Here is a 57,671-nt window from a genome sequence, read left to right as displayed (position 1 = left end):
CGCCCTTGCGCCATTCGATCTTAGCTATGTTGCCCGTATTGGTAAAACGCCGCAAAGCGCTGAGCATATCGCGATGCATTCGCAGCTAGTGGGGGTCGGGTATTTCGATTTACTGTCGTTGCAAATTGTTGCCGGACGCGATTTTAATGTGCGGGACATCGATGCGCGCGAAGGGGTCATTATCAATCGTGAAGCAGCACGTTTGTTAGCTTTAGACGCAAGTGATATTGGAAAATGGATTTATCATGGTCACCAAGCACCAACACGGTTACTGGGGATTGTTGATAATATCTTTACCCATGACACAGGCTTCTACGCCATTGTGTATTTCCCACATAATTTCTACGAAACGAATATGCTGGTGAAACTCAAAACGGGTCAAAGTATGAGTAAAGAAGAGGCGATTCAGGTGCTTAAGCGTCAAGAAGTGACGCAAAATATTAGGCAGCTCGAAACGCTTGCTTTACAAGTAGAAGAATTAAACCAATCTGCCAAACTTAGTTTGTACGGCGGGATTGGCTTGTGCTTTTTGATAATTGCACAAGTCCTCGTGGGCCTGTATGGGTTACTTGGAAACCTTGCCTTTAGTGAGCGCCCCGTACTACGTATTAAACAGCAGGTGGGTGCTAAACGCATCCAGTTAATACGCGAGCAAATGTTACTTCGACTGGGGCACTTTTTTTTGGCAACACTGTTAGCAACAAGCGTCATCCTAATTACATCCAGTGTGATACCTGCAATGGGGTTAACGCTATTAATTTGCTACTTATTAGCTTTGCTAATGACCTTTAGCTTACTGTTTTTTATAGATATACACCATGTCTACCAGCAGTTGAAAAAAGATTGAAGAGTTGTAACAGATTCTTACAAATGTCACACCCAGTGTGATGCAAACCTTGATAAGATAGCATTAGGAAATTATCAATAGGTGCGGTTATGCAATCAAACATACTAAAATGGATATTACCCTTCGTGGCGTTGGGTATCGGTATCGCTGGGTTTATGGGTATAAATGCTGCTGCAAAAGGCGATGAGGGGTCAGATGTCGTTGACACCAGACCTGTCGTTGAAGTTGAAGCATTACAAGCTCAAGATCATCAAGTGGTGATCAACAGTTATGGTGAGGTTCAGCCGTTAGAGCAAACCATGTTGTCGGTTCAAGTGTCAGGTGAAATTGACTATTGGCATCCAAACTTTGTGGCTGGTGGTGTTATCAACAAAGGTGATGTGCTCTTAAAAATTGAAAAAGACAATTATCAGGCGGCAGTATTGCAAGCAGAGGCCGCACTTTCTAGTGCAAAAGCACAACTTATTGAAGAGCAAGCGTTAGCAGATGTCGCTGCGGATGAAGCTAAACGCTTTCCTAACAAAAAGCACACCGACTTATTTCTGCGTAAACCTCAGCTACTTAGCGCCAATGCGGCCGTTAAATCTGCACAGGCTGCACTGAGTAGAGCACAGCGTGATTTAGATAACTGTGAGGTCGTGTCGCCATTTAATGCACTCGTTGTGTCTCGAGACGTTGGTCTGGGTCAATTTGTGAATACGGGCGCGGCGGTTGCAAGGCTTAACAACATTGAACAAGCTGAAATAATCATCCCGATTGCGGGTTTTGACTCTATATTCTTGCCTGAAAATGTCTCTGGTATTGAGGCCACACTATCGCAAAAAGGTATCAATGGATTTACGCGCCAAGCCTATATCCATCGTGACTTAGGCGTTGTCGACCAGCAAACGCGTATGAATAACTTGGTGGTGCGTATTGATGACCCATACGGACTCACTAACAATGCACCTGCCATTAAATTTGGCACCTATGTACAAGTTCAATTTGCAGGTAAGACATTAAGACAGATTTATCGCCTGCCGCAGGAGTTAGTGAATAATCAAACTGTTTGGTTATTAAACTCAAATGCAGAATTAGAGCCTCGTGAAGTGCAGGTGATCCGTGAAGAAGGTGCTTATTACTTGGTGGGTGAAGGCCTATCAAATAGTGATACTGTGGTGGTCACTTTACCTGAATACCCGCAACGAGGCATGGCCGTTAAAGTTGCTGGCAGTGAGGAAGGTATAGGAGAATCTGACAATGTGGGAAAGCTGTAGCGGCAGGGAATGACTATGACTGATCAAATCAAAACTTCCCAAAAAGGGTTGATTGCGTATTTTGCGCATAATCCTGTTGCCGCCAACCTGATGATGGTATTCATTATCATCATGGGTATTGTGAGCTACATGACGATTCAACGACAGATGTTCCCAAGTATTGAGCTGAACTTCGTCAGTATCAATGCTAACTACCCGGGCGCATCACCGCAGGAAATCGAAGAGAGTATTCTGATTAAAATTGAAGAAGCACTCAAAGATGTGACTGAAATCGACAAAGGTGTTTATCGTGCACGTCGTGGTAGTGGCAGTGTGCAACTTGAGATAGATACCGATGCTGATTTAAGCGATGTGGTTGATAAAGTTCGCACCCGAGTTGATGGGATCGCAACTTTCCCCGCCGCAATGGAGCCGGTGCGTGTGCAGCAAGTAGAGTTTCGTCAAGACGTTATTCAGATGGCGCTTGCGGCGGATATCCCACTTGCAGAGTTAAAGCCTTTAGCCAAAGAAGTTGAAGACGAGTTATTACAGTTGGGTAATGTCTCTTTGGTTGAGCGTAGCACACCAGCTTACGAGATCGCCATTGAAATTGACCCCGATACTTTGCGTCGATATGGTCTCACCATTAATGATGTCAGTAACTCTATTCGCCGCTATTCAGCAAATATGTCTGCAGGTCAAATTCGCACGGATGCAGGGATCATTTCTGTACGTGTCGAAAACCAGAAATACCGTGGCAATGAATTTAAACGTATTCCTGTGAAGGTCGGTGATAATGGTGCAAAGGTGTACTTGCAAGATGTCGCCGTGATCAAAGACGAATTTGTCGAAGGTGAGTTCTACTTCAAGCAAAATGGCGTTAATGCTGCGTTTCTTTCGGTAAAAGCCACCAAAGAACAGAACATGGTGCCTATCGCTCGAACAATACATGCTTACATTGAAGAGAAAAACAAAACATTGCCTGCGGGTGTGTCGTTGTCGCCAATTGTGGATATGACTTATTACCTTGATGCGCGTCTCGAAATGATGAAGAAGAATATGCTTCAAGGTGCGCTATTAGTTGCCATTATGTTGACGATATTCTTGCGTTTTAAGCTGGCTCTGTGGGTAATGATTGGCCTGCCAGTGTGTTTCTTAGGCGCGATTATGCTGATGCCTGCATTTGGGATCAGCATCAATATAGTCTCTTTGTTTGCATTTATTATGGTATTGGGGATTGTGGTCGATGATGCCATCGTCATCGGAGAAGCCTCCTATACCGAAATAGAACGCAGCGGTCCAAGTGTTGATAGCGTCGTCAGAGGTGCGAAGCGTGTGGCTACCCCCGCTACCTTTGGTGTCTTGACTACTATGGCGGTATTTGCACCCATGGTGATGTCTAGCGGCCCACAAGGTGCCTTCTTTAAATCCATCTCCATTGTTGTCATTCTGTGCTTGGTATTCAGTTTAATTGAATCAAAATGGATATTACCAGCGCACTTGGCACACACTAAGTTTAAACCAATGCGTGAGGGTAGCTGGCGCGCTAAATTTAATAAGCGTTTCTTTGCTTTCGTGAATGGACCTTATCGAAATGCTGTGCAAAAGTGTGTTGAGTGGCGTTGGGCCGTTTTCACTGGCTTTATCGCGCTGTTTTTGATCAGTATTTCCTTGATCACATCTAGCCAAGTTCGCTTTATTCCACTACCGAAAGTACCCCATGACTATCCGCTAGTTAAAATCCTGCTCAACGATAATGTGTCAGATGAGCAGACACTTGCTGCAGTCACACAAGTTGAAAAAATGATGCTAGATGTGGATAAGCAGATCGAGCAGGAATACGGGCAAAAGATGCTGAAAGACATTCTCGTTTGGAACGAAGGTCGCAGCGAAGGCTCAGTCCTTGCGGTATTAGTGGACGAAGAGTTACGCCCATTTGATGCATTCGAATTATCTCGACGGTGGCGTGAAAATATGCCGACCATTGCGGGTGTGAAATCTCTCCTCGTGATTGATGACGTGAATGATCAGGGCAATGGCGATGGTGAATTTGGATATTTACTATACGGTCCAGATATCGATACGTTGAATGCTGCGGGTAGGCACTTTATCTCAATGTTGCAGCAAGAAAAGGGGCTGTTTGATATCAGTTCTACCATTGACCCGCCAAGTAAAGAGGTGCAGCTGTCGTTAAAGCCGGTCGCCTATGAATTAGGTCTTACTCTGTCAGATATTGCTAACCAAATTGGTGATAGCTTTTACGGTGGAGAAGCACAACGTGTGATCCGAGATGGTGAAGAAATCCGTGTGATGGTGCGTTATCCTGAGCTCGATCGAGAAGCGGTGGCATCTTTGAAATATGCGCTGGTAAAAACACCTGCAGGACGTGAAGTGGTGCTGGGTGATGTGGTTGAATTTACTGAAAAGCCAGGCGTAAGCTACATTCGTCGCGAGGGTGGTTACCGCACTGTGTACGTTTATGGCAGCATTGATGAGCAAGCAATTGAGCCATCTGCGGTAGTAGAAAACATCAAAGACAATCTCTTGCCTAAGCTATATGAGCAATATCCAGGTGTTAAATCTGAATTAGGTGGCTCTGTAGAAGAGACTCAAGCACAGGCGGATGAGCAAGTGATGTTCTTCGTGGCGGGGATGTTGATTGTGTATATTTTATTAGCGGTGCCGCTGAAGAGTTACTCTCAGCCGTTGATAATCATGTCGGTTATTCCATTTAGCTTGATAGGTGCCGTTTGGGGCCACTGGTTAAATGGTTTGGATATGAGCATGATGTCGACCTTTGGTCTCATTGCGGCCGCAGGTGTCGTTATCAATGATTCTCTTGTTATGACGGATTACGTGAACCAAGTCCGTAAAGAGGGTGTGAGATTGAAAGATGCGGTAATTGAGGCCGGGTGTGCACGCTTTAGAGCGATCACATTAACGTCAATTACGACATTTGCGGGTGTAACACCGATCATTTTTGAAACGAGCTTACAGGCTAAATTTGTAATTCCAATGGCTATTTCTCTCGGCTTTGCCGTGTTGTTTGCCACGTTAATCACATTAGTTCTGGTACCGTGTTTGTACATTATTTTAGTTGATGTACAAAGTGCATTTAGCAAGTTGAAGAAAAAAGTGAAAGGCCGTAATAAGGAAGTAGGTAAGTTCCGTAACGCTTAAGTCAGCATTTTACACACATTTAAAAACCCAGCTTTTATGCTGGGTTTTTTTGTATTTTTGTAAAACTCGAGATGGTGTCAGCCTCGTTACATTCCCTTTCTACAGGTTTGTGTTTGTTATGTTATAAAGTATTATCATTTCAAAGCGTCTGATAAGACAAGTGATAACTTATATACAGTGCTAGCGCACGGACTTATTGTAAGCTAGCAGACTGTTTTTATGAATATATACAGTGCCAAACTCGCAGCTGTACCAAGTTCTTGGCTGTGATAGACTGGATAAATAAGAATAAATCAGGAACAGATACATGACCAAAGCGCTTACCCCACCAGTGGCAAAAAAAGTACCCCATAAAATGGAAATTCATGGCCATCAAAGGACAGATAATTATTACTGGATGCGCGATGATAACCGTCAAAACGAAGACGTTCTGGAACATTTAAAAGCCGAAAACAGCTATTGTGAAGCGGTGATGGAACCGCATACTGCGTTACAGGATACGCTTTTTGAAGAGATGAAAGGGCGTATTGTTAAAGATGACTCATCTGTGCCGGTAAAAGATGGGCGCTACTGGTATACCAATGAGGTAAGCGGTGAAGAAGAGTATGGCCGTCATTATCGTGGCTCAAACGAGCAAATGGACAACAAAGAATTACTGCTCGATGTTAATGAGTTAGCAAAAGAGCATGAGTTTTATGAACTTGCTGAGCTGATGGTGAGTCCTGATGATACGTTGCTTGCATACAGTGAAGACATTGATGGTCGCCGCATTTATACCACTCGGTTTAAAGACATTGCTACCAAGACGTTGTTAGACGATGTGCTTGTAGAAACAGAAGGTCAAATTGTGTGGGGCAATGACAATAAATCTGTTTTCTACGTAAAAAAGGATCTCCAAACTTTACTTGGTTTTCAAGTTTATCGCCATGTGCTCGGCACACCTCAAAGCGATGATGTACTCGTTTATGAGGAACAAGATCGACAGTTTTATATGGGCTTAGGCAAAAGTCGAGATGAAAGCCAAATTTTTATCTATCTGTCTGCAACCGAAACCAGTGATACGCTGTTTTTAGATGCCAACAACCCAAGTGGAGAGTTTAAGCGTTTATTGGCACGTCAAGAAGGTCATGAGTATGGTATCGAAAAATTTGGAGACGACTACTACCTGCTAACAAACAATGATGCCAAGAACTTTCGTATGGTGCGTGCTACGGCCGCTGATATTAATGACCCGAGTAAATGGGTAGAGATCATTGCCCATCGTGAACAGGTACTCATTGAGGGACTGGAACTGTTTGACAGTCACTTTGTTATCACTGAGCGCGAGCGTGGACAAATCAGATTTGTTGTACATGATTATCAAGGTTCAAGTTATCAGCTCGGGTTTGAAGATGAGTGCTATTACGCTGGTGTTGGGTACAACCCAGAGCCAAGCGCCAAAACAGTGCGCGTCACTTATTCGAGTTTGACCACACCGAGTAGTGTTTATGATTGTGACTTGGTAACGGGCCAAAAAGTGCTTAAAAAGCAGGTCAAAGTACTTGGTGACTTTTGTCCAGCAGATTATGCGTCAGAGCGGTTGCATATCCCAGCTCGAGACGGCGCAAAGGTGCCTGTGTCGATTGTGTATCGAAAATCACTGTTCAACAAAGATGGCACTAACCCTCTGTTGCAGTATGGTTATGGCGCATATGGGTATACGATTGATCCCGTGTTCTCAAGTTCAACCCTTAGTCTTTTAGACCGAGGGTTTGTGTATGTTATTGCCCATATTAGAGGCTCAGAAATGCTTGGGCGTCAGTGGTATGATTTTGGCAAGAAAGAATACAAAGAAAATAGCTTTAACGATTTTGTTGACGTCACGCGCGCATTGGTAGAGATGAAATATGGTGCGTCAGACAAAATTTTTGCATCGGGTGGCAGCGCAGGTGGTCTATTGATGGGAGCGGTTATAAACCAAGCGCCAGAGCTTTACCGCGGCATAGGTTGCCACGTTCCGTTTCTGGATGTATTAACGACCATGTTGGACGAAACTATACCCCTTACCACGAATGAATATGACGAGTGGGGTAACCCCAATGATAAGCAGTATCACGATGTTATTTTATCTTATTCTCCCTATGACAATCTGGCGGCAAAGAGCTATCCTAATACTCTGGTTACGACGGGATTACATGATTCTCAAGTTCAGTATTGGGAACCAATGAAATGGGTCGCGAAACTGAGAGAGTTAAAGACAGATAATAATCTCTTGGTCTTTAAAACAGATATGGACTCGGGTCACGGTGGCGCGTCGGGTAGGTTCAAAAGCTTACATGAAAAAGCACTTGAAATGGCTTTTTTCATTTCTTTGCTTCCCGAGCTACAAGCTGACTAATCAATTACCGCGGTGCTTTTTGTGCCGCATTTAAGGTATTAGAGAGGGTGGCATGTTTACGGTACACGGGCAATGGCAAATTGATATCACGCCCCCCAATGTTTTTGTTAACTTAGTTGGGGCTTTTAATTGCGAGGGAATGACAGCGCTGGAACAAGAAGCGCGTCGCATGTGGCGCAAGTATGATCCTGGTCAGCTTTATTGTGCTGTCATTAACTTGAGTGAATTTGAAATGACGACAGTGGATAGTATCGATGCGCTCAAGGACTACTTTGTAGATATGGAGCGGCGAGGGTATCGCCGTATAGACTACATTGGCATTAATGCGCTCTCTAGAAAAATAATCAGTGAGCTGTGCTCACAAAGCGATATTCAAGTGCAGTTGTATCTTGATGTTGCTACATATCTGAGTCAGCACCCCACGAATCGGGGTGCCGCTCAGTGGCTGAGTGAGTAGTATTAGCCCAAATATGCTTTAAGCATCCAAACCAGCTTTTCTTGCTCTGTAATATAGTCACTCATCAGCGAAGCTGTACCTTCATCCTCAGCATCTGAAGCTTGCGTCAAAATAGCGCGTTGGGTCTTGATTAGTTGTGTAAAACCATCCAGTAGTATTGCAACTGCTTCAGGTCCATTCTGTACGCCCTTTGCCTCACTGATCTCACTAATTGATAGATAGTCACTAAACGCATGAAGCGGTGTACCTTCAATTGTAAGTATACGTTCTGCTAACTCGTCAACTTTGAGCAGTAATTGGTTGTAAATCTCTTCAAACTTAACATGTAACTCAAAAAACTCTCTGCCTTTGATATTCCAATGAAAGCTGCGGGCATTCATATATTGAATTTGGTAGCTGCTTAATAACGTATTTAGAGACTCTACCAGCTGCTGACTTTTTTGTGCGTCTAATCCAATGCTATTACTCATATTTTTTCTACCCTAAGTTAAGTTGTGCGGTGTGCACCGCAGAAATAATGTATGTTGAGAGGCTGTGCTCGCATCAACGCTATGACATCTAGTTTGGCTTAAGCTCAGTTACTTGGCCAACGAGGAAAAGCGATTGGCGTCATCGAAAAAGGTGTTTGCACTAGCTTAAAGTTTGCCAGTTTGTCAGGTAGCTCTTTACTTGCTTGATCCATCGCAATGAGTCATGAGAGGGAATTATTTGTACATATGACGCTTGATGTAGGTCAATTTTTATACTCTCTGTAAGGCCATAATGAGAGGGCAAAACGTCCTATTCATTATTAACCTTTATCAATTAGGGCGTTAGAATTATCAAGGAGAGCACTATGAAAGGTAAAACAAAGTCACAGCATAGAGGCGAGCTTACCGTCGTTGTCATTGCATTAGTTGCTTTTGTCGTTGGTTTAGTGGGCCACCTTGCAGGCGCAAGTTACGCTAATTCAGACGCATTTGGCTATTTAGCAGCACCTGTGCCACTGATTATGGGTATCATCGCTTTAGTTGCTTACAAAGTTGCACAAAAAGCAGACAAGTGAGTTACTCATCACGGTGTAAAATTTCAATGATGTAATCCATTACACTGCGCGAATAAATTAAAGTGGTGTGGCTGAGGTGAAATATTTTGTGCTCAGCCATGCCTTTTAGTTTGGTCTCATCTAGTAAAACAGTCCCGTCGGAGCGACTGCCCTTCTGCAATAGGGGCATCAAGCCTATTGGAAGGTCGCCGGCAATGCTATAAAGGCGGGCACTAAAGGGCCATGTATTGGCCTCAGTCAACAAGTATTCAACACTGTTTTTTAACAGCCTATCAAACCCTTTATCATGCATATGTTTGGCAATGGCACTGCCTTTGTGAGGAGTGCCTAAAGTGATGACTTTTTTAACACACAGGCTTTGTTCAGAGGCATTCATTAAGTAGTCTCTGGCGACCAACCCGCCCATTGAGTGACACACTAGCGCAGTAGGTTGATCATCAACAAACTCATCAATCTTGCGAAATATGGCTTGCTTGTCTGGGTCGAGTGTATTGTAGGTAAGGTTGAGGATATCGCAGCCCGTTTTTTCCAAGCGCTTACACAGCGGTTGCATCACAAAACCCGACATATATAAACCGTGTAATACGACCACCCGCTTTACTTTCATGGCTTCCCCTACTTTAAACGCTGCGGCGTAATTTGCACGCTATGCTCTGTATTGCTTAGCCATATTTCGCCATCTTGAATGGTCGCTGTCAAATCCATCGAACGAGCGAACAGTTCGGTCATCTGTGATGTTGCACTAAAAGGTAAGCTGAAAACAGCAAGGTTATTGTACTGATTTGCCGCAGATTGGTTTTTCTTCCACCAGATCTCTTGGGTGTTTTCACCATAGGTATACAGCACCACTTGCTTCGCTTTTACCGCTGCTTTTTTTAGTCGTTTTTCATCCGGTAAGCCAATATCGATCCAAAGCTCGATATCGTCAGTGAGATTTTTTTGCCAAGCCGCAGGTTCATCATCTACACATAGGCCTTTAGTAAATGACAACTCTTCATTATATTGCAGGATATACGCAAGTAAGCGCACCATTAAACGCTGTTCATTTTCTGATGGGTGCTGTGCAATAGTTAGAGACTTGTCGGTATAAACATGTCTGTCCATGTCGCTGATATTTAAATGTGCTTTTAAGATTGTCGATTTTAGTGCCATGATAGTGCGCAGAGAGTTTTTAAAGCATCAGTATATCAAGATTTATCTATCTGGTGCGTTTTACGTTAAAATAGCCACAGATTTTAGTTTTGGAGAGATTTTTTATGGCCATCCAATGGTTTCCTGGGCATATGAATAAAGCGCGTAATGAGATCAAAGAGATCATGCCGCAGATGGATGTCATTATTGAAGTGCTCGATGCACGTATCCCATACAGCAGTGAAAATCCAATGGTAACACAGCTACGCGGTGATAAACCGGTCATCAAAATCTTGAATAAAGCAGATCTTGCCGACTCGGATATGACCAAAGCTTGGATGGAATATTTTGAGCAAGAAGACGGCGTAAAAACGCTTGCTTTCGGCCATGACAAAGCGGCAGAAGTACACCGCATTAATACGTTATGTAAAAAACTTGCGCCACACAAAGTGGGTCAGGATAAACAGCTTAAAGCCATGATTATGGGGATCCCCAATGTTGGCAAATCGACGTTAATTAATATTTTAGCGGGCCGCATTGTGGCGAAGACGGGTAATGAGCCTGCGGTCACCAAAGCACAGCAGCGCATTCGCTTAGATGATGGCATTATGTTGTACGATACCCCAGGTATGCTTTGGCCAAAAGTAGAAAATGAAAACTCTGGTTATCGATTGGCTGCAACAGGGGCCATTCGTGACACGGCCATTAATTATGAAGAAGTGGCGAGTTATACCGCAGAGTATTTATTGAAGGCTTATCCGGAGTTATTGCGCAGCCGCTACAAAATTGATGAGTTACCAGAGTGTGACTGGACCTTTATTGAAATGGCGGGTCGTAAGCGCGGGTGTATTCGCGGTGGTAACCAAGTCGACACACATAAAATGTCTGAAATCCTCATCAATGAATTACGTGATGCAATCCTTGGACGTGTGACTATGGAAACGCCACAAATGCGAGAAGATGAAGAGCAGATGGTGGCAGAAATTCGTGCTGCAGCAGAGGCAAAAAAAGCAGCGCGTGAAGAAGAAAAGCGTCAGCGCCGCGCTCGGGCAAGAAAAAACCGCCGATAAACTAAGCGGCTTCAGCGAGCACTGAGCGATTTCGGCCAGTGCTCTTGGCTTTGTATAATGCTGCATCGGCACGTTTTAACAGCCCATCTTCCGATTCGTCAATATGATACTGGGCAATGCCCATGCTTGCCGTTACTTTTACCTCACATTGGCTTTGCGCTAATGTATTGTGAATTTGTTCCGCCAGCGCTTGGCCGTCATTCAAAGTCGTTTTAGGCAACAAGATTACAAACTCTTCACCCCCCCATCGACAGGTAAAGCCACGGGACCCCACGACGGTTTTACAAATCTGTGCCACATGTGCGAGGACTTTGTCACCCACTAGGTGCCCATGGCGGTCATTGACTTGTTTAAAATGATCAACATCTAATATCAGCATGACCAAGGGAGTAAATTGGTTACGTGCTTTGTTTAGTTGTGCTTGTAATAAAGGTTCAAACGCTTGGCGGTTATAGGTATTTGTGAGCTTGTCGTACGTTGCCATTTTTTCTAAGCGCTTTTGGTAGTGGTTAAATGTGAGCTGAGCACTAAATAAAATGACCGTAGTGATAACGACACCCATGAGTAAATTGATATACAAAGTGTCGGAAAATGAGTTGTCTTGATTGAGTGATTGTTCAACGACTAAGTACCAGCCAAATTGTTCTAAATAACGAGAGTTGATGAAAATGGTCTGTTCATCTTGCTCTAAGCGCAGTTTATAGTTTTTCTTATTTAAGAGCTTCGCGCTGTGGCTGCCAAACTTATCCGTAATGGTATCATCGGTGAACGTCGAATCCGTGTAAAAGAGCAGGCGGCCTTTGTGATCAATAAAATAAACTTTGCGATTATATATATGCTGGTATTTGTCGATGAGGCGTTTCAAGTGATCGAGCTTCACACCAACACCAGTGATGCCTAAAACTTGCTCCTGAGGTTGTATTTTATGGTTCACAAAGACGATGGCTTGATGGTCATCCCTCGGGTCTAGATCCACATTGAGCGTATATGCATGTGCGTTATCCAAAGTTTCTTGATACCAGCTATCTTGCTGATCACGAGTGTTGAGCTGAGTTACTTGACCATCGTAACGATAATAGGTTTTATCATCACTGGTGACCAAAAAGCTGGTCACGGCATCGTAGTCGGCACGCGTCTGTCTTAGATATTCAAAGAGCACCCGCTTATCTTCGTTCTTTTTTGCGAGCCAAGCATGTAAAAACGTATTGTTGGCCATTTGCGAAGAAATAATGATAGGGGCTTGCAGTTGTTTTTGTAGATCGGTGTGAATTAGGTGGCTAGTGAGGGGCAGTGCATCATTCTCAATTCCCTGAAACAACGACTGTTTAGCAATGATCAAGCTAAACCAGCTCGTGAATATGAATCCGGTGAGTAGCAGTATCGTCAAAATTAAATTATATCGATAGCGTGTTTTGGTCATAGTGGATGGCGCGTAATCAAGGAGACGCAACTCTAACAAGGGTACAAATGCAACGCCATTACACTTGATTACAGGTACATATTTCCGAAAATAAAAAAGGCCCTGTTAGGGCCTTTTAGGTTCATATCTACCGTCACCGATATGAGCAATGTAGCAAGTAAAATAGTAAGTCGGTTGTTAGTGAATTACTTTAAGGGGCGTTAAGGTTCTTCACTGACAACCTAAAGCTGTTTTCGTGCGCAACACGTGTTTCGGGGTCGAGAAACAAATTTGAGTACGTCAACAAAGTGAGTGCAATTCCGCTTTGTTGAGATTGATTATCAATTAGATTAAGGTGAGTGTCAATACTTATTTGAAAATAATTCTCATTTGTATCATTGGGGTTTATTCAAAGTTTTGTATGGTTGTACAAGTGCGAAAGAGTGGGCGATATAGCAAATTGAATGTCATAGCATGATTAGCGTAGCTGTACTAAAAATAAAAAAGCCCGCTTAAGCGGGCTTTTCATGATCATATCTACCGTCACCGATATGAGCAATGTAGCAAGTAAAATAGTAAGTGGGTTGAGTGTGCTTTACTTTAAGGGGCGTTAGAGCAAAGCACCTGCAACCGTGCATTTTACGTGTGCACCACGTGTTTCAGGGTCTTGAAACAATTTAGCGTACTTAACAAAATAAGCCGTCAACTCACTTTGTTGAGATTGATTATCAATTGTATTTTGATCTGTGTCAATATTTTTTTGAAAATAGTTCTCATTTGTAATTACTGCTGATGAAAAAGTCTGAAGGTGTTTAAAAGTGCTCGTTTAAGAGGATATAGATTCAGTGATACTTAATCATGTACCTAGGCAGTGTACTGGGTGTATGGGTAAATCTGAGGTTCGGAAATAGAAAAGCCCGCGGGTCAAGCGGGCTTTTAGCGTTCATATCTACCGTCACTGATATGAGCAATGTAGCAAGTAAAATAGTCGGTAATTGCATGTTACTTTAGGGGCGTAAAATAACCTGCTTAAACCTAGCGTGTAACGTTCGCTCAACGTGTTTCAGGGTCGAGAAACAAATTAGAGTACTTCAACAAAATAAACCGTCACTTACTTTGTTGAGATTGATTATCAATAACATTTGCTCTGGTGTCAATATGTTTTTGAAAATAATTCTCATTTAATTTTTTGTGAAATTCGTTTTTATTTCAGGCTGCAAGAATATGAAACGGAAATCGCCTTTTAGCCATGTGTTTGGCTGCCATTCCTTGGTTGTAAACTTTATTTCGAGTCTATTTCGGCGTATAACAGTTACATAAAAATAACAAAAAAGGTGGTTTAATGGTCAGTACATTGGGGTTAATCGTCGCACTGGCTGGACTGATTTGGCTCACTTTACGTGGTATGAGCTTGTTTATCTCTGCGCCCTTGTGCGCGCTCTTGGTCGCTATGAGCAGTGGGTTTTCGCTATTTAATGATGTATCGGGGCAAGACTTTGTCACTTTGTATATGGCGGGGTTTAGTGGCTTTATCCAGGCTTGGTTCTTTATGTTTTTGTTGGGTTCTTTGTTTGGTAAGTTTATGGAAGATACAGGTGCTGCAGATGCGATTGCCCGTTACATTACCGACAAAATAGGCATGAAGCATGCGGTTTTTGCGATTGTATTAGCGTGTGCGCTACTGACTTATGGCGGAGTCAGTGTGTTTATTGTGGCATTTTCTGTTTACCCTATGGCATTAAGTTTATTTAAAGATGCCAATCTACCACGTCGATTCATTCCTGCTGTACTCGCTTTTGGATCTGTTACATTCACGATGACATCGGCGGGTTCACCTGAGATCCAAAACTGGATACCCATTAAATACCTCGGTACCTCGCCTTATGCTGCGTGGCAAGAGAGTTTAATTGTGGCGCTCTTTATGGCATTCCTCGGATACTTTTTGCTAGTAAAAATGATTCAAAAAGCGGTGCGTAACGGTGAGCACTTTATGGCAAGAGAGGGAGACCCAATCGAAGATAAGCGCCGTTTGCCTCACCCCGTAACAGGTTTAATTCCACTTTTGGTAGTACTTCTTTTATCGTTTTTTTTGCATGAGCAATTGCAGCAAAGCGCGCTGATTGTCGCGTTACTCGGTGGTGTCTTGGCTATTTTCATTGTGAACTACACACATTTTAAGAACCTGTCCCAAGCGATTAATTTAGGTACTACAGGGGCATTAGTTGCTATTGGTAATACTGCAGCCGTAGTGGGATTTGGAGCGGTAGCCAAAGGGACGCCTGCTTTCCAAGAGGCTGTGGCGCTGATGACTTCTATCCCTGGTAATGAGTTGGTGGGAGCGGCAATAGCTGTGAGTGTGATTGCAGCTTTAACTGGCTCCGCATCAGGCGGTCAGGCCATCGCTTTACCGCTTGTGGCACCGCATTATATGGACTTGGGCGTGGATGCGAATCAATTACACCGGGTGGTTGCCATCAGCTCTGGGGCGCTAGATACATTACCGCACAATGGCTATGTGGTGACGACTGTAAGGGCAATATGTGGTGAAAAGCATCAAGATGCCTACTGGCCATTGGCTGTTTTAACCGTGTGTGTACCATTGCTGGGGGTAGCGGTGATCCTTGGGCTATTTATCTGGTTTTAACCCATTTTCAAACTTAAGTGCTGATTTGATGTCATATAAAGTTCTGAGAACTGAACTATCTTTGAAAGCAGATCGGTTACAAAGCAAATAGATAAAAAGGAGAGTGTTATGCGTTGCCATGAAATTGACTATGAGATCATCGGTGAGTCTATGCAAATGGTTGAAGTTGAACTAGACCCAAATGAAACGGTGATTGCTGAAGCCGGTGCGATGAACTATATGCAAGATGGCATTAGTTTTGAAGCCAAAATGGGCGACGGCGCGGACGTTGACCAAGGATTCATGAGTAAGTTATTCAGCGCCGGTAAGCGTTTGATCAGTGGCGAGTCGTTGTTTATGACGCACTTTACAAATGAAGGCAGTGGTAAGAAGCGAGTGGCTTTTGCGGCCCCGTTTCCAGGCTCAATTTTAGCACTGGATATGTCTACGTTAGGTGAATCTGTATATCTACAAAAAGACTCATTTTTATGTGCTGCGCTTGGCACAAAAGTCGATATCGCATTTCAGCGTAAACTGGGTGCGGGGTTCTTTGGTGGAGAAGGGTTTATTTTAGAGCACCTACAAGGTGATGGTATGGCCTTTGCGCATGCTGGCGGTACGATTGTAGAAAAACAGCTCAATGGCGAGACGCTCAAAGTCGACACCGGCTGTGTTGTTGGCTTCAGTGAAGGCATTGAGTTTGATATTGAGCGTGTTAAAGGTCTCAAGAGTATGTTCTTTGGTGGTGAAGGGTTGTTTTTAGCCACTTTACGTGGCCACGGCACTGTTTGGATCCAGAGCTTACCGTTCTCGAGACTGGCGGATAGAGTGCTTGAATGTGCGCCTAAGCAAGGCGGCAGCCGACAAGGTGAAGGCTCGGTACTTGGTCAAGTCGGTGACATCATTGACGGCGATTAGGCCTTTATTTGGCTTATTTTGCTCAGTTCAACAATGCAATACGGCAATGAATGCGTTTTAATTGCAAATTGACTGCATTTTAATCGACTTCAAGGATGATGTTCGCCCAAAGAGGTGATATACTCCCGCCGAATAATTTTTCTACTTTAAATAGAGTAAAACAATGGCAGATTTATCGAAATACAGAAACATTGGTATTTTCGCGCACGTTGATGCGGGTAAAACTACTACCACTGAGCGTATTCTTAAGCTTACTGGTAAGATTCACAAAACTGGTGAAGTACACGATGGTGAGTCAACTACTGACTTCATGGAACAGGAAGCAGAGCGTGGTATTACTATCCAGTCAGCAGCTGTTACTTGTGAGTGGAAAGGCCACCGTTTAAACGTTATCGATACTCCTGGACACGTTGACTTCACAGTTGAAGTTTACCGTTCACTTAAAGTACTAGACGGCGGTATCGGTGTATTCTGTGGTTCTGGTGGTGTTGAGCCACAGTCAGAAACTAACTGGCGTTATGCGAACGAATCAGAAGTTGCACGTTGTATCTTCGTAAACAAACTAGACCGTATGGGTGCAGACTTCTACCGCGTAGTAGGTCAAGTAGAAAAAGTACTTGGCGCAAACCCTCTAGTTATGACTCTTCCAATCGGTATCGAAGATCAGTTCACAGGTGTTGTTGACGTACTAGAAAAGAAAGCATACATCTGGGACGAGACTGGCCTACCAGAAAACTACGAAATCACTGACGTTCCAGCTGACATGGTTGAGAAAGTTGAAGAGTACCATGAGATGCTAGTTGAGTCTGCTGTTGAGCAAGACGACGACCTAATGGAAGCATACATGGAAGGTGAAACTCCTTCACTAGAGCAAATCAAAGCTTGTATCCGTAAAGGTACACGTGACCTTGCTTTCTTCCCAACTTTCTGTGGTTCTGCATTCAAGAACAAAGGTATGCAACTAGTACTAGACGCAGTTGTTGATTACCTACCTTCTCCAACTGAAGTTGACCCTCAGCCTCTAACTGATCCTGAAACAGGTGAGCCTACTGGTGAAGTAGCGACAGTTGACGCTGAAGAGCCACTAAAAGCGCTTGCGTTCAAAATCATGGACGACCGTTTCGGTGCACTTACGTTCATCCGTATCTACGCTGGTCGCATGAAGAAGGGTGACACAATCCTTAACTCTGCAACTGGTAAAACTGAGCGTATCGGCCGTATGGTTGAGATGCAAGCAGACGAGCGTAACGAACTTACTGAAGCACAAGCTGGTGACATCATCGCAGTTGTAGGTATGAAGAACGTTCAAACTGGTCACACTCTATGTGATCCTAAGCACGAATGTACTCTAGAAGCGATGATCTTCCCTGATCCGGTAATCTCTATCGCTGTTGCACCTAAAGATAAAGGTGGTAACGAGAAGATGGGTATCGCTATCGGTAAGATGGTTGCAGAAGATCCGTCATTCCAGGTTGAGACTGACGAAGATTCAGGTGAAACTATCCTTAAAGGTATGGGTGAGCTTCACCTAGACATCAAGGTAGACATCCTTAAGCGTACTTACGGCGTTGAGCTAGTTGTTGGTCAGCCTCAGGTTGCTTACCGTGAAACTATCACGCAAGAAGTTGAAGACAGCTACACGCACAAGAAGCAGTCTGGTGGTTCTGGTCAGTTCGGTAAGATCGACTACCGCATCAAGCCTGGCGAAATTGGTTCTGGTTTCACGTTCTCATCTTCAGTTGTTGGTGGTAACGTACCTAAAGAATTCTGGCCTGCAGTTGAGAAAGGCTTCAAGTCAATGATGGAAGAAGGTGTTCTAGCTGGCTTCCCTGTACTAGACGTTGAAGTTGAGCTATTCGACGGTGGTTTCCACGCAGTTGACTCATCAGCAATCGCATTCGAAATCGCTGCTAAAGGCGCTTTCCGTCAGTCTATCCCTAAAGCGGGTGCACAACTTCTTGAGCCAATCATGAAAGTTGACGTGTTCACGCCAGATGACAACGTAGGTGACGTAATCGGTGACCTTAACCGTCGTCGTGGTATGATCAAAGACCAAGAAGCTGGCGCAATGGGCGTTCGTATCAAGGGTGAAGTACCTCTATCTGAAATGTTCGGATACATTGGTCACCTACGTACTATCACGTCTGGTCGTGGTCAGTTCTCAATGGAATTCGCTCACTATGCACCATGTCCGCAAAACGTTGCTGACGCGGTAATCGCTGCAGAGAAAGAAAAGAAAGCTGCTAAGTAATTTATTACTTAAGCTGACTTTTTAAAAAACCGCCGAAAGGCGGTTTTTTTATGTCTAAACTTTATATGCCAAATTTTGCAATTCTGACGCTTCAAGTCACCACCTAACAAAACGTTTATGTTTAATTTCTTATTTTAAATAAATCATTATAAAGTTTGGATTTTATATTTATTTTTAGTACCAAAATATGGTTTTACCATGTTTTATACTCTTTTATTTATAAATAATATTACTCAAAAATATCATTATTTTATAAGTTCATGAAATGATTAGCTTTGTTTCAATAAATGAAATTATTTGCAATTGTTAACCTATTGTATTTGGTTAAAGATATTTTTTATGAATTTACATTTCTTTACTTAATTGTTTAATTTTAAAGGGCTTTTATTTTGTTTTAGTGATTTATGCAAGAATTCATAAAAGTATTCGGATTCATTGCAATTGATATATTATTGAAGAAAAAAAGACTTTCATGCTTGATTTAGGGACAGTGCGAATTTATCATATCCCGCTATTAGTATTACGTTGATGAGTTGAGTAAAATTTGGAGGTACTCATGAAGACAATCAATTTGCGAATTAACTGGTTTGTATATTCGATACAAATACTACTAACCGCATTATTCTATATATTATTTTCAAGTTTTGGAGTTTCGCAAGTAGCCAATTTAATCGTTGGTGCAAGTACACTGTTTATAGTTACCTCGCTGCTGCTTATCCAAATGAAGAAAAGATATGTACACATTGATAGAGCGGGCTTTAGTTATAAATACTTATCAAAAACGCATTACTTGCATCATGATGAAATCGCTGCGATTAAAGTGACAAAGATCTTGGGTGCAAACATCGTATCTGTGGAGCTAAAGTCTAAAAAGAAAGTGATGTTCTTGTTTTGGTCTGTTGATATAGAGGATATACAGAAAGCGGCCAAACTATTTGACTGTGAATTAATCGGTGAAGTGCCGTCGCAAGTGAAAGCATAAAAGAGCGCCTATGGCGCTTTTTTACTATTAAAAACATCGGTTTATTATAATGCTAATAAAAGCTGTATAAGGCAGCTTCCTGAGTCATAAAAATCAATCCAGTATAATAAGCTTTGATGCAGTTAAAGTAAGATAACCCCTTTAATAACTCCCGCTTTGTTGTTCAAAATAGAGTATCGTTGTCGCTAAATCGATTTATTGCATACTTACCTATTGAGCTGATGATAATACTCAATTAGTGTGTGCATTGACTATTCTTTGTCAAAACCTCTATCAGGCGAAACTTTTATTTAAGCCCTATAAACTCATCTTTTCATTTTTAAATTAGTCTTTTTTCTTGGTTTGGCTTTAACGCTTAATCTTCGCATTGCTACTTAGCTCTCATACTAGACTTGGTTTAAGTGACATCAATGGAAGGGAGACACCCATCTCTGTGTATGCTTGGTATTGATGAAATTATTGCTAGGCCTCTTTGTGTTCCATGGTGTGCAGCGAGTTTGGCCTGCTAAGCAGTATTGGGTATATCTATAGGAAGAGTATATAGTCTGTTCTAGACGGTCATTGGGGATAAAGGAGCTAAGGCAAGGGGGAAACTTTTTGAGCAAATTTAGATGTCGTAATATAGCGAAAAAAGAGCAATGTTATTGCTCCTTTTTACGCCAAGCTATGCGCTATTTTTCATTCAACCAAATTGCGACTTGTTTAGCAAAGTAAGTCAGGATGCCGTCAGCGCCTGCTCGTTTAAATGCCAGCAAAGACTCCATTACCGTCGGCTTTTCAGCTAACCAGCCGTTATCAATGGCAGCTTTGTGCATCGCATATTCGCCACTAACTTGATAGGCAAAAGTGGGCACACCAAACTCGTCTTTAACTCTACGGACAATATCTAGGTAAGGCATACCAGGTTTTACCATGACCATATCCGCGCCTTCTTGTAGGTCGAGTGCTACTTCACGTAGCGCTTCATCTGAATTAGCTGGGTCCATTTGGTACGTCTTTTTATCAGCGCCTTTTAGGTTACCTGCTGAACCTACTGCGTCTCTGAAAGGACCATAGTAGCTTGAGGCGTATTTTGCTGAGTAGGCCATGATCCGAGTATGGATATGTCCGGCTTCTTCAAGGGCATCGCGGATCGCACCGATGCGGCCGTCCATCATATCTGAAGGTGCAACCACATCTGCGCCTGCCTCTGCGTGAGATAAAGCCTGTTTAATTAAAATCTCTGTGGTGACATCATTAATAACATATCCTTCTTCGTCGATAATACCGTCCTGACCATGCACTGTGAACGGGTCTAAAGCGACATCGGTTATTACACCCAATTCAGGGCATGCCTCTTTTAAAGCTCTCACAGTACGTTGAGCTAGCCCCTCTGGACTGTATGCCTCCTCGGCCATGAGTGACTTTTTATCTGAAGGAGTGACTGGGAAAATTGCAACTGCTGGCACACCCAATTTTTGAAGTTGAATTGCTTCTTCAATCAGCAAATCAATAGAAAGACGGTCTACTCCGGGCATAGATGGCACCGCTTCGCGACGGTTTTTACCTTCTAAAACGAAGACAGGATAGATTAGATCGGCAACGGTTAGGGTGTTTTCACACATTAAGCGTCGCGAAAAGTCATCACGGCGCATGCGGCGCATGCGTGTGTAAGGAAAAAGATCTAGTCCTGATTGAGCCACATTAAGTCTCCTGCTTGTGTTGGTACGTACAAACGCAATTTCGCCCTTTCTGCTTAGCTTCGTAAAGCGCCTTATCGGCGAAATCGGTAAAAATAGTTGGGTTTTGGGTATCTGTCGCTATGGCGCTGTATACCCCTGCGCTGGTTGTAAATCGAATCGTGGAATCAGCAATGTTTACAGCACATTGTGCAGCGGTTTGACGAACCTGTTCAGCTATCTCTTGTGCGCCTTGTTGATCGGTATTGGGTAGCAAAATCACAAATTCCTCGCCACCATAACGAAAGACTTCATCATGTGGCCGTTTTAAATGTTGCTGTATGCTTTGTGCAAATGCACAAATTGTATGGTCCCCGGCCAAATGCCCATAAACATCGTTGACGCGTTTAAAGTGATCAATATCGAGCATGATGACACTCAACATGGTTTGCTCTCGTCTAGAGCGTCGCACTTCCATCATGAGTCGCTTATCAAAATAACGTCGATTTTTAACTTTGGTGAGTGGGTCTTCCATATTGAGCTTTTCGAGTTCGCGATTTTTCTCTTCCAACTCACGCAACGTCACTTGCAATTCAAAAGTTCGCTCGTCAATACTACTTTCTAGGTCCTCTCTGGCCTGCTCTTGAATGATCAGCTTTTCTTTGAGTAGGGCATCTTCAGCGCGAGTCCTAGCCAGTTTATGCTGTTGCTGCTTGATATGTGCTTCGCGCTCAGCAATATACTGTTTGGCTAAAATGTAGCTTACGTACATGCAAAGAAACAGAGAACATAAATAGGTGACAGGACGCTCCAGTAACGCACCTGAAAGCATCCCCAATTCAAATCCAAATTGATAACACAGTGATATAAGTAGTAACGCGTAAACGCTTATAACGACTAGCTTATGGCTTAATTTATCCGCTTTAGCAAAGAGAGTGATGACACAAAAGTAGATGACCATCGAGATGGAAAAGATATAGGCCAGTTTCATTGCGAGCGAGATGGGCAGTAGGGAGCACGTTATGGTGATGATACTGCCGAAGAGGAGTAAGTATTTAAGTTTGTTATCGACATTATTTGAAGGTGTAACGGGTAAGATGTCACTACGCTGAATTGGGATAAGCAGCAGTGTTGACAGCAGGACTAAAATGCTTTGGCCATATTGTTGCATCCACTGCCAGTCGGTGTATAAGTAGCGATAGCCAAACCCATATAAGTGCACCAACAATAGCCACACACTGGTCAGTAAAAGTGTGCCATGTAAAAAGTACTTACGACGAGTAAAACTATACATCATGAAGTTGGTCGCTATCATGGCAAGAATGAATCCTGCAAGTATGCCGTATATAAGATTAAATTTACTTTTGTATTTTAAATACTCAACAGGATGCCACAAGCTTAATGGGATATTTAAAGCACCATGGTGATGAACGTTTAAATAGACAATGGTTTGAGTCTTTCCAGGTATCTCTAAAGGGATCAACTGCGCTTCATGCTTGATGGGCCTTTGCATAAGGGGCCTACTATCCCCTAAGTCTAACGTCAAAATGGCATGATTGGCCTGCATGATATAGGCTGTAATGCGGTCCAATAAGTTATTGTTGATACTGAGTAACAGAGGGATTTCAACTAGGCTGTCATTTCTTAATACCACTTTAAGCCATACTTGATTATCTACTTCCCCTAGGTTGAGGGCGCCAGCAGCGTGTTGATGCCAAGCGGGATCGCTGGCAAGTAAATCATTAATATTGTTATGCGAGCTTACCGTATAGCTAAATGGAATTGCGGCTTCATGGCGAAATTGAGCATTAAGTGGGTAAGCACTTTGCGCTGTGCTGGGTAGGTCCGTAATATTAGACCAAGCTTTGAAGCCTGTAAGTAGCAACATTAACAGCAGCACAATTCTCATGGCTTTGAGCCCTGTTCAGAGACATTAAACAACGCCATAAAATTCTCTGTGGAATGTCTAGCCACAGCGCTTGGCTCAATGCCTTTAAGGAGTGCAATCTGCTCTGCAACAGCCTGTAAATATGCGGGCTCGTTACGTCTCGATTTGGGTTTTGGTTTCAGTGTACGTGGCAGTAAGTAGGGCGCATCCGTTTCAATTAGGAGTCTATCATCAGGAATATATTGAATGAGCTCTCGAAGCTGTTGACCTCGGCGTTCATCACATACCCAGCCAGTCACACCAATCATCAAACCATAATCTAGGTAGTACTTTAGCGCTTGTTTGTCCCCTGTAAAACAATGCAAGACGCCATTGACCTGTACTTCTGACAACAGTGCTTGTAGGCGCGTGTGGGCGTCTCTTTCATGCAAATACACAGGCATTGACAGCTGCTGCGCCAACCCCAATTGCTCTGAGCATATACGTTCTTGAACAGGCCGAGGTGAAAAATCACGATTGAAATCCAAGCCACACTCGCCAATTGCGACAACCTCGCTTGACTTAGCAATTTCATGTAGCTGCTTGATCAAATCACGTGGGGCATCTTTCGCATCATGGGGGTGCACGCCCACCGTACTGCAAAAGCCGTGAGTTTGTGCCAGCGAAAGGCTAGCGATGCTTGATTCCAAGTCACAACCGATAAGCAGCATATTAGAAATGCCTGCTTCTCTTGCTCTATCAAGCATCTGCTCTCTGTCTTTATCAAACTGAGAGCTGGTTAAGTTAACCCCTGCGTCAATCATTCTGTGTGCACTTACTGTAATCTTTTCACCCTGATAGAACGATTTGAGCCAGCTTTACTCATTAAGTATGAATTAAATGATGCACGCTTAATCGTAATTTTGTCACCTACTTTCGCATAGAATGAATCGCTGCCTATTTGTTTCCAAACGTGATCATTTTCGAGCGTAAATGTGCGTACACCACGAGAAGATACTTTTAATTTGACGACTTTTAAAGTGAGGTTTTCAATGTCCGAAAGCTTTTCTTTAACTTTGTTTTCCAGACCAAATTTTTGTTCTGCAGTTTGTGCTGGTACAACAGGGGCCACAGGCGTTGCTGTAACTTTTGAAGTTACAGTAGAGCTGGCTGTGTGTTGAACGTGTGTATTAGCTGAAGCAACTTTATTGCCAGCCATCGCATCATCAAAGCACACTAAACGCTTTAAGGCGTTTTGAATCGTTGTACATGATTCCAAAGTCGCAATATCAACTGATTTAGCATTGGCATTGGCAGATACAGATAAACCAAGGGCAAGTACGGCAAAAACTTTATTCATTATTGATTTCCTGTTGTTGTGACTTCTTACTATATATTCCCGCTAAAATTATTCCTATTTCGAACAACAACAGCATAGGTAGAGCCAACAGAGTTTGAGATAATACGTCAGGTGGGGTTAGGAACATGGCGACCACAAAAGCCCCAACGACAATGTATGGACGCTTTTCTTTGAGGCCTTGCGTCGTTGCCACGCCGCTCCAGCAGAGCAACATAATGGCAACTGGAATTTCAAAAGCCACACCGAAAGCAAAAAATAATTTTAGGATAAAAGCCAAATAACTGCTGATATCTGGAGATAGCGTCATCATCGACGGCCCCGCAGCAGTTAAAAAGCCCAGAATAATCGGCATAACGACATAGTAGCAAAATGCGATGCCTGCATAGAAAAGTACAATGCTCGATAGCAGTATCGGCATGAGCATGCGCTTCTCATGTTTATATAAACCCGGCGCTAAAAATCCCCACACTTGATGTAAAATGAACGGAAAGGCCAAGAATAAAGAAATAAAGAGAGTGAGCTTGAAGGGGGCAAAAAATGGCGCTGTTACGTCAGTTGCGATCATGGTGCTATTTTCCGGTAAGCTCAATACCAGAGGGTTTGCTACAAACGCATAAATATCATTGGCAAAATATATCAAAGCAACAAATATAACTAGGATGCTAGCCAATGCTCTAATTAATCGGTCTCTAAGTTCAATCAGATGGCCTATAAAGCCACTAGTTGCAGTGTCGGACATGAAAATTCCCGTTACTTCTTCGTGTTTAGTCTTTCTTAGATGTTGAAGCAGCGTTATCTTTATAGCTGTTTTGAACAGACTGAGCCGCTTTTTTTAGTTCATCAACCGACTCTTGTAACTCAGGGGACAAATTGCTCATATCTTGTTGTTCTGCTTTTTTTAGATTTGAATGCAATTCATGAACTCTGAGTTCCTCGTTCACTTCGGCTTTGACGGAATTTGCGACTGACTTGAGCGTTCTTATCCAGCGGCTAACAGTACGTATTGCAACTGGTAATCTCTCCGGTCCCAATACAATTAAGCCGACGACTAGGACAACAACTAGCTCCCACATGCCCATCTAATCACACCTTGTCTTTATCTGTTTCAGTGTTTGCAGCTTTGCTATTTTGTTGGGTCTGGTTTTGCAGTGCTTCGTTGGGTTTGTCTGACTCTTTATTGCTACCTTCTTCATCTGACATGGCGTTTTTAAACCCTTTCACCGCATTCCCCAAGTCACCACCTAAGCCGCGTAGCTTCTTTGTACCAAAAAGTAATACGATGATTGCTAATACAATTAACAATTGCCAAATACTAATACCGCCGAATCCCATAGTTACTCCATTTTTGATGTTATGTGTAAGGTTTAATTTGATTATACGCCGAGCGTGTAAAATATCACCCTGTTTTACGCCATGCACAGACAAAGATCAATAGTGCAACGATTGCACTGGAAATACTCGCACCATGTAGCCCGGCAATGAAGCAAAGGCCTGCAATGATTGCCAAAGTTGAAGCGGCCATACCTAATAAAATACTTTGCAGAGATTGTTTACTCGGGCTGCTCGATACTGCTTGCGGGCGGTGATGTTGGCGCTTTAGATTTTGATAAATCAAGTCTGGCAGCTCTGGCATCTTCTCCGCCCAGAATGGCAGGTTTTGATACATTTTCTTGGCAACCGCCAACGGGCCAACTTGTTCTTTTACCCAGTGCTCTAAAAAGGGCTTTGCAGTTTTCCAAAGATCGAGCTGTGGGTAAAGCTGGCGACCTAGGCCTTCAACATACAACAGTGTCTTTTGTAATAAAACCAGCTGTGGCTGTACTTCCATATTAAAGCGCCTAGCGGTGTTAAATAAGTTGACCAAGACATGACCAAAGGAAATTTCGGCTAGCGGTTTATTGAAAATTGGCTCGCAGACCGTGCGGATGGCAAACTCAAACTCTTCTACGCAGGTATCGGCAGGAACCCAGCCAGAATCCACATGTAGTTGGGCCACTTGGCGATAATCACGATTAAAGAAGGCAATGAAATTTTCCGCAAGGTAACGTTTGTCTTCACGATTAAGCGTGCCGACAATACCACAATCTATGCCGATATATTTTGGGTTATGTGGGGACTCGTATGAGACAAAAATATTGCCCGGGTGCATATCCGCATGGAAGAAGCTATCGCGAAACACTTGGGTAAAAAAGACTTCGACACCGCGCTCAGCAAGGAGCTTCATATCTGTGCCTTGTTCAATGAGCGTGTCTGTATCAGATACTGGGATTCCATAGATGCGTTCCATAACCAATACGTTCTGACGAGAGTACTCACTGTACACTTCAGGAATATAGAGCGCTTCTGAATCCTCAAAGTTACGTCTAAGTTGAATCGCATTTGCCCCCTCACGCATCAGGTCCAGCTCGTCGAGCAAAGTTTTTCGATACTCCCTGACGACTTCTACTGGTCGCAACCTTCTACCTTCGCTGACTAGGCCTGCTAGCAGTTTTGCAAATTGCTCCATGAGCGATAAATCAGCTAGAATTTGTTTCTCGATATCTGGACGAATCACTTTAATGACCACGTCTTTTACGCCATGCTCGGTGTTGAGTTTGGCACTATGTACTTGCGCAATGGAAGCCGATGCTAAAGGTTGTTGATCGAACTGCTCAAACAGTTCGCTAATACCCCCTATTTCGAGTGCTTCTTCAATCAGTTTTTGAGCATCAGTACCACAGAAAGGTTGCACATTATCCTGCAATTCAGCCAGCTCGACTGCCATATCAGGTGGCAGTAGATCTCGTCTGGTTGAGAGCATTTGGCCAAACTTTATCCATACAGGCCCCAACGTTTGCAAGGCAAGTCGCAGCCTAGCACCTTCAGATTTTTCGGTGTGTTTATTGGGTAGCCAAAAGAGTAATTTTCGCAATAGCTTGGCATACCAGGGCTGCAGTTGCTGCGGGAGTAATTCATCTAGCCCATAGTTGAGAAAAGTTTTACCAATTTGGTAGAGGCGAGCAATGGACAATTCCAGCTCCTTAATAATTAGTCGAATAGTGCGTTGATACGTTGCTCAAGCGCTGCCAATTGCTGTGACAATGCTCTTGTCTGCGATTTATATTGCTGCAGTTCGAGCGGATGAATAGAGACGTTAAGCTCATCTTGGCAAAGTTGCGTGAAAACGTGTTGAAAAGTATCACAGTGCTGCGTCGCTCGCGCCTTCCCGTTGCTGAGGCTGGTTACAAAGTGTTGTGCACCGGCATCACCTAAATACCCAGAGAGGTGTTCAGCCCAATCAATTTGTAAGTTCGAAAAAGCTTTACTGTAGGCTTGAGCGAGATGTATATCCCCTTCTAAATCGAGTTTATTTGCGCGTATTAGACGGGTCAATTGGCTTGGGTCTTTAAGTTCTGGCACGGTTTCCAGTGAGGTTGTTATGTGGCAGTCTGCACTGTCATGGTAGTTACCATACACAAAGCAATGTTCACCATTGTAATGAAATGCGCATGACACATTTAAATCAGTTAAGGTCAAAGCCAAAACTCGGTGCTCTGCACTGCGAAGATCCTCTTTTAGTGATGGCTCTAACGCAAGTAACCGATTCACCGCTTGTTCGGCAATCGCCGTCAATACAGATATCCACATAACTTAAATCCTTCGGACTAGTACTTAAATCCTCTGTGCAGCGCGACAATGCCGCCAGTAAAGTTTTGGTAGCTTGCCTGTTCAAAACCAGCTTCTTCCATCATCCCTTTCAATGTTTCCTGATCTGGATGCATGCGGATCGACTCTGCTAGATAGCGATACGACTCACTGTCGTTGGCAACCAACTTACCCATGGTGGGTAGAATATTAAACGAATAGAAATCGTATAATTTAGACAACGCTTCGTTATCTGTTTTTGAGAACTCTAGTACAAGCAGTCTACCGCCTGGCTTGAGTACTCGATACATTGAACGTAATGCTTCATTTTTGTCGGTAACATTTCGCAGGCCGAACGCTATCGTAATGACATCAATGCTATTGTCTGGAAATGGTAAAGCCTGTGCATTCATCTGCACATACTCGATATTGTTGACTAGGCCTAAGTCACGCAGTTTGTCTCTGCCGACTTTAAGCATGGAGTCATTGATGTCACCAAGGATAACTTGACCAGTATCCCCAACCAGTTGACTGAATTTGGCTGTTAAATCACCTGTGCCACCTGCAAGGTCCAAAACTCTATGGCCTTTACGTACGCCCGAACATGCAATGGTTTGACGCTTCCACAAACGGTGAATACCGAATGACATAAAGTCATTCATGATGTCATATTTAGCTGCGACAGAGTGAAAAACATCTGCAACCAGTGACTCTTTTTGATTGGACTCGATAGTTTTATAACCAAAGTGTGTGGTATCGTGATTTTCTTCTTTCATGTTGGCCTTGCTGACACAGTTTAGGTGCGCATAGTGTACTTGATAGGGATGCATTGGCGCAATTTATAGTGACAGTATTTAGACAATTATTTATTGATTTGGATGCTATAAAATGGCACCCGAAATATAACAATCTCGGCCAAGCGCTTGCGCTTTTTGCGCCGCAAATGATGCTTTGTTTGCCAGCTCGTTGAAATCTACTTCAGCTTGTCGTTTGGCAATGCCTACTGCCAGTTGCAATTCAGGGAATTGAATGTTGCCGCGATTACTAATGAATTTTAGCTTTTGTATTCCTTTGCGTATTTTTGCAGCGATGATCTGTGCTGTTTCTGGTTCAATATCTGCTAAAAGAATGGTGAACTCTTGCTTGCCGGTGCGCCCTGGTATGCCACTTTCTACAACGTACTTTTTAATTTTTTGGGCGATTCTTTGTAGCACGGCCTCACCAATAACATCGCCATATTTCGCGGTAAATTCTTCTAAGTTATCGACTTGGATTGAAATGGCGCACAGTGCTTTGTCTTGATCAAGCCACAGTTCAGCTTTTTGACTCAAATAGTGACGTTTGTATAACCCAGTATGTGGGTCGATAAGACGTTGTTTGCGGATTTCTCCTAAGGCCCGATGCTGTTCTTTTTGCGTTTTCCTGGCTTTTTGAAGGCTTACTTTAAAGCGTTGTTGTTGTTCTAATAAGCGTTCGGTATGCAGCGAGAACTCGGCCAGAATCTGTTTGCTGCTAGCGGGCTCTTGATTGCTGAGTGCGTGACTACAATTTTGGATATGCCGCCTAAATTGCGTAATACTTTGTTGTGAGCGAGCAGTTGAAACCGCGAGTTCATCAATAACGTTATCCACCTCTTTCAGCACTGCTAGTTCAGCCTGATGTTCGGCGTAAACGAATTCAAAATAAAGCTGTTCGATATAGACGTTGTCAATTGCAATGCCGTTGCGCAGATCTCTATCTAAGCGTTCAGCTAAATCGGGGTTGCTACGGCTAATATAAGTATAGGTGACCTGGTAATTTAACGGGGTAGGAGGAAGCTGATGGAGTTCCAAAAAATGGCAGACTTTCGTCATTTTTTCTTGCGCTAGCGCCATTGGGTCATGGAACATCATGTACTTATTTACCACAAATTACAGTTTATATAGAAGCGCTAATATCCTTTGCCGTGGGTCATGATTTCATCCTAGTTGAAGAGTGGCTACATTAATCGCAATTGCGACAATTTAAAAGTAAAATTTGCGTTTTTAGAGCGGAAAATATATACATTTAATCTTGTTAGCTGAATTTATCGACAACTTTGCCTAAAGCACATTACTTTGTTCACTATCTAGTCGCATAACTGTGATGCTTGGTCGATTATATTTGCATCTTGATAATAGGCTTAGTTAAGGTGCAAGCCCCAGCGAATGTTAAGGAACCCGGCAGTGTTTAATTCACTTCGAAAACCTCTCAGTGCAATTGTGTTAGCACTTACTTTGTCAGCGTGCCAGAGCACGACAAATGATCCAAATAAAACTTACTCACAACTTGCTGATAAAGTTATGGACTTTCGAGCTCAGCAGGATGAAGAAAGTTTGACAAATATCAATGCTGAGTACCTGTTGTCTAACTTAACACCCGAGCATTTAGCAGCGGTTAATCAACAAAGAGTGCGCTTTTTGGCGCAGCTTGACAATATTGATCAATCCCAATTAAGTGAAGAGAATAAGATAAACTTTGCGATATTACGTGCTCAAATTCAAAACGAAGTTGACTTATTTCACTTTAAAGATCACTACGTACCTTTGTCCTCGGAATATGGGTTTCACAGTGAACTACAATTTATGATCCAAAGTCAGGATTACAGCACTAAACTGGGGTATCAGCTGTTTATCGAGCGAATGAAGCAACTGCCAAGGTTTTTCGACCAGAATATATACTGGATGAAGCAAGGACTCAGCATAGGCTTGACGCAGCCTAAAGTCGTGCTCAAGGGTTTTGAAGACAGCATCATGGCGTTTGTTGCACATGGCGATGATATTGAAAAGTCACCTTACTTTGCCCCGTTTTTAAACAACCAAGCGAACTTACCAGCCCAAGAGTTTTTAGCGCTGCAGCGTGAAGCAAAGCAAGTGATAGAGGCGTATGTTAACCCTGCCTACCTGAAGTACAACGACTTCTTTGTGAATGTGTACCGACCTAACGCAAGAGAGAACATTGCTTGGTCAAGCGTGCCTGATGGCAAGGCATTCTATGTAAATCGTGCCAAGCACTTTACAACAACGCAGATGACCCCTAAAGAAATTCACGAATTGGGGCTGAATGAAGTGGCGCGCATTCGCAGTGAAATGAATCGCATCATAGAGCAAGTTGGATTTGAAGGCAGTTTCGCAGAGTTTGTCCACTTTTTGCGAACTGACCCCCAATTTTATGCAAAAACGCCAATAGAATTATTGAAGGAAGCTTCGTTTATCGCCAAGAAAATGGATGCAAAGCTGCCTCAATTATTCCATACACTGCCTCGTCTACCCTATGGCGTTGCACCCGTGCCCGACAGTATTGCGCCAAAATTTACAACCGGGCGCTATTTTGGACCAAGTAATGAAACGGATGCCGGCTATTATTGGGTGAATACGTATGCCTTGGACAAAAGGCCGCTCTATGTTTTAGAAGCACTGACATTACATGAAGGTGTACCTGGACATCATTTGCAGATCTCTTTAAATGCTGAGTTGACACATTTGCCTGCTTATAGACAAAGCGAGTATATCTCTGCTTTTGGTGAGGGCTGGGGCTTATATGCGGAATACCTAGGCATTGAAGCCGGTTTTTACCAAGACCCTTACAGTGATTTTGGGCGATTGACCTATGAAATGTGGCGTGCCGCGCGTTTAGTGGTGGATACTGGGGTGCATATGTTTGGCTGGACACGCGAGCAGGTCATGCAATTTATGCAAGACAACACGGCCTTGTCATTACACAATGTTAAAACTGAAACGGATCGCTATATCTCATGGCCTGGACAAGCTCTGTCTTATAAAGTGGGTGAATTAACCATCAAGCGCTTAAGAGCAAAGGCTGAGACGGAACTAGGAGAGGCATTTGATGTGAGGGAGTTCCACCATCAAGTCCTTAAAAATGGTTCGGTGCCGCTTTTTGTACTTGAAGCGCAAATAGACAAATACATCGCGTACACCTTGCAGTCAAAATAGTGTTAACTATAAAAAAGCCGCTTCAAGCGGCTTTTTTATTAAAGGCTAATGTACAAAACTGATGATGAGTTGATAGAAGTCATCGATTGAGCGACAGGCTTTAGCATTTAAGAGTAATTGTTCACCGAGTTGCAAAGCTTGTTTCTGAGCGACTAAGCGTTGTGCGTCATCCTCGATTTCTGCAATATCAGCAACATGGGCCAGTCCAATCGTACGACGGATGAGTTCTGTGCCACAGTAGCCCATGGCATCTTGTAATACTTCCTGTAAAAATAGATCCAAATAACCCGGTGCCTGTAAGGCCAAATCACGCGTATGTTGCTGTGCTAGTGCATGCCATTGCTGTTCAAATTGTTGTAGACAGACGGAAATTGTGTTGAGCAGATAAGAGTGAACATCTCGTCGTTTTGGAATCTCTTTGATCCGTCCGTTTTGAGCGCAATAGTTGAGCAGTAAGTTGCCTATGAACGAGCCCAAGTCAAAGCCAATCGGTCCAAAAAAGCCAAATTCTGGATCGATTAATTTGGTGTTGCCATCACTCACGAATATGCTTCCAGTATGCACATCCCCATGAAGCAGTGTTTGAGGCGATGAAAAAAACTTTGCTTTTAGTCGAGCGACAATGCAAAGCAAAGTTGTATTTTGTCTGAGTTGATTAACTTGCTCTGTTAATTCGGCTGGGTAATCATTACGCTCACATTCTCGATAGGGGTCATCAAAAAACAACTCTTCAGTGATTGCACATAGCTCTGGATTAGTAAAGTTATGAATTTGAGACTTTTTTTCTTGTGGGCTGAGGTAAAAGTCGGAGTGATAAAAGCCAGTCGTAGCGAGATATTGGGCAACATCTCGGCCTAGATTCTCGAATGTTCGACCCGCAATGAGCTCGGCACGTAAAATCGCCATAGCACCTAAATCTTCTAAAATGGTTGCAGCTTTATTGCTGTCATGATGAAGGACTTTGGCTGTATGGGCAGGACAAACATTACCATGGCGTTGCAATACATGAGCTTCAATTCGCGCTCTGTCTAATGTCAGTGGCCAGCTCTCACCCACGCATCGGGCGTAAGGCAATGCCTGCTTCAATATCACGCTATTGTTATTTGTGTCTGCAACTCTAAATACGAGGTTAAGGTTACCATCTCCAAATTCATAGCAAGTTAGCTCTGCATTTTCAGAAAAGAACAACCCAAGTGACTTGACGTAATCGAGTGCAGTCTCGTTATTGAAGGCGGCGTATTTACTCACGGTCATTTACCTAAAAGTTATCGTTTATTTTAGCATTCTATATTTTTAAGCGTTTAGATGTCTATACATCTTTAGATCTTTATGTAGAATGCAATTGAGTCATGATTGGTGGTCAAACGTAAGCGAGAAATATGAAAGAGCTCATCGGTGCAAGCCTGAAGTACCAAGCTGGAAAATTACAGGTGTTAGATCAATATCTATTGCCACATGAGGAGGTTTGGCATGTATGTCGAGATGTGGAAAACATGCAAAGTCTTATCAATAATTTACAGGTTAGGGGGGCGCCTTTAATCGGGTTGGCTGCCACGTTGTTGGTAGCCTATTTGGCTGAGCAGGAGGCTACTCGTGAGGAACTCAGAGAAGCCATTGATGCATTAGAAGCCACCCGCCCGACGGCGGTTAACTTGAAACACTGTATGGATTGTCTGCGACACGCACTGCAACAAGATGACTTTGTTGGCGAGATTGTATTTCGTGCAGAACAGTTGTTTGAGGAAGACGTTGCCTTGTGCCAACGGATTGCTGAACACGGTGTGGCTCTGGTTGATGCTTCTGACAATATTCTCACCCACTGTAATACAGGGGCATTGGCAACGGCAGGTATTGGCACTGCACTCGGAGTTATTTTTACCGCTGCGCAAAAGTACGGCAATATCCATGTGTGGGTCGATGAGACGCGCCCTTTGTTGCAAGGGGGTCGTTTAACAGCCTATGAGCTTGAGCGATGGAAAATTCCCTATACGTTGCTGTGCGACAACATGGCTGCAACTTTAATGGCCGCGGGCAAAGTGGACAAGATTTTTGTCGGGGCAGACCGCATTGCAGCGAATGGTGATTTTGCCAATAAAGTGGGGACCTATAATTTAGCGGTTTTAGCTAACTATCACAACATCCCGTTTTATGTGGTGGCACCAAAAACGACATTTGACGCACAGTGTGCCCACGGTGGAGAGATCGAGATTGAACAGCGCAACGCTTCAGAAGTGACGGGGGTGAGTGGGAGTTTTGGTGCGTGTCAGTGGGCACCCGATCGCACGTCGGTGTTTAACCCAGCGTTTGATGTTACACCTGCGAGTTTAGTGACAGCGTGGGTTTTTGATAGTGGAATTTACAACCAACCAGCGTTTAGTTCCGTTTAACTCGCGACTGAGAGGTGGCGAGTGGGCTGTGTAGAGATAGTCAAGACATTACTCGCTGCCAAATTGTAGATAAGTAGTTTTTTACCCCTGAACAGAGGTAGGATGAGCCCTTCGAATCTTATATAAGGGACTCAATTATGATACGACTATTCAGTATTATTGTATTGTTGGGTGTAACCGTTAGTGCCAGTGCAGCGCAATCTCCTTCAGCTGCGACCACAACCCCTACCCCAATTGAACACTTTAGTAAAGGCAGTGAGTATACCAATGTAAAGTTGTCGCCAGGTGGTGAATACATTAGTTTCATCTCTAAAGTTGAAGGCAAAAATATTTTAGGCGTGTTACAAGTAAAGGATTACAGTCTACTGTCTGCGATTCGGTTTGAAAGTAACGCCCAAGTTGGTAATTACCATTGGGTGAATGATGAGCGCCTTGTCATTGAAAAGCAGTACGTAAAAGGCTGGACAGACCACCCAGACTATTATGGTGAACTATACAGTGTCAATGCAAATGGTAAATCTGGCCGCTATCTAGCTGGCTATCAAGGGGAAGGGCAAACAGGCACTCGGATCCAAAAAGGCACCGCATTATATGGCACTTCCTTTGTTTTAGATCCGCTCATTAATGATGAGCGGCACATGTTGATTTATACCTATCCTTGGAATGGTTCAAAAGAACCGACAATGCAAATTTACAAAGTCAATGTGAAATCTGGTAAGCGCAATATGATTACACGCGCGCCAAAAAAGAACGCAGATTTTCTAACTGATCACGAAGGAAATGTCCGTTTTGCGACCGCAACAGATGACTTTGTTACCGGTGAAATATATCAAAAGATTAAAGGAAAAAGTGGCTGGCAAACGCTGGCGTTGAAGACGCCTTTACAGAATATGCGGTTACATGCACTAGATGGCAGTGGCGATGGGCTTTATGTCACAGGCTCCGAAAATGGCGAGCCTGATGGCCTGTATAAGCTTTCCTTGTCGACGCAAGCGCTCTCCTTAATCTACAAGGATAAAGAAGTATCACCGAGTAAAATATGGGTTGATCCAGTCAGTAAAAAGCTATTCGCTATCGAGCTCGATCCAGGTTATCCAACCTACGCATTTACCGATGAAAATGTGCCACTCAGCGCGAGTATCAAATCGTTATTGCAAAGTATAGAGGGTCATCAATTACGCCTGATCAGCTCAACGCGCAGTGGTGACAAACACTTGGTGCTAGCGACGAATGATCGCAACCCAGGTGATTACTATCTCTACGACCAAACAAAGAAAAAGCTGCAATACTTATTCTCGACACGTATTTGGATAGACCCTGCTCATATGGCAGAAACCAAACCGATAAAGTTTAAGAATCGCGATGGAATGGACATTCATGGCTATTTAACACTGCCAAATAACAAACCGCATAAAAACTTACCTTTGGTGGTGATGCCGCACGGCGGCCCCCATGGCCCCAGAGATTACTGGGACTATGATACCGAGTCGCAGTTGCTCGCAAGTCGAGGCATGGCGGTGCTTAGAGTGAATTTTCGAGGTTCAGGTGGTTATGGGTTGAATTTTGAGTTCGCAGGGCATCGTGAGTGGGGCCGAAAAATTCAACATGATATTTTAGATGGCGTTGATTACGTTGTGGAAGCAGGGTACGCAAACGCTGAAAATATGTGCATTATGGGTTCCAGTTTTGGTGGCTATTCGGCAATGCAAAGTGCCATTATCGCGCCAGATAAGTTTCAATGTGCCATTGGTGTCGTCGGTATTTACGATTTACCTATGATGTTTGAAGAGGGTGACACGTCGAGAGTCAGTGCAGGCATTAAATATTTGAAAGCAGTTTTAGGTGAAGATGAAAAGGCTTTGGTACAATTTTCGCCAGCACGTAATGCGGATAAAATAAACGCACCGGTTTTGATCGTGCATGGTGGCGATGATGAACGCGCGCCTATCGAACATGCTGAGGCAATGATCAATGCATTGAAAAAGGCCAATAAACCTTACGAATATTATTTGCTTGAAAATGAAGGGCATGGTTTTTATAAAGCAGAGCACCGCTTGGCTTACTATCAAACCGTATTGGCTTTTTTAGATAAACATTTAGAGCTTTAGTCCTCGCAGCCTAAATTTTGCATATGCGCCACTTATACATGGGTAGCGCATATGTAAAGACGTTAATCTAATAATGGGAATTGTGTGGCGATATTTGAACCCGTTTCCTTCGCCACCCAACCTTCTGTGTTATTGAATAAACGAATAGCTGTAAATTCTGGGTCACTGCCCATATCAAACCAATGTGGTGTGTTTTTTGGTACAGAGATTAAATCGCCTTGCTGACACAGCACCTGATACACTTTGCTCTCTATATGAAGACAGAAGAGCCCTTGTCCAGCAACAAAAAAACGCACTTCGTCTTCATTGTGGGTATGCTCGAATAAAAACTTTTCCCTTAGACTCGCTGCATTTGGGTTGCCTCTTTGTAGCGCGATGACATCGACCGTCTGGTATCCGCCAAGCTGTTTCAGACGAATGATGTCGTTGTTATACGCATGCAAAATCTCTGAATCTAAAGCATTATCTGCGAGTATTTTGGTCGCTTGCCATTGCTCAAAATGGACGCCGACAGCTTCTAGTTCAGCACTAATGGCTACGGGGTCACTGCTCTCAAAAAGCAGTTCTGTGGGGGGGGTATCACGGTAGATATGTAATTGGCTCATTTATATTCTCTCACTGTCAAACTGCTCAAAACTGGCTATGAATGGGTGCGCTTGGCTTTGTGACTGGTTGTCTCGCCATAGTTGTAAGGTTTGCAACCCGGCTTGTTTAGCTGCATCTAGCTCTTCGACGACATCACTGAGAAACAGAACTTCATGAGACTCGAACGGGATCTGATTAACGATGTTCTGATATGACAACGAAGACTGTTTGTGGCCAACTTTTGTATCAAAATAGTTAGTAAATAGTGGGCGAATATCGCCGTAGTCCGAATGCGCAAACAACAGCTGTTGCGCTTTTACCGAACCGGACGAGTAGACATAGAGTGCGGAGCCTGCTTGATGCTGCTGCTGCAAATACTGATAAGCGTCTGGATAAATATGACCTGTAAAATCACCTTGTTGATAACCTGTTTGCCATATTAACCCCTGTAATTGCTTTAAAGGTGTGATTTTTAAATCTGCATCAATCCATGATAGCAAGGTGTCTATCACCGTCTCCAAGCTGGCTGTAGGCTGCGCAATTTCCTGTTTAACTGCCTCTATTTGTGCCTGAATAATAGGATCACTTTCGTTACAACGCACAAACGCGGGCAAGTGCTTTGCAGCATATGGGAAGAGCACCTCTTTCACGAAAGATATTCGCGTAATGGTCCCTTCTATATCTGTCAGGATGGCTTTGATCATTTACTCGACCCCTCTAATTTTATTCTTTCTAACTCACAGGCAAACAAGAATTCTAACCCTTCAATATGACGGCGTGTTTCGAAAACACTGTTGCCTAAGGCGTATAAACCGTGACCCCGGATCAACACACCATGACGAATAGGGTCAACTTGGTGGTGTTTAGCGACTCGCTCGGCAAGTGCTGAAATATCTTGGTCATTGTCAAAAATGGCAATAGAGAGCGTGTCTAGGTGACTATGGATACCTGCGAGAGATTTTTGCATTTCATAACCTGTGACAGTAAATCGCTCGCCACTGATAAATCGAGAAAGAACCGTCGCTGCCACCGAATGTGTATGCAAGATACACCCTGAATTGGGTTGTAATTCATAGAGTTTTAGATGGAGCGCGGTCTCTGCTGAGGGCTTTCCATCTCCCGATATGATATTACCTGATTGATCTAGCTCTAAAAATTGCTCTGGTGTTAATTGCCCCTTGTCAAACCCACTGGCCGTGACCACGAATCCATTATCTGTTTTAATGGAGAAATTACCGCCAGTTGCTGGGACCCAACCTTGCTGGCTTACCCAGCGACCAGCATCAATAAGCGCTTGTTTTGCTGCCTTTGTTTGCATATTCGATCTACCTAATAGGTTTGGACGGCTATACTTCTATTTGAGGCAATGATAGCATCGCTTTAACGCCTACGCCATATTCAAAAAGAGACACAGGATGGAAAGTAAATTACCGAGTGTTGGTACCAGTATTTTCAGCAAAATGACAGGTCTTGCTAATGCGCACAACGCCTTGAATTTATCTCAAGGGTTCCCAGAATTTGATGCGCCTGACCGATTGAAATCTGCTTTATCGGACTATACAGCGGCCGGTCACAATCAATATGCGCCTTCGCCAGGTGTGGCGTCATTGCAGCAAGAGGTCGCGGCTCTGATTGCGCGTAAATACGACCAAGTGATTGATGCTCAAGCGCAGGTGACCGTGACGGCTGGTGCAACAGAGGCCCTGTTTGTGGCAATTCAATCTCTGGTCAGGGAAGGGGATGAAGTCATCGTGTTTGATCCTGCTTATGACTCTTACCGACCGGCGGTGGAACTTGCTGGAGGCAAAACAATTCATATTCCGCTATACGCGCCGGACTACCTAATTAACTGGCAAGATGTTAGCGATAAGGTGACGGCAAAAACACGCGCTATCATTATCAATACGCCTCATAACCCCAGTGCGAAAATGCTGAAGCAGGCTGACTTTAAAGCGTTAAAAGCACTCGTTGAAGAGCATGATTTATATGTGATAAGTGATGAAGTTTACGAGCATATTACGTTTGATGAGCAGCCTCACCTAAGCGTCTTACGCGATGCGGCGCTGTTACAGCGTAGTTTTGTGGTATCCAGTTTTGGTAAAACATTTCATTGTACAGGGTGGAAAATGGGCTACTGCGTAGCGCCCCCAGTACTGGCAGAAGAATTCAGAAAGATTCATCAGTTTGTTAATTTCTCAAGTTTTACGCCAGCACAGTTAGCGCTCGCAGATATGCTCAAATATGAACCGAACCATGTGGACGAGTTGGCGCCGTTTTATCAACAAAAGCGCGACCAATTAGTCGCAGCACTAAAATCGAGTCGATTTAAAATACTCCCCAGTGAGGGCACGTACTTTTTGCTGTTAGATTACAGCGCTATTTCTACCTTGAATGACGTTGAGTTTTGTCAGCAGCTGGTTGAAGAACATGGGGTTGCCGCAATTCCGCTGAGTGTTTTTTATGCGTCACCGTGTGAAGAACGCGTGATACGACTGTGTTTTGCCAAGGAGTCAGCGACCCTCATCGCTGCGGCGGAGAAGCTATGTCGACTCTAACAGTGAGCCTGGTCCAATATGATATTCAATGGCTAAGTCCAGAGCATAACTTCAAAAAAATAGAGCGTTTAACGGCACAACTTGAACCTTGTGATTTATTGCTTTTGCCTGAAACCTTTGCCACTGGGTTTGCACTAAAGGAGCAAACGGCTGAATTTGCGGACCCCGCACTGACATTTATGCGTGCATTAGCAGCGCAGCATAATTGTGTTGTGGCTGGCTCCGTACTGGTATCAGAGGGTGACAAAAAAGCGAATCGCTTTTATTGGTGCTGGCCGCCAGCGCTAAACGAAGAAGCTGGTCGTGTTGAATACTACGATAAACGCCACCTATTTTGTCTAGGCCATGAAGGGGACTATGTAGCTGCAGGTCATGACCGTAAGATCTTTGAAATCGGCGACTTTAAAATTTTGCCGCAAGTTTGCTACGACTTAAGGTTCCCAGTGTTTCAGCGTAACAAGAACGATTATGATGTGATGGTCAATGTTGCCAACTGGCCGGCGGCGCGCCGCTATGCTTGGGATACGTTACTACGTGCACGCGCAATTGAAAATCAATGCTATGTACTGGCCAATAATCGTATTGGTGAGGACGGATATGGTACTGCGCATAATGGTGGTACGGTTGCGTTAGATCACCTCGGCCAGCCTGTGTTACAGGTGCCTGATGATCAAGCTGGTGTGATAACGACGGCTTTATCTAAAGACGCGTTGGACCAGTTTAGGGCGCAATTTCCAGCGCACTTAGACGCAGATAACTTTAAGTTAGAATTATAAGCAGGGTTGGGGCCAGCACTGGCTGGCCCAAATATGTGAAACTAAGGCGTGTTATATTGATGCACAAGCAGTTCTTGGTTGCCTGTTGTCAGCGATGTATTGTGTGCATAGTCATCTTGCTCTGGTAACGTGAAATAACCCAGCAGTTGTTTCATTTCGCTGGCCTGCAATGCCATCCGCTTAGCCGCGGCCATGGTTTCTTCAGTAATGGCTGAGTTTTCCTGAATAAGGTCAGTTAGCCTTTGAACCACGATATCCACCTCTTTTATCGCTTGCTGCTGCGTGAGTGTTGAGCGATTAATACTGACGATATTTTCGTTCACATCGGCCACCGCCAGTACAATATGATCCAGTTTCTGTCCAGAGCTGTTTGCCAGTGTGGTCCCTTGCTGCACCTTGTCGTTACTGTTGGCAATAATCTCTTTAATTTGTTTTGCGGAAGCCGCACTTCTACCTGCAAGCTCTCTGACTTCATTGGCAACAACCGCAAACCCTCGGCCATTTTCACCGGCTCGCGCTGCTTCAACCGCCGCGTTTAGTGCCAGTAAGTTAGTTTGAAATGCCAGTTCATCGATGACAGAAACGATTTCGTTGATGTCTTTACTCGCGGTATTGACTTCGTTGATTGCGTTTACGGTGTCTTTTGAGAGCACTCCCCCTTCTTTGGCAATGACTTGGGCATTATCAGATTTACTCACCGCCGTTTCTGATTGCTCAGCGACTAAGGTGAGTTCTTCGAGCATGTGGCCTGTACTCGCACTGGCCTGCTCCAAATTAGACGCCTGCTCTTCTGTTCTGCGACTGATCTCTGTATTACTGGCGGCAATTTCCCCCGCACTGTGGGTCACTAAGTTTGCTGCGCCTTGGATGCCTTCAATGACTTCTGTGAGTTTACGGGTTGTGGTCTTCACGTCTTGCTGCAAGGTTGCAAAGACGCCTTCGTATTGTCCTTCTATGGATTCGCAAAGGTTGCCTTTCGCGATTGCGCTAAGGCTGTCTGTGACCGCATGAATGGCATTTGAGATGGTATCGATGGAACTATTCACATCGGTTTTGAGTTGCAATAGTTGACCTTGTAGTGGTGAGTCGATTTTTTGTGAGAAGTCGCCACAACTCATTGCGGCCATGACACTTGCAAGCTCTTCAATGACTCGATTTAGGTTGTTCACTGTATTGTTTATGTCATTTTTGAGTGTTGCCAACTGTCCTTTTAGTGGGGAGTTGATGGTTCTGTCAAAGCGCCCGTGACTAATGGCCATCATCACCGAGGAGATCTCACTCATCGCTTGATCCAAACTGTCCACCGATAAATTAATACTCGACTTGAGATCTGCCAATTGACCCTTAGCAGGTACATTGATTGGATGTTTGAAGTCGCCTTCACTCACGGCAGTCATCGTGCTGCCAATGGCTTTGATAATGGCCTCTAGGTTGTCCATACTGCGGTTCGAATCGGCTTTCAATTGTTCAAGCTGACCAGACAAGGGTAACTCAATACGTTTTGAAAAATCGCCACTGCGAATGGCTGCCATTGTATGACTCAATTCGTCCACCGCACCACTAAGGCTAAAAATGGAGTTGTTTACGCTGTCTTTTAAGCGCGCCAAATTACCCTTAGCGTCGACAGTGACCTGTTGTTTAAATTCACCCTGTTCGACACAGGTCATGACATTAATAATGTCATTCATGGTCTCGTCAATAGACGTCACTGAACGGTTAATGTTATTTTTTAAGAGGTCTAAATCCCCACTTAAATTTGCGGTAATGTGTTGGTTAAACTGTCCTTTAGCCATGGTTTGGATAACCAGATTAATTTCTTTTAATGCAGTTTGTAGGCTAGTTGAACACTCATTCGTGGCTTCTTTTAGCGTATTGAGCTCGCCCTTACAAGGGGCACTAATACGGTCACAAAACTTACCTTTGGCCATCTGATTGAGGACTCTATTGGCTTCGGAAATAGACAGTTGCAGGGCATCTAGCAGTGAATTAAACGCTTGTGCGCTTTGCCCTATTTCATCCCGTGAGTCGACTTTTGCGCGCAAAGAAAAGTCTCCTTTGCTTTGCACCTCACGCATTGTATTCACCAAATTATGTACTGGGCGAGTAAGGGTGCGTGAAAACCAAATAGCAATTAAGATGATCAAGATGGCACTGACAACCATCACAATGGCCATGGTTTGGCGCAGTGAACTGACTGTTGCAAATGCTTCGGCTTCGTCTATTTCAGCCAACAATGCCCAGCGCACATCAAAGACTTCCATATTGCTGTAAGCGGACAATACCGGGTTGCCATTGTAATCTGTCACGACTTTTTGCCCTTGCTTTCCCTGCATGGCAAGTTGAAATGCTTCCGTTTTGATGGTGCCTTTATCTGGATTAGAGAACGAGGCGATAACGGAGTGGTGAATAGGGTCAAGGAATGAGTCTGAACGCATAAGGCCTTCTGGACCCACTAAATAAGTTTCGCCACTTTCACCCAGCCCGTGGCGCTCGGTCATAATTTCATTGAGTGCATCGATGGATAGTTGAAAAATTAAAGTGGCCTGCGAGACACCGTCAAAGTCTAAGCTAATGGCAATAAAACTCGCAGGGGCGTTATAGGAAGGTAGATAGGGTTCATAATCAGCAAAAATGGCTTCATCTTGCTCAATTAACGCACTGGTAAACGCATTGGCAATATTGCTATTGGAAAAAGGCCCATCAGTGAGTGACGTGGCAAAATCCACTTCTTTAAACACAGAGTAGACAATGTTTCCGCTGTAGTTATCTACTAAAAAAATATCATATAATTCGTAAACTTCTGCGATCTCTCTAAAAAAGTCATGATGACGTTGATGGACGATGTCGTACATATCCAAATGGCCCGTTTTTTTCAGCGCGACTTTTTCACCTAAAGGATGTGGGTTGTCTGCAAGATAACGCGTCTGTAACTCAATACCTTGTGGTGACAGGGGCGCGAGTATTTCCGGTACCGAAACAGGCTTGTTACTTTGCTGTTCAAACTGCGGTTGGAATTGTTGACTGTAAAAACGTTCTAAACGCTGCGAAGTGGGGTCGGTGACTTCAAGCTCATCAAAAGCATCTAAAAAATCTTGGCTAGCAGTGAGAACATAAGGATTTATGGCCAACGATTTGAGCTTATCTTCAACACTTTTAAAGTGCCGTTGCACTGCACGCTTTTTGACTTTGCTGACTGCGCCCAACTGTGCGTAGACTTGGTCACTGATAGTGCTCGACGCTTGGATCAGTGAAAAGGCGATAATGGTGGTGGTTGGAATGAGGGCTACCAGTAAAAAAGCGGCCATGAGTTTTTTGGTTAAATCGAGAGATTTAAAGAACTGGCTGAGACTAGACATAGTGGTCTCCCTTATCCTATTTTCCTTGGTTAAAAAAGCACGATGTTATGTGTTGTTACATTGCTCTACCTACATAATTCCGCGCAGATCAACCACCATAAATGGTTGGATAGAGAAGGCGAATAATTGTGCAGATCTTCACCAAGTTTAGAACACATCTCAATAAGATCTAGCGCGTGAGTTTCATTTATCTGCACAAAGAATAAGGGAATTAGCTATCCTGTAACGTTTGAATTACAAAGTGTTTTTTGTATTTTGTAGACAATAATGAAGGATCATCTGCGAGGGCAGGGATTTAATAAGAGTGGGTGATTAAATCGAAAAAAAGAAGCAGCTTAAGCTGCTTCTTAGTTTATGCAATAACTACATACTATTAGTGTTTCCAATGATAGCTATGTGCTTTTTCTTCCATATACGCTTCAGTATCTGGGTGCATTGGCGTTTTGTTGCCACCTTCAAAGAAGAAAGATTGGCGCTTACGGTTGTAGTTACCAATTTCGTTCATCGTCGCAGCGTCGTAAACACGGCCATTCAAGATAGTGTAAGCCACTTTCTCTGATTCACGAATATCGTTTAGTACATCACCGTCAATGATCACAAGGTCAGCGAGTTTGCCTTTCTCGATAGTGCCAATATCATTGTCTAGAGCGAGGTATTTTGCACCATCAATAGTACCACTGCGTAGCGCTTCCCATGCACTGAAACCACCTTGTGCCATTGACCATAGCTCCCAATGCGCGCCAAGGCCTTCACGTTGACCATGGGCACCAATATGAACCGTCACACCTTTATCACGTAATTGTTTTGCGGATTTAGCTGCGTTGATGTGGTTATAGTGGTGCTCGGGCGCCTTTTCGCGACGAATAGACATAGGCTTGACAACGTATTCTGGTACGAAGCTCATAAGACGTTCATTTTCCCAGACATTTGTGGTGTTGTAGAAATAGTCTTCACCCTTAATACCACCGTAGGCTACGTTAAACGTTGGCGTGAAGCCCGCGTTTGTTTGGCTCCACATTTGTGTCACATCCGAGTAGATATTTGGGATTGGAAGCGCATGCTCAAGCCCGGTATGACCGTCGATGATCATATTCATGTTTTGCTGGAACTTAGAGCCACCTTCCGGTACGACCATGATTTCCATTTGTTTCGCAGCTTCTAGCACCTGTTGGCGTGTATCACGGCGAGGGTGGTTGTAGCTCTTAACTGAAATAGCACCAGCATCTTTCAGGCGTTTCACATGGAATTGCGCATCTTCAAGGTTGCTAATTGGCGTTTTATAACCAGGTGCGTTACCTGCGTACAAGATACGACCTACAGAGTAGATACGCGGTGCAACGGTTAAACCGGCGCGCTGTAGCTCTGCCATCGAGAAGACTTCGTTTGAGTCATTTGATGGATCGTGAATCGTTGTGACACCAAAGCTCACATTAGAGAATTGGTTCCAGTTCTGCTCTGGTTGAAGTTGGCGACTGCCGTAGCTACCGTGTGCGTGCGCATCAACTAAACCTGGGATCACGGTTTTACCTGTGATATCCATAACTTTGGCTGAGCTTGGAATTTGCACATCACTGCGTGCGCCAACAGCAATAATGCGGTTGTCTTCAATCAACACCACGCCATCTTCAAAGATCTCTTGTTGCTTGTCAGCATCACGCATAGTGACCACTTTACCACCCACTAGGGCGAGCAGGCCTTTCGGTTTGTCTGCAGGCTGCTCAAAGCTCAAATCGATGCCTTCTGCGGTTAATTCATCTAGGTTGTCTGATGCATTGTCAACAAATGAGAAAGTGTCTGTGAGCTTACGTTGATACAGATTTGGGCCAAATGCCCAAGTTAGCGCGCTGCTATCCGCTTTCCAGTTCAAGAATGCGCCAGAGTATTTTGAAACTTGCTTAACAGGGAATGCTTTACCGCCTTTATTAATAGACAGTGTTTTACCCGTGCTTGTAAATGGTGCGACGAAGGTGTTGAAGTGCTCAATGAATGCCACATAGTTGCCATCTGGAGATACGCGGTAGTCAAAGATGTATTCACCCTTAAAGTGGCTGCGTTCTTCATGGCCGTTTAAATCAACACTTTTCAGCTCGCGACTGGTTTCACTGCTTTCAACAGAGAAGTAAATACGCTTTGGATCTGCGCCAAAGTGAGGTGTGTCACCACTTTTCGCGATACGTTTTGCTTCGCCACCTTTGGCGTCAACAAGGTAGATACCCGGGTGCATCGACCAATCACCACTGAGTAAGAAACCACCCGTGACTTTCTTATAAACAACTTGCTTGCCATCAGGGGAAAAGCTTGGAGAAATATAGTGACCCGGCTCTTGGCTGATAACACGGCCTTTGCCGCCTTTTGCAGACACGATGCGGATGCTACCGAGCTCTTGATCATCCCAAGTGGTATAGACGATAGACTTACCATCGCGTGAATAGCTTGGGTAGAACTCAAAGTGTTCATTCTGTTTTGTTACACGTCGAACTTCACCAGACTCAATGTCTTTGATATACAAGTGGCCAAGCGCTTGGAATAAAGCCGTTTCACCATTTGGTGAGATCTGTGACCAACGGGCTAGTTTTACCTTAAAGGTATCTGGTGCTACATCGACAGCAAATTTAAGTGCTGGCGTGATCTCTTTTTCAGCGACAACGCGAGTTGGGATCACTTGTGCTTGTTTGCTTTCAATATCTACTTTGTGGAATACACCACCAGACCAGAATACGAGCGCTTTGCCGTCCGGTGTATACGCAAATGCTGGCGTGTTACCTTGTGCGCCGTTTGCTTCTTGTAAATCTCGGTCTAAACCAGAAAAGATTTGTGTTTCGATACCTGATTTTAAATCTTTAATATACAGCGCGCTGATCATCGCTTCGCCGTTGTCTTCGCGTTTTACAAACGCCAATGATTTGCCATCTGGACTAGGTGTTGGACGAATTGCCCCACCTGCACCACGAATAACCGTTTCTTCTTCACCGGTGGCTAGATCCCATGAGCGGATCTCAAATACCGAGGTTAACGCATTCTTGTTGTATTGCCAGCGAACACCTGCTGTTGCATCAACAGAGTAGTAGATTTTCTTACCATCTTTTGAAAAAGCTGGCTCAGCCACGTTTTTCTGTGACTTCGCGCCGTGCAGACGTTCACGCACTAATACGCCTTGACCACCAGAGATGTGGTACATACGGATCGAGCCCCCAGGGATAGTACGACCTGTTACTTGACCTTGTTTCACAGCGATGTATTGGCCATCAGGCGACCAAGAAGGGTTGTGGATCAAATTGTGAGATTCATCCGAGACCTGACGCAGGTTTTCACCGTTTGCATCCATCACCCATAAATTCTCAGCACCTGCACGGTCAGAAATAAACGCGATGTGTTTGCCGTCGGGTGAAAACTTCGGTTGGAAATTCCAAGCGCGGTCATTAGTCAGCGCCTTGGCTTTACCACCTGACATAGGCATGACATATAAATCACCTAACATATCAAAAATAACGTGCTTGCCATCAGGGCTTACATCCAAGTTACTCCAAGTCGTCTCATTGGTGTCAATGGTGATGGTTTGCTTTTCGCCTGGAGGGTTTAGTACGTCCCAGTTGGCTGTGTCGTTTTTAGCGCCTTCTGGTGCTGCAATTGTAGGGGTACTTAGCCCGATCAAGGCCGCACCTATCGCAATGGCGATAGGTGATTTAAATAATGCCATGGTGTATTCCTATGTGTTGTCTTAGCCTAGCGACAGTCTAATGCTGTGCTTTGGTTACTTATCTTGTTGTGAGCTTACTCGCTTTTATACTCGAGTAGCATGGCGAAATTTTTTGTCAAAGTCGACTAAATGACGATAAAACTGCCTTCAAATACGGTGGTTTTGCCTCATTTTTATACAAGCAGGGCTCTGGCGTGGGAAAATGAAAGCAAGCCAGTCAGGCTTACTTTAGCCTAATTTGATGCCCTGTGAGCGTCCAACAAGATAGATGATTGTTGTATAGGGCAAAGAGAAGGTGCGCTTACAGCGCACCAGTGTAATGGCTGTAAGCGCTACTCGTGCATTTAACTTAGCGTCTGTTGCCTCACAAATTGCAGATAGGCCTCTAAACTTTTTTGCCACAATGCCATCGCTTGGGTAAGGTCATCATCGCATTGTTTACCATCAAGTAGTCGCCGCTCTATTTTTTTCAGCGCAAGGCCGTAGCGATTAAACCCCAATTGCAGTGCGGTACTGGCTTGGCGGTGCAGTGATTTGATACATTGTTGCTCATCTTCAGTGAGCAGCTGTTGAATATGAATGAGTTTATTTCGCGCTGATAGCACAAATTCATTGTAAATTGAGGACACCTCGTCTTCGCTAAAGCCACTTTTCAATGAGTTCACTGCCGTATCATCATAGAGGGTGTCACATAACTCTACGCGCATATCCGGTTTTTGTGCTTTTTGAGAGTCACTGATGGCTTGTCGCAGCTTTTCTTGTTTAATGGGTTTGCCGACAACATCCTTAATGCCCAAGGATAAATACTCTTTAATTTCTTCTGGACTCAAGCTGGCGGTAAAGGCTAAAAACGGTGTGCGTTTGTTCTTATGCTCAATGGTTTGCAACTGCCTGAGCACTTCTTGTCCCGTAAAGTCGGGCAGGTTCATGTCGAGCAGTACGACATCAAAAACATACTCTTTGAGGTGCTCAATGGCGCTGGTTCCATCGTAAGCGAGCTTAATCTTGTGCTCGTCCGCCGCCATAAACTCAATGGCGATTTTACGGTTTAGATCAAGGTCTTCTACCAGGAGTACAGAGAGTCCAGTAGGGTATTCAGGGTTATGATGGCGCTGCTCAACTAAGCTGAGTTCACCAACTGGCAGGCTAACATCAAAGCTAAATGAACTGCCTTTCCCTAATTCACTGAGTATTTCTAGTTGGCTGCCCAGCTTGCTTAATAGGCGAGCCGTAATCGCTAATCCAAGTCCTGTGCCGCCCTTGGTTTTACCGGCATTACTTTGTACGTAAGGCTCGGTGAGTTTGTCGATGTCTTCCTCTTCGATACCCGGCCCCGAGTCAACCACGCTGAATCGTACAATATGCGACATATTGGCTTCTTCAAGGAGCTCAACACAGAGCTTAACTTCGCCTTTGTCGGTGAACTTGATGGCATTCCCGACTAAATTGAGCAAAATTTGCCGAAGTTTTTGTTGATCACAGTAATAACAGACTTGATCGGGTAAGTCATAAACGAGCGAGAAAGTCAGCTTTTTCTGTTCCGCGAGGGGGCTCATTAATAAACATAAATTGTCCAACCAGCTTTTTAACTCAACATCTTCTGAAGACAGTACTTCGTCGCTCTGATCTAAACTGGCGTAGTCGAGTACTTTATCAATGAGCAAGTTGAGTGATTCTGCTGAGTTAATAATCGCCTCACAATAAGCCTTACTAGACTGGTCGTGACTGCGATTAAGCACTAGTTGGGCGCTGCCCAAAATCCCATTGAGCGGGGTGCGGATTTCATGGCTGATGGTGGATAAGAATAAACCTCGAATTTCTAAATCTTTTTGTGCCTTTTCAGTTAAGTTATTTAAGTTGAGCTCGCGGCGTTCATTACACAGTAGTGCCATGCCCGTTGCGTAGAATATAGGCGCTAACACCCCATTAAAAAAGATGGCGATGGAGAACCAAGGATCTTCAAATAATGTCACTTCGTCTACATGTCCCATGAAGACGGTGCGACCAATAAAGGCTGTAAATACAAAGCCGAGTACAATTAGATAAACAATACTGCCATTTGGGTAGAGTGGCCTTGCGTAGCGGATAAAGTAGTAGCTCAGCAAAATGGCTTCGACGATGTGCTGCAGATCAGAGATGAGGATCCGTTGTCGCAAGCTATCATCAACCACAGCATAGTATATTAAAGCAGAGAGTAAAAAGAGCGTGGCGAATAGGTAAAGTCGGAACTCTAATCCGCGCTGCCCTAAGAATTGACTGATAGCCCAGCAGTGGATAATCGATGCGAGAAACAGGAGTGTGTTTGCTATGCCAATTGTCTGCCACTGAATAAGGAAGCTGTGTAGAGCAAACATTGAAATAGCAGCAAATAGCACGAGGGGATAAAAGATATACAGTAATACGCCCGGCGTATTCTTGTTTGCTCGCCAGGTCAAATAGTTGATGAGCGTCATCATGGCGGTCATCGCTGCACTGGCTACATACAGAGTTTTGTGGTCCAACATAAGGCTACGTTAACAATTAATAGGCGTACCTAGGATAGAGCGAAGGCATACCTCAGTAAAGGTGAGGAACCAGAAAATAATGAGACTAGAGAGGGTGCTTACTGCTGAAAAACAAAAAAGCATGCCAAATGCATGCTTTTTCTTACAGAATTATGAAGTGTAACATCTGTGATGTACTTATCTAATTTCGTCTGGAATATTTTGCTGTGCCCATGATAAAAGCTCGATACGGTTACGGCATTTAGTTTTACGAAATGCACTGTATAAATGCGTTTTAACCGTGTGCGGGCTGATGTTAAGGTCCTCAGCAATCTCCTTGTTTTTCGCACCTTTACTCATTAGTGAAATAATCGCTTTTTCACGCTTAGTGAGTTTAACAGGCTCGATGTCACCCTCTGTTAGCTTATGTAACGCGTCTTTGTTGAACTGCAACATACGGTTTAACGCATTGCACATAATTTCTCGGCGATACCACAACTGATCTTCCATCAGGAGGCGAATGCCTTTCATGAGTACGTCAGCGTTGTCTGTCGTGTAAAAAACACCACGAATACCGCTCAGTAACGCACGATTAGCCAATTCAGGATTTTCATCTAAATTGAACAGCACAATATCACAACTGACCTTTAGGTTTACCAACTGCTCTTTGAGTTTACCCCATGCATCATTGACTGCTGTTTCAATAAAAAGCAACCGAGTATCTTCCGGCACTTCGGAGATATCAGTTCCTGTGATTACGTCTAACCCCTGAGTTTTCAGGAGCGGTTGTAAAACGTTTATTCCTATCGTGTTGATAGGCTCTTTATCTAGCAATAAAAATGCAGTACTGCTCATTTGAAAAACACTCTCATTCTGTCTGATTACGCAATGCTAACACGTGATTCAGACCTTTTGTATTAGAAATTTCATCAATAAAACGAAGTTTACGGTATAAAGTGTGGCATGATAGGCCATTTTGTAAACAACGCTTTGCTATGAAAAACTCAACTTGTTGATTAGTAGGAGAATTTATTTATATGGAGTAATAGCTTAGTCAATTACATTTTTTAACAAAGAATAATTTAAGATACTACTTTTTTCCTACTTTGGTACGGAGGCCAGCCCATTTCAAGCCCTGCTAAAACGTGCAAATGGATGTGGTATACGGTTTGTCCGCCGTCATTATTGCAATTCATGACTACGCGGTATCCGTTGTCAGCAAATCCGTGCTCTTTAGCAAGTTTAGCTGCAACCAAATGTAAATGCCCAACTAAGTGCGCATTTTCTTCATTAACATCGTTTATTGTTGCGATTGGCTGTTTTGGGATGACCAAAACATGGAAAGGTGCTTGTGGATTAATATCTTTAAAAGCAAGCGCCTTTTCATCTTCGTACACTATATCTGCAGGTATTTCACGATTAATTATTTTCGTAAAAATCGTCTCTTGGCTCATTACTTTTTTCCTTATATACGTTAGTTTAGCTGTTCAGCATAGCGTGGACTTAACAAGATACAAGGGAAATTACAATTAGCATTCATCATAATTGTAACTAAATTTGGCACAAATACCTGCATTGACAAAGGTAGCAAGCAAATAAAGAGGAAATATGAAGAAAATTAGTATATTTGGAGTTTTAGTAGCACTTTTTAGTGGTATTTCTGTATCTGGGGAAGTTAATTTCCCAGAAGAATTGCTGCCTTTGCAAGTAAACGATACTGAGATCGAACACTCTTTCTTTAACAAAGTTCGCACTTTAGACTTACCTGCAGGGGTGCATCGAATCAAGGTGAAGTATTCTGACTTGTTTGAGCTGGACTATGATGAGCATGAAGTGGTGGACTCTGCCCCGTTTTGGGTCGAAGTGGAACTGCGAGACGGGGGTTATCAAGTGCGATTTGAGGCCATTGAAGATGTTGAACAAGCCCGTCGTTTTGCCAAATCTCCAAGCATTTGGTTGCAAGCTAAGCAAGGCGAAAAGGTCAGTGCGAAGCGTGTAACTCAGCAATTATCAAAACCCGCAGCGCCAATTAAGGTGGCAGTCGCCCATCACCCCGAGGTATCAATGCCTAGCCTCAGTGAAGCACCTACGGCGGGGAGACCAGATGCCGCTGCCATGTTGATGTTTTGGTGGCAACAGGCAAGCCCAGAGCAGCGCGCTGCATTTTTGGCAACCATCAAAAAAGATAACAAGTAATTGATGCGCATCGCTTGGGTCAAGTGCAACCCAAGCGATTCAGAGCATATAGGTTACTTGAAAATAGCGTCAACGGTGCCTTGTGCAAGTGGATGGTAGCCAGGGCGAGCATTTTGATAAACTCGATATGCCCAATCGCGTTTACCATGCGCAACGAGTGCCTTGTACAGTGGCACGATTAACTTACGACGACCAATACCAGTTAGGTGCTTATCCAGTGCTGGATATATTTCTTTATAGCCATTACCGACTGCAAGCATGTACCACGCAAATGCCAGTTCCGCATTGGTTGAATTCGTTAGGTTAAATGCATCGTCCAGTGCGGTCATCTTTTCAAGCGACAGATCTCTGGGTAAGTTGTTTAAAAAGTGCAGCCACTCGTGCACTGTCCAGCTCTGAGTCGGTAGGGTGTTTAACGGCTGACGGCCACTTAACCAAGCTTGTGTGTGATTGTCTACTTGGTTGAATGCATCTGAGGTAGGTGTTGGCGCATCTGCCGGTAGGCCCGGTTGGTAGATCCATTCTTTGGCTTTTTCAAGTGACACAATACCCGGGTGTTTTTGTAGTAAATGCTTGTCTAAGTATTTTACAAACTCCGCCGTTGTTAGCGATTTAAATGCATAGGCATCAAAATACCCTTTCACAAAGATATCAAACTTTTCACGACCAAATTTTTCTTCTAGGTAGATCAAAAATAGCTGACCTTTGATGTATGGCACTTTACTAAAAGCATCATCAGGTCGCGACCGTTGAGCTTTAAGTTTAAGCGTGTATCCGGCTCAGGAATCTTTGTAAGTTGCGCGCGTAATCCTGCGGCATCAAGGGCTTGTTCCATCACTGCGCGATCGCGGCCGAATACCTCTTCCATGATGCGGTTTTCCACATAGGATGTGAAACCTTCATTTAGCCAAAGATCTTCCCAAGTGGCGTTAGTGACTAAGTTACCCGACCATGAGTGCGCTAGTTCGTGGGCAATGAGATTGACTAAACTCTTGTCACCGGCGACGACGGTAGGGGTAATAAATGATAGGCGAGGGTTTTCCATGCCGCCAAATGGGAAGCTTGGCGGCAACATGAGCAAGTCATATCGGCCCCATGCATATTCACCGTACATGGCGTTGGTTTTGTCGATCATCGCTTGGGTATCATTAAACTCAGCAACCGATGCATCAAGGATTTGTGGCTCAGCAAAAATGGCGGTTTGATGTGACATTTCTTTATATTCTAAGTTGCCCGCGCCAATAGCGATTAAATAAGGTGGGATAGCTTGTGGCATATCGAACCAGTAATCGCCATCTTTAACAAAGGCCTCAGAATTATCTGCACTCATAACCGCGCGAACATCTTTTGGTGTTTGAATACGCGCAGTATAAGTTGTGCGCATAGCTGGCGTGTCTTGTACGGGGATCCAGCTTCTGGCATGAATGGCTTGAGACTGGCTGTACATAAATGGGTGCGTTTTACTTGCAGTCTGTACAGGTGTCAGCCATTGCAAACCCGACGCTTGAGGCAAGCTGTTGTAGTAAATTCGCGCTTTTTTGGCTTGTTGCTTGAACTTAATCGTCAGCTTCGCGCCCTTTACTCCGCTGCGCGGTGCTAAGGTAAAGTCAGCGCGGTGCCACTGGCCGTTTTGGCTTTGGTACATGACACGGTCTATTTCTAGATCGCGTGTATCTAACACTAACGTTCGTGCCTGCTTGTTTTGCCATTGTAAGGTATGTTCGACGAACCCTTCGAGTTGTTTGTCTTCAAAGTCTACATCTAAATCTAAGTGTAAGTGTGTACTTACTACGTCATCTAGGTTTGAATAAGTATGCTCGTCGACGGCCTTTGCCGCCATAACAGTGTGAGAGAGGCCAGCAATAGCGAGGCCAAAAGTTAAGGCTGAGAGTTTCATTTTTATCCTTGCTCATGATTGAGAGTGGCTTCTGTTATACCACTTCCATGTACAAAAGCTACTCAGATGCGTTGGCGGTCGCAATCAGGTAAACTACCGCAAATAATCCGTATTTTTGATAGGCGCTACCTGTGCAGTCTTTGCAGTCATTACATACCTTTGCTCTTCCCGCTCATTGCCAAAAATTGGTGCGTATTACAGCGCCGGAGCAATTACACGCGATTGATTTTGAAAAGCCTTTTTTCATTCTAGGGGAAGGCAGTAACTGTGTATTTTTAGATGATTTCGATGGCACGGTGCTACAAATGGCGAACCGCGGTATCGATGTAAATGAGCGAGAAGATCATTACCTAGTTCGCGTCGCTGCGGGAGAAAACTGGCATCAGCTGGTGATAAAACTACTTAAGATGGGCATTACTGGATTGGAAAATTTGGTGTTGATCCCCGGCACAATTGGTGCGGCCCCTGTGCAAAATATTGGTGCGTATGGCGTTGAGTTGGCAGATGTCTTCTCCCATTTAACCGGCTATCATATCGACAAGCAATCATTTGAAACCTTAGATAAAAGCGCGTGCCAGTTTGGCTATCGTGACTCTGTGTTTAAGCAAGCTTTACACGGTCGTTTTGTGATCACAGAAGTGGTGCTTAAGTTACCAAAACAGTGGCAGCCGGTACTCGGTTATGGGCCTTTGCGTGATCTTACAGAGTGTGAAGTAGATGCGATGCATGTTGCAGAGCGGGTGATGCAGATACGCCGCAGCAAGTTACCAGACCCAATACTGTGCGCCAATGCGGGGAGTTTTTTTAAAAACCCTATGGTGAGTCTGGAGTTGGCGAAGACCTTACGGGTACGCTATCAAAGTATGCCGACTTATCCTGTTGATGAAAATACAGTGAAATTAGCTGCAGGTTGGTTAATTGAGCAAGCAGGATTGAAAGGGCATCGCATTGGCGGAATTCGAGTTTATGACAAGCAGGCTTTGGTCCTAGTCAATGATGAACAAGGCGACGGCGAAGAATTACTGGCCATGATCACACATATTCAAAAAACAGTGTTTGCCAAATTTACGGTTGAACTGATACCTGAAGTACGGTTAATTGGACGCGGTGGCGAGTTTTCAAAAGGAGTCGAGCATGGTTAAGGCACCTGCGGGCAATAAGCTTGCAATCCTAAGCGCGTTGAGTCGCGATCACTTTATTTCTGGGCAGGCGCTAGGAGAAACGCTGGGGATCAGCCGTGCGGCTGTTTCTAAACATATCAAATCACTACAAGAGATGGGCATTGATATTTTCAAGGTTACTGGTAAAGGATATCGCTTAAATCATAGCTTGCCTTTGCTCGATCAGAATAAAATCTTACCCGTGTGGCAAGCGTTGACTGACAGTGCATGCAATATCGAGGTACAGCCTATTATTGACTCTACCAACAGTGAACTCATGCGTCGCATTCAAGCGCCTGAACACGATGTGCCATCGGGACACGTGCTGGTTGCCGAAATGCAGCAGGCGGGACGAGGAAGACGGGGCCGTCAGTGGCAGTCCCCTTTTGGAGCCAACCTCTACTACAGTTATTACTGGTTGTTTGAAGAGGGCATGCAGGCGGCAATGGGGGTATCTATTGCGGTAGGGTTGGCTGTGTATGATGCATTACACGCGCTATACGATCTAGAAGTGCAGCTTAAGTGGCCGAATGATATTTATATTAATGAACAGAAACTGGCAGGTATTCTTGTTGAGTTGGATGGACAAATGGAAGGGCCATGTCATTTGGTGATTGGCATTGGCCTTAATGTTGCCATGCCAAACTGTGCGGCACAGCAAATCGATCAAGCGTGGACCGATCTGAGTCAGCATATCCCCGAAGTGGATAAAAACCAATTGGCAGTGGTATTAACGCTGTGCCTGCAAAAACGCCTTAATATGTATCAAAAAAGTGGCTTAAGCGACATGGTCGCCCAGTGGAATGCGTTAAATGCTTTTCGCAATCAGGTTGTCAGTTTGAGTACCGGCCAAAGACAATGGCGCGGCATCTGTGAAGGCATCGACAATCAAGGTGGATTGGTGTTACGTCAAGATGGAGAGCGAAAAACATATTATGGTGGTGAGATCTCACTGCGTAAGGAGGGCTAATGCGCCTATTGGTTGATGTTGGAAATACCGCCGTTAAAGTGGCGACTGAGCAAGGCGGCCAAATCACAATGATCTCCGAAGCAGCGATCCCTTGGCAAAACATCACCGAGGTGTTGATAGCACAAGTGGGCCGTAATGATGATCTTGCGCCTATACTGAGGCAAGCGAGGGCGCGTAATATCCCTCATTTATCGGCATCGGTGTCAGCGACGCTGGGCGATTTGATATGTGCTTATCCGGAATTCAAAAACTTAGGTATAGATCGTTGGCTAACGGTTGTTGCCAGCTATCATCTATTTCCAAATAAAGCATGCGTTATTGTTGATTCAGGTACAGCGACTAAAGTTGATGTCTTGGATGACAAGGGTCGGCATCAAGGGGGATGGATTTTACCGGGTTTGGACATGATGATTGAGAGTCTGGTTTCCAATACTCAGCAGGTATTTAGTGATGAGCACACCAAATTTGATGTGACACTGGGAACCAATACCCCAAATGCGGTAAAGAATGCTGCTTTGAGTGCAACTGTTGCGCTGGCGCAGCAAGCAATTACACAAGTAAAACAAAATGCAGCAGCCGAGCAGTTTCAATTAATCTTTGCTGGTGGTTATGGAGAACTTATTCAGCAACACCTTGATAGTTCGGGCATCTATTTTGATGACTTGGTGATGCAAGGGTTGGTTTTTTGGCGCAAATACCAACAAAACGCTTAATTAATGAAAGCTTTGCTGTAAATATGAGCATTTAAACAATAAATTGTGATTTTTTTTAATATAACTGTTGCATAGTGCCAGCGGTTGCTCTAATATCTCGCCCCGTACTAAAGCAGTGCCGACTTAGCTCAGTTGGTAGAGCAACTGACTTGTAATCAGTAGGTCATCCGTTCGACTCGGATAGTCGGCACCATTTTTCAAGATTTAGAACACGCTTTAGAAAAGAATTTTTATGTGGAGGGGTTCCCGAGCGGCCAAAGGGATCAGACTGTAAATCTGACGGCTCAGCCTTCGCTGGTTCGAATCCAGCTCCCTCCACCACTTTATTCTTGACGGTTCTGAGGTAGTTAAGAACAGGTTCCTAAAGCGGGCATCGTATAATGGCTATTACCTCAGCCTTCCAAGCTGATGATGCGGGTTCGATTCCCGCTGCCCGCTCCAGATTTCTGGTGTGCTGATATAGCTCAGTTGGTAGAGCGCACCCTTGGTAAGGGTGAGGTCGGCAGTTCAAATCTGCCTATCAGCACCAGTCTCCGGATCTTCCCAAATACTTCCTTTGATTTGTCACAAAAACATTTATAATTGTAAAGACTAAACATAGTCCCCGCGCGCGCGCGGATTATTTTTATATGTAATCTAGATACACAAAAACTTATAGGTTCCGTCATGGCAAAAGAAAAGTTTGAACGCGTAAAACCGCACGTAAACGTAGGTACAATCGGCCACGTTGACCACGGTAAAACAACTCTAACAGCAGCAATCACTAACGTACTTGCAAAAGTATACGGTGGTG

Annotated in this window: 45 protein-coding genes, 4 tRNA genes and 1 pseudogene (1 of these 50 running past the window's edge); 25 read left to right on the top strand and 25 right to left on the bottom strand. The window is 44.0% G+C overall.

The annotated features are described in order from the left end of the window. The 5 genes from A7985_RS23065 to A7985_RS23045 all read left to right on the top strand — a co-directional run. Nucleotides 1-847, top strand: the end of a protein-coding gene (locus A7985_RS23065; RefSeq protein WP_065792771.1) for an ABC transporter permease. The gene continues 1,559 nt to the left of window position 1, outside the view; only the last 847 of its 2,406 coding nucleotides appear in the window; its start codon lies beyond the left edge, outside the window; it ends in the stop codon at nt 845-847. 89 nt (nt 848-936) lie between these two features. After that, the gene (locus A7985_RS23060; protein WP_065792770.1) at nt 937-2,103 is read left to right on the top strand and encodes an efflux RND transporter periplasmic adaptor subunit; all 1,167 of its coding nucleotides are present in this window, start codon (nt 937-939) and stop codon (nt 2,101-2,103) included. Between the two features lie 15 nt (nt 2,104-2,118). Then, on the top strand, nt 2,119-5,262 hold the full coding sequence (locus A7985_RS23055; RefSeq protein WP_065792769.1) for an efflux RND transporter permease subunit: 3,144 nt from the start codon (nt 2,119-2,121) through the stop codon (nt 5,260-5,262). Between the two features lie 307 nt (nt 5,263-5,569). Continuing rightward, nucleotides 5,570-7,639 carry a S9 family peptidase gene (locus A7985_RS23050; RefSeq protein WP_065792768.1) on the top strand — a complete coding sequence of 690 codons (2,070 nt, stop codon included), beginning with the start codon at nt 5,570-5,572 and terminating at the stop codon, nt 7,637-7,639. A gap of 52 nt (nt 7,640-7,691) precedes the next feature. Next, nucleotides 7,692-8,096: a hypothetical protein gene (locus tag A7985_RS23045; RefSeq protein ID WP_065792767.1), complete on the top strand. Its 405-nt coding sequence runs from the start codon at nt 7,692-7,694 to the stop codon at nt 8,094-8,096. Between the two features lie 2 nt (nt 8,097-8,098). On the opposite strand, the gene A7985_RS23040 is transcribed toward A7985_RS23045, so the two are convergent. Then, entirely contained in the window at nt 8,099-8,566 is a 468-nt protein-coding gene (locus A7985_RS23040; protein ID WP_065792766.1) for a Dps family protein, read from the bottom strand. A gap of 365 nt (nt 8,567-8,931) precedes the next feature. Between A7985_RS23040 and A7985_RS23035 the strand changes: the two genes are divergently transcribed. After that, nucleotides 8,932-9,141 (top strand): hypothetical protein, encoded by a 210-nt coding sequence (locus tag A7985_RS23035; protein ID WP_065792765.1) that lies wholly within the window; start codon nt 8,932-8,934, stop codon nt 9,139-9,141. Nucleotide 9,142: 1 nt separating this feature from the next. On the opposite strand, the gene A7985_RS23030 is transcribed toward A7985_RS23035, so the two are convergent. Together A7985_RS23030 and A7985_RS23025 are read right to left on the bottom strand one after the other, a co-directional pair. Beyond that, nucleotides 9,143-9,748, bottom strand: a complete 606-nt coding sequence (locus A7985_RS23030) for a PGAP1-like alpha/beta domain-containing protein (protein ID WP_065792764.1) — start codon at nt 9,746-9,748, stop codon at nt 9,143-9,145. An 8-nt stretch (nt 9,749-9,756) separates the two neighbouring features. After that, on the bottom strand, nt 9,757-10,293 hold the full coding sequence (locus A7985_RS23025; protein WP_065792763.1) for a YaeQ family protein: 537 nt from the start codon (nt 10,291-10,293) through the stop codon (nt 9,757-9,759). 104 nt (nt 10,294-10,397) lie between these two features. On the opposite strand from A7985_RS23025, the gene ylqF reads away from it, so the two are divergent. After that, nucleotides 10,398-11,342, top strand: coding sequence for a ribosome biogenesis GTPase YlqF (gene ylqF, locus A7985_RS23020; RefSeq protein ID WP_065792762.1), 945 nt, complete (start codon nt 10,398-10,400; stop codon nt 11,340-11,342). Nucleotide 11,343: 1 nt separating this feature from the next. Here the strand turns inward: ylqF and A7985_RS23015 are convergent, their stop codons facing one another. Further along, nucleotides 11,344-12,762 carry a sensor domain-containing diguanylate cyclase gene (locus A7985_RS23015; protein ID WP_065792761.1) on the bottom strand — a complete coding sequence of 473 codons (1,419 nt, stop codon included), beginning with the start codon at nt 12,760-12,762 and terminating at the stop codon, nt 11,344-11,346. A gap of 1,321 nt (nt 12,763-14,083) precedes the next feature. On the opposite strand from A7985_RS23015, the gene A7985_RS23010 reads away from it, so the two are divergent. From A7985_RS23010 to A7985_RS22995, 4 genes are all read left to right on the top strand, one after another. After that, on the top strand, nt 14,084-15,385 hold the full coding sequence (locus tag A7985_RS23010; RefSeq protein WP_065792760.1) for a GntP family permease: 1,302 nt from the start codon (nt 14,084-14,086) through the stop codon (nt 15,383-15,385). Between the two features lie 108 nt (nt 15,386-15,493). Further along, complete coding sequence (locus tag A7985_RS23005) at nt 15,494-16,282, top strand: TIGR00266 family protein (RefSeq protein WP_063357341.1); 789 nt, start codon at nt 15,494-15,496, stop codon at nt 16,280-16,282. A 163-nt stretch (nt 16,283-16,445) separates the two neighbouring features. Next, nucleotides 16,446-18,533 carry an elongation factor G gene (gene fusA / locus A7985_RS23000; RefSeq protein WP_065792759.1) on the top strand — a complete coding sequence of 696 codons (2,088 nt, stop codon included), beginning with the start codon at nt 16,446-16,448 and terminating at the stop codon, nt 18,531-18,533. Between the two features lie 556 nt (nt 18,534-19,089). Further along, nucleotides 19,090-19,515 (top strand): hypothetical protein, encoded by a 426-nt coding sequence (locus tag A7985_RS22995; protein ID WP_065792758.1) that lies wholly within the window; start codon nt 19,090-19,092, stop codon nt 19,513-19,515. 671 nt (nt 19,516-20,186) lie between these two features. Here the strand turns inward: A7985_RS22995 and hemB are convergent. The 11 genes from hemB to A7985_RS22940 all read right to left on the bottom strand — a co-directional run bounded on the left by hemB (nt 20,187) and on the right by A7985_RS22940 (nt 29,916). Further along, nucleotides 20,187-21,197: a porphobilinogen synthase gene (gene hemB, locus A7985_RS22990; protein ID WP_065792757.1), complete on the bottom strand. Its 1,011-nt coding sequence runs from the start codon at nt 21,195-21,197 to the stop codon at nt 20,187-20,189. A 1-nt stretch (nt 21,198) separates the two neighbouring features. Continuing rightward, nucleotides 21,199-23,082: a sensor domain-containing diguanylate cyclase gene (locus tag A7985_RS22985; RefSeq protein ID WP_065792756.1), complete on the bottom strand. Its 1,884-nt coding sequence runs from the start codon at nt 23,080-23,082 to the stop codon at nt 21,199-21,201. Beyond that, the gene (locus A7985_RS22980; protein WP_065792755.1) at nt 23,079-23,864 is read right to left on the bottom strand and encodes a TatD family hydrolase; all 786 of its coding nucleotides are present in this window, start codon (nt 23,862-23,864) and stop codon (nt 23,079-23,081) included. The genes A7985_RS22985 and A7985_RS22980 overlap by 4 nt, the downstream gene beginning before the upstream one ends. Nucleotides 23,865-23,875: 11 nt before the next feature. Continuing rightward, nucleotides 23,876-24,400, bottom strand: coding sequence for a hypothetical protein (locus A7985_RS22975; protein WP_065792754.1), 525 nt, complete (start codon nt 24,398-24,400; stop codon nt 23,876-23,878). Next, on the bottom strand, nt 24,393-25,139 hold the full coding sequence (gene tatC / locus A7985_RS22970) for a twin-arginine translocase subunit TatC (protein ID WP_065792753.1): 747 nt from the start codon (nt 25,137-25,139) through the stop codon (nt 24,393-24,395). The genes A7985_RS22975 and tatC overlap by 8 nt, the downstream gene beginning before the upstream one ends. A 25-nt stretch (nt 25,140-25,164) precedes the next feature. Beyond that, on the bottom strand, nt 25,165-25,479 hold the full coding sequence (gene tatB / locus A7985_RS22965) for a Sec-independent protein translocase protein TatB (protein ID WP_065792752.1): 315 nt from the start codon (nt 25,477-25,479) through the stop codon (nt 25,165-25,167). 4 nt (nt 25,480-25,483) lie between these two features. Next, entirely contained in the window at nt 25,484-25,732 is a 249-nt protein-coding gene (gene tatA / locus A7985_RS22960; RefSeq protein ID WP_065792751.1) for a Sec-independent protein translocase subunit TatA, read from the bottom strand. Between the two features lie 64 nt (nt 25,733-25,796). After that, a complete protein-coding gene (ubiB, locus tag A7985_RS22955; protein ID WP_065792750.1) occupies nt 25,797-27,410 on the bottom strand; it encodes a ubiquinone biosynthesis regulatory protein kinase UbiB in 1,614 nt (537 codons plus the stop codon). A 17-nt stretch (nt 27,411-27,427) separates the two neighbouring features. Further along, nucleotides 27,428-28,027 carry a ubiquinone biosynthesis accessory factor UbiJ gene (locus A7985_RS22950; RefSeq protein WP_065792749.1) on the bottom strand — a complete coding sequence of 200 codons (600 nt, stop codon included), beginning with the start codon at nt 28,025-28,027 and terminating at the stop codon, nt 27,428-27,430. A gap of 17 nt (nt 28,028-28,044) precedes the next feature. Beyond that, complete coding sequence (gene ubiE, locus A7985_RS22945; protein ID WP_065792748.1) at nt 28,045-28,800, bottom strand: bifunctional demethylmenaquinone methyltransferase/2-methoxy-6-polyprenyl-1,4-benzoquinol methylase UbiE; 756 nt, start codon at nt 28,798-28,800, stop codon at nt 28,045-28,047. 105 nt (nt 28,801-28,905) lie between these two features. Continuing rightward, entirely contained in the window at nt 28,906-29,916 is a 1,011-nt protein-coding gene (locus A7985_RS22940) for a GGDEF domain-containing protein (protein ID WP_065792805.1), read from the bottom strand. Nucleotides 29,917-30,210: 294 nt separating this feature from the next. On the opposite strand from A7985_RS22940, the gene A7985_RS22935 reads away from it, so the two are divergent. Beyond that, a complete protein-coding gene (locus A7985_RS22935) occupies nt 30,211-31,995 on the top strand; it encodes a DUF885 domain-containing protein (RefSeq protein ID WP_065792747.1) in 1,785 nt (594 codons plus the stop codon). 45 nt (nt 31,996-32,040) lie between these two features. On the opposite strand, the gene mtnK is transcribed toward A7985_RS22935, so the two are convergent. Further along, nucleotides 32,041-33,243 (bottom strand): S-methyl-5-thioribose kinase, encoded by a 1,203-nt coding sequence (gene mtnK / locus A7985_RS22930; protein ID WP_065792804.1) that lies wholly within the window; start codon nt 33,241-33,243, stop codon nt 32,041-32,043. Between the two features lie 131 nt (nt 33,244-33,374). On the opposite strand from mtnK, the gene mtnA reads away from it, so the two are divergent. Further along, nucleotides 33,375-34,382 carry an S-methyl-5-thioribose-1-phosphate isomerase gene (gene mtnA / locus A7985_RS22925; protein ID WP_065792746.1) on the top strand — a complete coding sequence of 336 codons (1,008 nt, stop codon included), beginning with the start codon at nt 33,375-33,377 and terminating at the stop codon, nt 34,380-34,382. A gap of 137 nt (nt 34,383-34,519) precedes the next feature. After that, nucleotides 34,520-36,490, top strand: a complete 1,971-nt coding sequence (locus A7985_RS22920) for an alpha/beta hydrolase family protein (protein ID WP_065792745.1) — start codon at nt 34,520-34,522, stop codon at nt 36,488-36,490. 62 nt (nt 36,491-36,552) lie between these two features. Here A7985_RS22920 and A7985_RS22915 read toward each other — a convergent pair whose 3' ends face one another. Genes A7985_RS22915 through A7985_RS22905 form a run of 3 tightly spaced genes read right to left on the bottom strand, consistent with a single transcriptional unit; the run spans nt 36,553 to nt 38,393 of the window. Then, nucleotides 36,553-37,095: a 1,2-dihydroxy-3-keto-5-methylthiopentene dioxygenase gene (locus tag A7985_RS22915; RefSeq protein ID WP_065792744.1), complete on the bottom strand. Its 543-nt coding sequence runs from the start codon at nt 37,093-37,095 to the stop codon at nt 36,553-36,555. After that, nucleotides 37,096-37,779: an acireductone synthase gene (mtnC, locus tag A7985_RS22910; RefSeq protein ID WP_065792743.1), complete on the bottom strand. Its 684-nt coding sequence runs from the start codon at nt 37,777-37,779 to the stop codon at nt 37,096-37,098. Beyond that, the gene (locus A7985_RS22905) at nt 37,776-38,393 is read right to left on the bottom strand and encodes a methylthioribulose 1-phosphate dehydratase (RefSeq protein WP_065792742.1); all 618 of its coding nucleotides are present in this window, start codon (nt 38,391-38,393) and stop codon (nt 37,776-37,778) included. The genes mtnC and A7985_RS22905 overlap by 4 nt, the downstream gene beginning before the upstream one ends. A 97-nt stretch (nt 38,394-38,490) precedes the next feature. Between A7985_RS22905 and A7985_RS22900 the strand changes: the two genes are divergently transcribed. After that, complete coding sequence (locus tag A7985_RS22900; RefSeq protein ID WP_065792741.1) at nt 38,491-39,630, top strand: methionine aminotransferase; 1,140 nt, start codon at nt 38,491-38,493, stop codon at nt 39,628-39,630. Next, nucleotides 39,618-40,406 (top strand): nitrilase-related carbon-nitrogen hydrolase, encoded by a 789-nt coding sequence (locus A7985_RS22895; protein ID WP_065792740.1) that lies wholly within the window; start codon nt 39,618-39,620, stop codon nt 40,404-40,406. Before A7985_RS22900 ends, A7985_RS22895 begins: the two co-directional genes overlap by 13 nt. 41 nt (nt 40,407-40,447) lie before the next feature. Here A7985_RS22895 and A7985_RS22890 read toward each other — a convergent pair whose 3' ends face one another. From A7985_RS22890 to A7985_RS22870, 5 genes are all read right to left on the bottom strand, one after another. Next, complete coding sequence (locus A7985_RS22890) at nt 40,448-43,762, bottom strand: methyl-accepting chemotaxis protein (protein ID WP_065792739.1); 3,315 nt, start codon at nt 43,760-43,762, stop codon at nt 40,448-40,450. A gap of 373 nt (nt 43,763-44,135) precedes the next feature. After that, complete coding sequence (locus A7985_RS22885) at nt 44,136-47,459, bottom strand: amidohydrolase family protein (protein ID WP_065792738.1); 3,324 nt, start codon at nt 47,457-47,459, stop codon at nt 44,136-44,138. A gap of 344 nt (nt 47,460-47,803) precedes the next feature. Then, nucleotides 47,804-49,963 carry an ATP-binding protein gene (locus tag A7985_RS22880; protein WP_065792737.1) on the bottom strand — a complete coding sequence of 720 codons (2,160 nt, stop codon included), beginning with the start codon at nt 49,961-49,963 and terminating at the stop codon, nt 47,804-47,806. A 177-nt stretch (nt 49,964-50,140) separates the two neighbouring features. Beyond that, nucleotides 50,141-50,797 carry a helix-turn-helix transcriptional regulator gene (locus A7985_RS22875; RefSeq protein WP_039611367.1) on the bottom strand — a complete coding sequence of 219 codons (657 nt, stop codon included), beginning with the start codon at nt 50,795-50,797 and terminating at the stop codon, nt 50,141-50,143. Between the two features lie 227 nt (nt 50,798-51,024). Continuing rightward, a complete protein-coding gene (locus tag A7985_RS22870) occupies nt 51,025-51,396 on the bottom strand; it encodes a histidine triad nucleotide-binding protein (protein WP_065792736.1) in 372 nt (123 codons plus the stop codon). A gap of 154 nt (nt 51,397-51,550) precedes the next feature. On the opposite strand from A7985_RS22870, the gene A7985_RS22865 reads away from it, so the two are divergent. After that, nucleotides 51,551-52,138, top strand: coding sequence for a DUF2057 domain-containing protein (locus A7985_RS22865; protein ID WP_065792735.1), 588 nt, complete (start codon nt 51,551-51,553; stop codon nt 52,136-52,138). Between the two features lie 53 nt (nt 52,139-52,191). On the opposite strand, the pseudogene A7985_RS22860 reads toward A7985_RS22865, so the two are convergent. Continuing rightward, nucleotides 52,192-54,035 (bottom strand): annotated as a pseudogene (locus A7985_RS22860) (M1 family metallopeptidase). Nucleotides 54,036-54,166: 131 nt separating this feature from the next. Here A7985_RS22860 and murB point away from each other — a divergent pair. From murB to A7985_RS26120, 8 genes are all read left to right on the top strand, one after another. Continuing rightward, nucleotides 54,167-55,177, top strand: coding sequence for a UDP-N-acetylmuramate dehydrogenase (gene murB / locus A7985_RS22855; protein WP_065792734.1), 1,011 nt, complete (start codon nt 54,167-54,169; stop codon nt 55,175-55,177). Beyond that, on the top strand, nt 55,170-56,165 hold the full coding sequence (gene birA, locus A7985_RS22850) for a bifunctional biotin--[acetyl-CoA-carboxylase] ligase/biotin operon repressor BirA (RefSeq protein ID WP_065792733.1): 996 nt from the start codon (nt 55,170-55,172) through the stop codon (nt 56,163-56,165). Before murB ends, birA begins: the two co-directional genes overlap by 8 nt. Then, the gene (locus A7985_RS22845) at nt 56,165-56,878 is read left to right on the top strand and encodes a type III pantothenate kinase (RefSeq protein WP_065792732.1); all 714 of its coding nucleotides are present in this window, start codon (nt 56,165-56,167) and stop codon (nt 56,876-56,878) included. The genes birA and A7985_RS22845 overlap by 1 nt, the downstream gene beginning before the upstream one ends. A 117-nt stretch (nt 56,879-56,995) precedes the next feature. Beyond that, nucleotides 56,996-57,071, top strand: a tRNA-Thr gene (locus tag A7985_RS22840). A 43-nt stretch (nt 57,072-57,114) separates the two neighbouring features. After that, nucleotides 57,115-57,199, top strand: a tRNA-Tyr gene (locus A7985_RS22835). A gap of 45 nt (nt 57,200-57,244) precedes the next feature. After that, nucleotides 57,245-57,319 (top strand) — tRNA-Gly (locus A7985_RS22830). Nucleotides 57,320-57,331: 12 nt separating this feature from the next. After that, nucleotides 57,332-57,407, top strand: a tRNA-Thr gene (locus A7985_RS22825). Between the two features lie 137 nt (nt 57,408-57,544). Continuing rightward, nucleotides 57,545-57,671 (top strand): GTP-binding protein (locus A7985_RS26120; RefSeq protein WP_033023824.1); only part of this gene is annotated, 127 nt, incomplete at its 3' end.

Source organism: Pseudoalteromonas luteoviolacea (assembly GCF_001696455.1).
GTDB classification, from domain to species: Bacteria; Pseudomonadota; Gammaproteobacteria; order Enterobacterales; family Alteromonadaceae; genus Pseudoalteromonas; species Pseudoalteromonas luteoviolacea_C.
This window is presented reverse-complemented; position numbering and strand designations above follow the sequence as displayed.

Excerpts from the sequence above, each read along its gene's own strand:
- fusA (WP_065792759.1), top strand. The coding sequence starts at position 16,446 with ATGGCAGATTTATCGAAATACAGAAACATTGGTATTTTCGCGCACGTT.
- A7985_RS22865 (WP_065792735.1), top strand. The coding sequence starts at position 51,551 with ATGAAGAAAATTAGTATATTTGGAGTTTTAGTAGCACTTTTTAGTGGT.
- mtnC (WP_065792743.1), bottom strand. The coding sequence starts at position 37,779 with ATGATCAAAGCCATCCTGACAGATATAGAAGGGACCATTACGCGAATA.
- A7985_RS22870 (WP_065792736.1), bottom strand. The coding sequence starts at position 51,396 with ATGAGCCAAGAGACGATTTTTACGAAAATAATTAATCGTGAAATACCT.
- A7985_RS22845 (WP_065792732.1), top strand. The coding sequence starts at position 56,165 with ATGCGCCTATTGGTTGATGTTGGAAATACCGCCGTTAAAGTGGCGACT.
- A7985_RS23035 (WP_065792765.1), top strand. The coding sequence starts at position 8,932 with ATGAAAGGTAAAACAAAGTCACAGCATAGAGGCGAGCTTACCGTCGTT.
- A7985_RS22980 (WP_065792755.1), bottom strand. The coding sequence starts at position 23,864 with ATGATTGACGCAGGGGTTAACTTAACCAGCTCTCAGTTTGATAAAGAC.
- A7985_RS22935 (WP_065792747.1), top strand. The coding sequence starts at position 30,211 with ATGTTAAGGAACCCGGCAGTGTTTAATTCACTTCGAAAACCTCTCAGT.
- A7985_RS22995 (WP_065792758.1), top strand. The coding sequence starts at position 19,090 with ATGAAGACAATCAATTTGCGAATTAACTGGTTTGTATATTCGATACAA.
- A7985_RS23055 (WP_065792769.1), top strand. The coding sequence starts at position 2,119 with ATGACTGATCAAATCAAAACTTCCCAAAAAGGGTTGATTGCGTATTTT.
- ylqF (WP_065792762.1), top strand. The coding sequence starts at position 10,398 with ATGGCCATCCAATGGTTTCCTGGGCATATGAATAAAGCGCGTAATGAG.
- tatA (WP_065792751.1), bottom strand. The coding sequence starts at position 25,732 with ATGGGATTCGGCGGTATTAGTATTTGGCAATTGTTAATTGTATTAGCA.
- birA (WP_065792733.1), top strand. The coding sequence starts at position 55,170 with ATGGTTAAGGCACCTGCGGGCAATAAGCTTGCAATCCTAAGCGCGTTG.
- A7985_RS22940 (WP_065792805.1), bottom strand. The coding sequence starts at position 29,916 with ATGATGTTCCATGACCCAATGGCGCTAGCGCAAGAAAAAATGACGAAA.
- ubiE (WP_065792748.1), bottom strand. The coding sequence starts at position 28,800 with ATGAAAGAAGAAAATCACGATACCACACACTTTGGTTATAAAACTATC.
- A7985_RS23010 (WP_065792760.1), top strand. The coding sequence starts at position 14,084 with ATGGTCAGTACATTGGGGTTAATCGTCGCACTGGCTGGACTGATTTGG.
- A7985_RS23025 (WP_065792763.1), bottom strand. The coding sequence starts at position 10,293 with ATGGCACTAAAATCGACAATCTTAAAAGCACATTTAAATATCAGCGAC.
- A7985_RS23030 (WP_065792764.1), bottom strand. The coding sequence starts at position 9,748 with ATGAAAGTAAAGCGGGTGGTCGTATTACACGGTTTATATATGTCGGGT.
- A7985_RS22985 (WP_065792756.1), bottom strand. The coding sequence starts at position 23,082 with ATGAGAATTGTGCTGCTGTTAATGTTGCTACTTACAGGCTTCAAAGCT.
- A7985_RS22890 (WP_065792739.1), bottom strand. The coding sequence starts at position 43,762 with ATGTCTAGTCTCAGCCAGTTCTTTAAATCTCTCGATTTAACCAAAAAA.
- A7985_RS22915 (WP_065792744.1), bottom strand. The coding sequence starts at position 37,095 with ATGAGCCAATTACATATCTACCGTGATACCCCCCCCACAGAACTGCTT.
- A7985_RS22950 (WP_065792749.1), bottom strand. The coding sequence starts at position 28,027 with ATGTGGATATCTGTATTGACGGCGATTGCCGAACAAGCGGTGAATCGG.
- A7985_RS23060 (WP_065792770.1), top strand. The coding sequence starts at position 937 with ATGCAATCAAACATACTAAAATGGATATTACCCTTCGTGGCGTTGGGT.
- tatC (WP_065792753.1), bottom strand. The coding sequence starts at position 25,139 with ATGTCCGACACTGCAACTAGTGGCTTTATAGGCCATCTGATTGAACTT.
- A7985_RS22920 (WP_065792745.1), top strand. The coding sequence starts at position 34,520 with ATGATACGACTATTCAGTATTATTGTATTGTTGGGTGTAACCGTTAGT.
- A7985_RS22875 (WP_039611367.1), bottom strand. The coding sequence starts at position 50,797 with ATGAGCAGTACTGCATTTTTATTGCTAGATAAAGAGCCTATCAACACG.
- A7985_RS23005 (WP_063357341.1), top strand. The coding sequence starts at position 15,494 with ATGCGTTGCCATGAAATTGACTATGAGATCATCGGTGAGTCTATGCAA.
- tatB (WP_065792752.1), bottom strand. The coding sequence starts at position 25,479 with ATGGGCATGTGGGAGCTAGTTGTTGTCCTAGTCGTCGGCTTAATTGTA.
- A7985_RS22905 (WP_065792742.1), bottom strand. The coding sequence starts at position 38,393 with ATGCAAACAAAGGCAGCAAAACAAGCGCTTATTGATGCTGGTCGCTGG.
- A7985_RS23050 (WP_065792768.1), top strand. The coding sequence starts at position 5,570 with ATGACCAAAGCGCTTACCCCACCAGTGGCAAAAAAAGTACCCCATAAA.
- A7985_RS22895 (WP_065792740.1), top strand. The coding sequence starts at position 39,618 with ATGTCGACTCTAACAGTGAGCCTGGTCCAATATGATATTCAATGGCTA.
- A7985_RS23045 (WP_065792767.1), top strand. The coding sequence starts at position 7,692 with ATGTTTACGGTACACGGGCAATGGCAAATTGATATCACGCCCCCCAAT.
- A7985_RS22880 (WP_065792737.1), bottom strand. The coding sequence starts at position 49,963 with ATGTTGGACCACAAAACTCTGTATGTAGCCAGTGCAGCGATGACCGCC.
- mtnA (WP_065792746.1), top strand. The coding sequence starts at position 33,375 with ATGAAAGAGCTCATCGGTGCAAGCCTGAAGTACCAAGCTGGAAAATTA.
- A7985_RS22900 (WP_065792741.1), top strand. The coding sequence starts at position 38,491 with ATGGAAAGTAAATTACCGAGTGTTGGTACCAGTATTTTCAGCAAAATG.
- A7985_RS23040 (WP_065792766.1), bottom strand. The coding sequence starts at position 8,566 with ATGAGTAATAGCATTGGATTAGACGCACAAAAAAGTCAGCAGCTGGTA.
- A7985_RS23015 (WP_065792761.1), bottom strand. The coding sequence starts at position 12,762 with ATGACCAAAACACGCTATCGATATAATTTAATTTTGACGATACTGCTA.
- A7985_RS22975 (WP_065792754.1), bottom strand. The coding sequence starts at position 24,400 with ATGAATAAAGTTTTTGCCGTACTTGCCCTTGGTTTATCTGTATCTGCC.
- A7985_RS22885 (WP_065792738.1), bottom strand. The coding sequence starts at position 47,459 with ATGGCATTATTTAAATCACCTATCGCCATTGCGATAGGTGCGGCCTTG.